Source organism: Pseudoalteromonas sp. NBT06-2 (assembly GCF_002276045.1).
In the GTDB taxonomy this organism is placed as follows: domain Bacteria; phylum Pseudomonadota; class Gammaproteobacteria; order Enterobacterales; family Alteromonadaceae; genus Pseudoalteromonas.
The window spans coordinates 1-57,671 of record NZ_NQMR01000015.1 but is presented as its reverse complement, the minus strand read 5'-3'; the positions used below and the strand labels follow the sequence as shown (position 1 = coordinate 57,671).

At 35.3% G+C, this 57,671-nt stretch carries 52 protein-coding genes and 2 pseudogenes (1 of these 54 running past the window's edge); 39 read left to right on the top strand and 15 right to left on the bottom strand.

The genetic code is table 11. From position 1 onward, the window contains the following. Positions 1-1,087, bottom strand: partial view of a sigma-54-dependent transcriptional regulator gene (locus tag CJF42_RS04940; RefSeq protein ID WP_095365614.1) — the 5' portion only. The gene continues 356 nt to the left of window position 1, outside the view; the window shows 1,087 of its 1,443 coding nt (coding positions 1-1,087); it begins with the start codon at positions 1,085-1,087; its stop codon lies beyond the left edge, outside the window. Positions 1,088-1,457: 370 nt separating this feature from the next. Here CJF42_RS04940 and CJF42_RS04935 point away from each other — a divergent pair. Both CJF42_RS04935 and CJF42_RS04930 read left to right on the top strand, forming a co-directional pair. After that, positions 1,458-1,735, top strand: a pseudogene (locus CJF42_RS04935) (GrxA family glutaredoxin). A 106-nt stretch (positions 1,736-1,841) separates the two neighbouring features. Further along, a complete protein-coding gene (locus CJF42_RS04930; protein ID WP_095365613.1) occupies positions 1,842-3,563 on the top strand; it encodes a DEAD/DEAH box helicase in 1,722 nt (573 codons plus the stop codon). Positions 3,564-3,919: 356 nt separating this feature from the next. Here the strand turns inward: CJF42_RS04930 and CJF42_RS04925 are convergent, their stop codons facing one another. Continuing rightward, the gene (locus CJF42_RS04925; protein ID WP_095365612.1) at positions 3,920-4,537 is read right to left on the bottom strand and encodes a TetR/AcrR family transcriptional regulator; all 618 of its coding nucleotides are present in this window, start codon (positions 4,535-4,537) and stop codon (positions 3,920-3,922) included. A gap of 417 nt (positions 4,538-4,954) precedes the next feature. On the opposite strand from CJF42_RS04925, the gene CJF42_RS04920 reads away from it, so the two are divergent. The 13 genes from CJF42_RS04920 to CJF42_RS04865 all read left to right on the top strand — a co-directional run bounded on the left by CJF42_RS04920 (position 4,955) and on the right by CJF42_RS04865 (position 17,164). After that, positions 4,955-6,043, top strand: a complete 1,089-nt coding sequence (locus tag CJF42_RS04920) for an efflux RND transporter periplasmic adaptor subunit (RefSeq protein ID WP_095365611.1) — start codon at positions 4,955-4,957, stop codon at positions 6,041-6,043. Continuing rightward, positions 6,040-9,114 carry an efflux RND transporter permease subunit gene (locus CJF42_RS04915; RefSeq protein WP_095365610.1) on the top strand — a complete coding sequence of 1,025 codons (3,075 nt, stop codon included), beginning with the start codon at positions 6,040-6,042 and terminating at the stop codon, positions 9,112-9,114. The genes CJF42_RS04920 and CJF42_RS04915 overlap by 4 nt, the downstream gene beginning before the upstream one ends. Positions 9,115-9,287: 173 nt before the next feature. Beyond that, entirely contained in the window at positions 9,288-10,241 is a 954-nt protein-coding gene (locus tag CJF42_RS04910; protein ID WP_095365609.1) for a hypothetical protein, read from the top strand. Between the two features lie 58 nt (positions 10,242-10,299). Further along, positions 10,300-11,190: a DUF350 domain-containing protein gene (locus CJF42_RS04905; protein ID WP_095365608.1), complete on the top strand. Its 891-nt coding sequence runs from the start codon at positions 10,300-10,302 to the stop codon at positions 11,188-11,190. Positions 11,191-11,339: 149 nt separating this feature from the next. Further along, the gene (locus CJF42_RS04900) at positions 11,340-13,007 is read left to right on the top strand and encodes a polyamine aminopropyltransferase (RefSeq protein WP_252097529.1); all 1,668 of its coding nucleotides are present in this window, start codon (positions 11,340-11,342) and stop codon (positions 13,005-13,007) included. Between the two features lie 90 nt (positions 13,008-13,097). Continuing rightward, positions 13,098-13,511, top strand: a complete 414-nt coding sequence (locus CJF42_RS04895; protein WP_095365606.1) for a YjfI family protein — start codon at positions 13,098-13,100, stop codon at positions 13,509-13,511. A gap of 24 nt (positions 13,512-13,535) precedes the next feature. Then, the gene (locus CJF42_RS04890; RefSeq protein WP_095365605.1) at positions 13,536-14,228 is read left to right on the top strand and encodes a PspA/IM30 family protein; all 693 of its coding nucleotides are present in this window, start codon (positions 13,536-13,538) and stop codon (positions 14,226-14,228) included. 188 nt (positions 14,229-14,416) lie between these two features. After that, on the top strand, positions 14,417-15,055 hold the full coding sequence (locus tag CJF42_RS04885) for a hypothetical protein (RefSeq protein WP_095365604.1): 639 nt from the start codon (positions 14,417-14,419) through the stop codon (positions 15,053-15,055). Then, positions 15,052-15,378, top strand: coding sequence for a hypothetical protein (locus CJF42_RS04880; RefSeq protein ID WP_095365603.1), 327 nt, complete (start codon positions 15,052-15,054; stop codon positions 15,376-15,378). The genes CJF42_RS04885 and CJF42_RS04880 overlap by 4 nt, the downstream gene beginning before the upstream one ends. A 2-nt stretch (positions 15,379-15,380) precedes the next feature. Next, the gene (locus CJF42_RS04875) at positions 15,381-15,797 is read left to right on the top strand and encodes a hypothetical protein (RefSeq protein ID WP_095365602.1); all 417 of its coding nucleotides are present in this window, start codon (positions 15,381-15,383) and stop codon (positions 15,795-15,797) included. Between the two features lie 97 nt (positions 15,798-15,894). Then, complete coding sequence (locus CJF42_RS27215) at positions 15,895-16,059, top strand: hypothetical protein (RefSeq protein ID WP_170940476.1); 165 nt, start codon at positions 15,895-15,897, stop codon at positions 16,057-16,059. A gap of 30 nt (positions 16,060-16,089) precedes the next feature. After that, positions 16,090-16,461 (top strand): hypothetical protein, encoded by a 372-nt coding sequence (locus CJF42_RS04870; RefSeq protein ID WP_095365601.1) that lies wholly within the window; start codon positions 16,090-16,092, stop codon positions 16,459-16,461. Then, on the top strand, positions 16,454-17,164 hold the full coding sequence (locus CJF42_RS04865) for a hypothetical protein (RefSeq protein WP_095365600.1): 711 nt from the start codon (positions 16,454-16,456) through the stop codon (positions 17,162-17,164). The genes CJF42_RS04870 and CJF42_RS04865 overlap by 8 nt, the downstream gene beginning before the upstream one ends. A gap of 125 nt (positions 17,165-17,289) precedes the next feature. Here CJF42_RS04865 and CJF42_RS04860 read toward each other — a convergent pair whose 3' ends face one another. Then, positions 17,290-17,940: a helix-turn-helix transcriptional regulator gene (locus CJF42_RS04860; RefSeq protein ID WP_095365599.1), complete on the bottom strand. Its 651-nt coding sequence runs from the start codon at positions 17,938-17,940 to the stop codon at positions 17,290-17,292. Between the two features lie 159 nt (positions 17,941-18,099). On the opposite strand from CJF42_RS04860, the pseudogene CJF42_RS04855 reads away from it, so the two are divergent. From CJF42_RS04855 to CJF42_RS04830, 5 genes and pseudogenes are all read left to right on the top strand, one after another. Further along, a pseudogene (locus CJF42_RS04855) lies at positions 18,100-18,708 on the top strand (NAD(P)H-dependent oxidoreductase). Between the two features lie 30 nt (positions 18,709-18,738). Then, the gene (locus CJF42_RS04850; RefSeq protein WP_095365598.1) at positions 18,739-19,143 is read left to right on the top strand and encodes a VOC family protein; all 405 of its coding nucleotides are present in this window, start codon (positions 18,739-18,741) and stop codon (positions 19,141-19,143) included. A 569-nt stretch (positions 19,144-19,712) separates the two neighbouring features. Beyond that, complete coding sequence (gene bfr, locus CJF42_RS04840; RefSeq protein WP_095365597.1) at positions 19,713-20,183, top strand: bacterioferritin; 471 nt, start codon at positions 19,713-19,715, stop codon at positions 20,181-20,183. Position 20,184: 1 nt separating this feature from the next. Beyond that, positions 20,185-20,661, top strand: a complete 477-nt coding sequence (gene bfr, locus CJF42_RS04835) for a bacterioferritin (protein ID WP_095365596.1) — start codon at positions 20,185-20,187, stop codon at positions 20,659-20,661. Positions 20,662-20,865: 204 nt separating this feature from the next. Continuing rightward, positions 20,866-22,776 (top strand): alpha/beta hydrolase family protein, encoded by a 1,911-nt coding sequence (locus CJF42_RS04830; RefSeq protein WP_095365595.1) that lies wholly within the window; start codon positions 20,866-20,868, stop codon positions 22,774-22,776. A 62-nt stretch (positions 22,777-22,838) separates the two neighbouring features. Here the strand turns inward: CJF42_RS04830 and CJF42_RS04825 are convergent, their stop codons facing one another. Together CJF42_RS04825 and pip are read right to left on the bottom strand one after the other, a co-directional pair. Beyond that, positions 22,839-23,249 (bottom strand): GFA family protein, encoded by a 411-nt coding sequence (locus tag CJF42_RS04825; RefSeq protein WP_095365594.1) that lies wholly within the window; start codon positions 23,247-23,249, stop codon positions 22,839-22,841. A 10-nt stretch (positions 23,250-23,259) separates the two neighbouring features. Continuing rightward, the gene (pip, locus tag CJF42_RS04820) at positions 23,260-24,207 is read right to left on the bottom strand and encodes a prolyl aminopeptidase (protein WP_095365593.1); all 948 of its coding nucleotides are present in this window, start codon (positions 24,205-24,207) and stop codon (positions 23,260-23,262) included. Between the two features lie 309 nt (positions 24,208-24,516). Here pip and hpf point away from each other — a divergent pair, with 309 nt between their 5' ends. After that, entirely contained in the window at positions 24,517-24,849 is a 333-nt protein-coding gene (gene hpf / locus CJF42_RS04815; RefSeq protein ID WP_095365592.1) for a ribosome hibernation-promoting factor, HPF/YfiA family, read from the top strand. A 76-nt stretch (positions 24,850-24,925) separates the two neighbouring features. Here the strand turns inward: hpf and CJF42_RS04810 are convergent, their stop codons facing one another. Then, positions 24,926-25,468 carry an NUDIX hydrolase gene (locus CJF42_RS04810; protein WP_095365591.1) on the bottom strand — a complete coding sequence of 181 codons (543 nt, stop codon included), beginning with the start codon at positions 25,466-25,468 and terminating at the stop codon, positions 24,926-24,928. 350 nt (positions 25,469-25,818) lie between these two features. Here CJF42_RS04810 and CJF42_RS04805 point away from each other — a divergent pair, with 350 nt between their 5' ends. From CJF42_RS04805 to CJF42_RS04780, 7 genes are all read left to right on the top strand, one after another. Further along, the gene (locus CJF42_RS04805; RefSeq protein ID WP_095365590.1) at positions 25,819-27,102 is read left to right on the top strand and encodes an efflux RND transporter periplasmic adaptor subunit; all 1,284 of its coding nucleotides are present in this window, start codon (positions 25,819-25,821) and stop codon (positions 27,100-27,102) included. A gap of 158 nt (positions 27,103-27,260) precedes the next feature. Next, on the top strand, positions 27,261-27,956 hold the full coding sequence (locus CJF42_RS04800; protein ID WP_095365589.1) for an ABC transporter ATP-binding protein: 696 nt from the start codon (positions 27,261-27,263) through the stop codon (positions 27,954-27,956). Between the two features lie 9 nt (positions 27,957-27,965). Beyond that, complete coding sequence (locus CJF42_RS04795) at positions 27,966-28,598, top strand: ABC transporter permease (RefSeq protein WP_095365588.1); 633 nt, start codon at positions 27,966-27,968, stop codon at positions 28,596-28,598. Further along, complete coding sequence (locus tag CJF42_RS04790) at positions 28,582-28,953, top strand: AAA-type ATPase lid domain-containing protein (protein WP_095365587.1); 372 nt, start codon at positions 28,582-28,584, stop codon at positions 28,951-28,953. The genes CJF42_RS04795 and CJF42_RS04790 overlap by 17 nt, the downstream gene beginning before the upstream one ends. Before the next feature lie 9 nt (positions 28,954-28,962). Further along, a complete protein-coding gene (locus CJF42_RS29235) occupies positions 28,963-29,055 on the top strand; it encodes a helix-turn-helix domain-containing protein (protein WP_095365586.1) in 93 nt (30 codons plus the stop codon). After that, complete coding sequence (locus CJF42_RS28430) at positions 29,052-29,297, top strand: hypothetical protein (RefSeq protein ID WP_252097525.1); 246 nt, start codon at positions 29,052-29,054, stop codon at positions 29,295-29,297. The genes CJF42_RS29235 and CJF42_RS28430 overlap by 4 nt, the downstream gene beginning before the upstream one ends. A gap of 1 nt (position 29,298) precedes the next feature. Beyond that, a complete protein-coding gene (locus CJF42_RS04780) occupies positions 29,299-30,378 on the top strand; it encodes a sensor histidine kinase (protein ID WP_252097524.1) in 1,080 nt (359 codons plus the stop codon). Positions 30,379-30,395: 17 nt separating this feature from the next. Here CJF42_RS04780 and CJF42_RS04775 read toward each other — a convergent pair whose 3' ends face one another. The 6 genes from CJF42_RS04775 to CJF42_RS04750 all read right to left on the bottom strand — a co-directional run bounded on the left by CJF42_RS04775 (position 30,396) and on the right by CJF42_RS04750 (position 41,113). Further along, on the bottom strand, positions 30,396-32,330 hold the full coding sequence (locus CJF42_RS04775; protein WP_095365585.1) for a TonB-dependent receptor domain-containing protein: 1,935 nt from the start codon (positions 32,328-32,330) through the stop codon (positions 30,396-30,398). A gap of 113 nt (positions 32,331-32,443) precedes the next feature. Next, positions 32,444-33,394 carry a hypothetical protein gene (locus CJF42_RS04770; protein ID WP_095365584.1) on the bottom strand — a complete coding sequence of 317 codons (951 nt, stop codon included), beginning with the start codon at positions 33,392-33,394 and terminating at the stop codon, positions 32,444-32,446. After that, positions 33,388-37,335 (bottom strand): non-ribosomal peptide synthetase, encoded by a 3,948-nt coding sequence (locus CJF42_RS04765; protein ID WP_095365583.1) that lies wholly within the window; start codon positions 37,333-37,335, stop codon positions 33,388-33,390. The genes CJF42_RS04770 and CJF42_RS04765 overlap by 7 nt, the downstream gene beginning before the upstream one ends. Positions 37,336-37,344: 9 nt before the next feature. Continuing rightward, a complete protein-coding gene (locus CJF42_RS04760) occupies positions 37,345-38,229 on the bottom strand; it encodes an isochorismatase (protein ID WP_095365582.1) in 885 nt (294 codons plus the stop codon). A gap of 56 nt (positions 38,230-38,285) precedes the next feature. Continuing rightward, a complete protein-coding gene (locus tag CJF42_RS04755) occupies positions 38,286-39,908 on the bottom strand; it encodes a (2,3-dihydroxybenzoyl)adenylate synthase (RefSeq protein ID WP_095365581.1) in 1,623 nt (540 codons plus the stop codon). Continuing rightward, the gene (locus CJF42_RS04750; protein WP_095365580.1) at positions 39,908-41,113 is read right to left on the bottom strand and encodes an isochorismate synthase; all 1,206 of its coding nucleotides are present in this window, start codon (positions 41,111-41,113) and stop codon (positions 39,908-39,910) included. The genes CJF42_RS04755 and CJF42_RS04750 overlap by 1 nt, the downstream gene beginning before the upstream one ends. A 114-nt stretch (positions 41,114-41,227) precedes the next feature. On the opposite strand from CJF42_RS04750, the gene CJF42_RS04745 reads away from it, so the two are divergent. Continuing rightward, entirely contained in the window at positions 41,228-42,454 is a 1,227-nt protein-coding gene (locus CJF42_RS04745; RefSeq protein WP_095365579.1) for an MFS transporter, read from the top strand. Positions 42,455-42,504: 50 nt separating this feature from the next. Here the strand turns inward: CJF42_RS04745 and CJF42_RS04740 are convergent, their stop codons facing one another. Next, a complete protein-coding gene (locus tag CJF42_RS04740; protein WP_095365578.1) occupies positions 42,505-43,596 on the bottom strand; it encodes a hypothetical protein in 1,092 nt (363 codons plus the stop codon). Positions 43,597-43,707: 111 nt separating this feature from the next. On the opposite strand from CJF42_RS04740, the gene CJF42_RS04735 reads away from it, so the two are divergent. Continuing rightward, positions 43,708-44,490 carry a 2,3-dihydro-2,3-dihydroxybenzoate dehydrogenase gene (locus CJF42_RS04735; protein ID WP_095365577.1) on the top strand — a complete coding sequence of 261 codons (783 nt, stop codon included), beginning with the start codon at positions 43,708-43,710 and terminating at the stop codon, positions 44,488-44,490. Here CJF42_RS04735 and CJF42_RS04730 read toward each other — a convergent pair. Further along, positions 44,487-45,101: a LysE/ArgO family amino acid transporter gene (locus CJF42_RS04730; RefSeq protein WP_095365576.1), complete on the bottom strand. Its 615-nt coding sequence runs from the start codon at positions 45,099-45,101 to the stop codon at positions 44,487-44,489. The two genes, CJF42_RS04735 and CJF42_RS04730, sit on opposite strands and share 4 nt — an antisense overlap. 106 nt (positions 45,102-45,207) lie before the next feature. Here CJF42_RS04730 and CJF42_RS04725 point away from each other — a divergent pair, with 106 nt between their 5' ends. The 7 genes from CJF42_RS04725 (at position 45,208) to CJF42_RS04700 (ending at position 54,336) form a co-directional block, all read left to right on the top strand. Continuing rightward, on the top strand, positions 45,208-46,104 hold the full coding sequence (locus CJF42_RS04725) for a LysR family transcriptional regulator ArgP (RefSeq protein WP_095365575.1): 897 nt from the start codon (positions 45,208-45,210) through the stop codon (positions 46,102-46,104). Between the two features lie 95 nt (positions 46,105-46,199). After that, complete coding sequence (locus tag CJF42_RS04720) at positions 46,200-46,787, top strand: TetR/AcrR family transcriptional regulator (protein ID WP_095365574.1); 588 nt, start codon at positions 46,200-46,202, stop codon at positions 46,785-46,787. A gap of 322 nt (positions 46,788-47,109) precedes the next feature. Continuing rightward, entirely contained in the window at positions 47,110-48,255 is a 1,146-nt protein-coding gene (locus tag CJF42_RS04715) for an efflux RND transporter periplasmic adaptor subunit (protein WP_095365573.1), read from the top strand. Beyond that, positions 48,255-51,587: an efflux RND transporter permease subunit gene (locus tag CJF42_RS04710; RefSeq protein ID WP_095365572.1), complete on the top strand. Its 3,333-nt coding sequence runs from the start codon at positions 48,255-48,257 to the stop codon at positions 51,585-51,587. Before CJF42_RS04715 ends, CJF42_RS04710 begins: the two co-directional genes overlap by 1 nt. Positions 51,588-51,662: 75 nt before the next feature. Then, a complete protein-coding gene (locus tag CJF42_RS28425) occupies positions 51,663-51,842 on the top strand; it encodes a hypothetical protein (protein ID WP_252097523.1) in 180 nt (59 codons plus the stop codon). A 68-nt stretch (positions 51,843-51,910) separates the two neighbouring features. After that, positions 51,911-53,596, top strand: coding sequence for a DUF885 domain-containing protein (locus CJF42_RS04705; protein WP_252097522.1), 1,686 nt, complete (start codon positions 51,911-51,913; stop codon positions 53,594-53,596). A gap of 122 nt (positions 53,597-53,718) precedes the next feature. After that, a complete protein-coding gene (locus CJF42_RS04700; RefSeq protein WP_095365571.1) occupies positions 53,719-54,336 on the top strand; it encodes a LysE family translocator in 618 nt (205 codons plus the stop codon). Between the two features lie 145 nt (positions 54,337-54,481). On the opposite strand, the gene CJF42_RS04695 is transcribed toward CJF42_RS04700, so the two are convergent. After that, positions 54,482-56,287, bottom strand: a complete 1,806-nt coding sequence (locus tag CJF42_RS04695) for a DUF885 domain-containing protein (protein WP_095365570.1) — start codon at positions 56,285-56,287, stop codon at positions 54,482-54,484. Positions 56,288-56,695: 408 nt separating this feature from the next. Here CJF42_RS04695 and CJF42_RS27210 point away from each other — a divergent pair, with 408 nt between their 5' ends. Together CJF42_RS27210 and CJF42_RS04685 are read left to right on the top strand one after the other, a co-directional pair. Continuing rightward, on the top strand, positions 56,696-56,866 hold the full coding sequence (locus CJF42_RS27210; RefSeq protein ID WP_170940475.1) for a hypothetical protein: 171 nt from the start codon (positions 56,696-56,698) through the stop codon (positions 56,864-56,866). Continuing rightward, a partial coding sequence (locus CJF42_RS04685) for a mechanosensitive ion channel family protein (RefSeq protein ID WP_141235478.1) occupies positions 56,860-57,671 on the top strand: 812 nt, incomplete at its 3' end. The genes CJF42_RS27210 and CJF42_RS04685, both read left to right, overlap by 7 nt.

The window sequence follows — 57,671 nt, the reverse complement described above, 5'->3', positions numbered from 1 at the left end:
TTTCTAACTGCCTTACATTACCAGGCCAGTTATATTGCATAATAGTTTGTTTTGTGGCAAACGACATTTCTTTATAAGTACGATCTTCTTCTTTAGCTATTTTCTTAAATAAAAAATCAGCAATCTCTATAACATCATTTTCTCTTACTTTTAAAGAAGGTAACTCTATCGGAATAACATGTAATCTATAATATAAATCTTCTCTAAATTGCCCTTCATTTACTTCAATTAATGGATCTCGATTTGTGGCACATACAAAACGTACATCTACTTTTTCTAATTTTTCACTCCCCACCTTTTGAAAGGTACCAGTTTGAATAAATCGTAATAATTTACTTTGAAGATTAAGCTGCATTTCACAAATTTCATCTAAAAATAATGTGCCACCATTTGCTTGACCTGCCGAACCTTCTCTATTATTTGTAGCCCCTGTAAACGCCCCTTTCACATGACCAAAGATCTCACTTTCAATTAAATCTTTAGGAATTGCAGCACAATTTATCGCGATGAAAGGGGCTTTATTTCTTGGACTTGCTTGATGAATGGCGCCAGCACAAAGTTCTTTACCTGTACCACTTTCCCCTGTAATAAAAACAGTTGCTTTGCTTGTCGCTGCATTGCCAATTATTTGATAAACAGACTGCATTATTTTTGAGCTACCAATTAAGTCATAAAAACGACCATTTTCATATTTTTCCTGATAGTTTGATATTTTTTCACTTAATGTTTTTAGCTTTAAAGCATTATTTACAGTAACACGAAATCTATCTGCATCAATTGGTTTTACAAGGAAATCTGTAGCGCCTAATCTAATCGCTTTTACTGCTAATTCTTTACTTGCATGACCCGTTAAAATGATAACTTGAGGGCGGTTCTCAGGCTCTAAACTATCTAATACATCCATACCATTCATATCTGACAGCATAATATCTAATAAAATAAGTTGTGGTTTATTCTCTGCTAAAAAAGTGATGGCTTGCTTGCCAGTGTTTACTACATGGGTATTTATACCTGTCGGAATCAAATAACTTTCATACAACCGAGAAAGGGATTCGTTATCTTCTACAATTAAAACACTAGGCACCATAAATAACTCCCTTATAATTTTTTACTGATAGATTAATTAAGGACCAATAAAGGCAAATCGTCAATTCAAAAAAATTAAAAAATGCTTTTGCTGCAAACACTTAATATCTTAAAAAATTGATATGAATACATTAAAACTAAAGTAACCGTTTCATCCTCTTTATTGCTATGGCGTAATAAATAGTTAAATATTCTGTCATAACTAAACCAGATTTATCTATATCATCATTACTCACAGGGAATCTTTCAAAATCAATAATAACGTCAATTTGATAAAGTGTAACGCTACATATATCAAGGTAAAATCAATCAATTTTACCAATATTAGTATTAATGTATTCTGTTGATATTCAAACAAAGAGGAGTAAAATATGTTTACAGTAATTTTTGGTCGTGACATTGCCCATTTTGTGTCAGAGCTAAAGAAGTAGCAACACAATTGAGTAACGATGTAGCAGGTTTTAAATTTAAATATATTGACATCTTAAAAGAAGATATTTCAAAAGTTGATATTGGAAAAACAGTCGGGAAACCGGTTGAAACTGTACCTAAAATATTTATAGATCAGGCTCACATTGGCGGTTTTAAAGAATTTGAAGCCTATGCTAAAGACAATTTAGGTTTATACAGCATAAAACACTCAGTTTAAAATTCGACCTAGTTCAGTCACATAGAAAATAGTTGAAATTTACCCGAGCTATTGCTGCTCTTTTACTATACAATGCGCGCCTCTTTAAATATGCCGAGGCGCTTTAATGTCTGAATCTGTCACTTTTTCATCCTTAGAACTATCACCTGCTATATTACAAGCTGTTGAAAAATTAGGTTACGAAACACCTTCTGAAATTCAAGCTAAATGTATTCCTTATTTATTAGCAGGAAAGGATGTATTAGGACTTGCACAAACAGGTACTGGTAAAACAGCAGCATTTGCTTTACCCCTGTTAAATAATATAGATGTTAAAGCTAAATACCCTCAAATATTAGTATTAGCACCAACACGTGAGTTAGCAATTCAAGTAGCTGAAGCTTTTGAGCAATATGCTAAATTTACTCATGGCGTGAAAGTATTACCTATTTACGGTGGCCAAAGCTACGGTATCCAATTAAAAGCACTACGTGAGGGCGCACAAGTTATTGTGGGTACACCTGGACGTGTTATGGATCACTTAAATAAAGGCACTTTAAAATTAGATAGACTTAGCGCTATGGTTTTAGATGAAGCCGATGAAATGTTACGCATGGGCTTTATCGATGACGTAGAAACTATTATGGCTAAAACGCCAGCGGATAAACAAACATGCTTATTCTCTGCAACTATGCCTAAGCAAATTCAATCAATTTGCAGTAAATATCTAGAAAATGCAGAACATGTTAGTGTTGCTGCACGTAACTCAACTGTTGAAAGTGTTGAGCAAGTATTTTGGATGGCTGGCCACGTTCATAAAAATAAAGCCATTGTTCGCTTCTTACAAGCTGAAAATTATGACGCCTCTATCGTATTCGTAAGAACACGTAACGATACAGTGCAGCTATCTGAGTACTTAGAACGCGCAGGTTTCTCTGTAGCACCATTAAATGGTGATATGAATCAACAAGCACGAGAACGTACAATTGAACGTTTAAAAAATGGTATGTTAGATATCGTTATAGCAACAGATGTTGCTGCTCGTGGTCTAGATGTACCACGTCTTGATTTAGTTATTAACTACGATATTCCACAAGATGCTGAAGCATATGTTCACCGAATTGGTCGTACTGGTCGTGCTGGTCGTACTGGTAAAGCGCTTTTATTTGTTAAGCGTAATGAACGTTATATGCTTAAAAATATCGTTCGTGGCACCAAATCAGATATCGCTGAAGTACAACTTCCAAGCACTGATATTGTTCAACAAAAACGCCTTGAAACTTTAGCAAGTACATTAACAAAAACGGCTGAATTACAAGATATACGATTTTACAATGAGTTAGCAGAAAAATTAACTGCTGAACTAGGCTTATCAAGCGATTCTCTTGCTGGTGCATTACTTTACTTGGCACAAAAGCAGTCGCCAATCAAAGTTGAAGAAGTCCCTAAAATGCCAGAACGCGCACCAAGAGGCGACCGTAATGATCGTGGACGTGGTGATCGTAATGACAGAAATGGTCGTGATAGAAATAACCGTAATAACCGCGGTGAGCGCTCTGAAAGTAGCCAAGACAGAGAACGTAAACCTCGTGAGCGTCGTTCTAAAGACAATGGTCCAGTAGATACATACCGTATAGAAATCGGTCGTGATGATGGCGTACAAGTTAAAAATATTGTAGGCGCGATAGCTAACGAAGCTGATATTCCAAGTAAGTTTATTGGTGATATTCGTTTACATGACGACCACAGCACGGTTGAATTACCACAGAACATGCCTGAAGCAACTTTGAATCACTTCAAAACAGTTGTAATTTGCCAAAAGCAAATGAAAATGTCTTTGAAAAAGTAATTATTAACTGTTTATATTTTTAGCTTCTTGAAGTGGTCAATGATTATTGACCACAATCATCTTATATTAGCGACGAAATAAGATTAAAAATTAATTTTAAAATAGGTATCTCAAAACACATTCAGATATTTCAATAAAATTTAGGCAACAGCTATGTTCGTATTTTACACATTGCTGCGAAGTCACATCAGTGCACAAAACTTCACAACAAATATCTTATAAAGATTCAGCAATCTAATTCATTAAGCATACTTTCATTCCAGCTCAGTTATCCGATGCCAGTAATTTTTAAAATAGATTTGAGTTCATAAATTATATACCATACTATTTTAATGTTAGGGTTTAGTTTTATCACACTAAGTATATGCTTTAATAAAACGCTTAATACTGTCTTTTAAATAGTCATCGCTAGGCGCTGTATCTTCACTAATGTGTCCTAAAGTACGCTTCAAATGCCAATCACCTTGAACCATACCTAGCAACTGTAAAGTAGCAAAACGTGTATTCGATATATCTAGCTGACCTGCATCTGAAACTAAGCTTAAACATTCACTCACTTGATCTTGAATCATTCTAGGTCCGGCACAATAAAAGCATGCTCCTAATTGAGGATGTTCTTCTCTATGAGCCACACAGGTAGTATAAACTTGAATTGCATCGTCAGATAAAATTAAATCGCTAAAAGTTTTGATTATTTTAAATAAATTATCTTCTAAAGAATGTTCAGCATGATACAGCTGTCCGTGAAATTCAGATGTAGCACAACGGGCTCCTACCGTTTCAACAAATAAAGATTCCTTATCTTTAAAGTGACTATAAACCGTTTGCTTAGATACACCAGCTTCTTTAGCTACTTTATCCATACTGGTATTTGGATAACCTTGCTCAATAAATAATTTAGTTGCCGATTCAATTATTTGATCACGTTTTAACTGTGACTTACTGCGCTTAGATTCTACTTCACTTGCTACCATTTATAAAAAACTCCAACCCCAAAAATAGACTGGACAGTCTAGTTTGATTGTTTTATAGTTACCCTAGACTTAGCAGTCTAATATGATAACCAATCTACTTCAAGGCACAAGCGGCAGCATATTGGAGCATGTACCCAAGCTACCTCAAGATGCAGAATTCAGCGTTTCACAGATGCTTAATATCAAGGCACAACTTTGTAGAAATGGTTGTTCTCTTTTTATAAGTTTGAATGTAGAGATTAAGTGTCTTTGATACAATTAAGATATTGATTTAAATATATTTATGTCATGGCATTGATTTTAACCAGGAAGCACCACTGCTATCAATGCTTTGTCTAATTTTTTTTAATTCCAACTGAAATTCTTATCCTGAAGTAGTTTGGGTATAGATATCACTTTTTTCACAAGGAACGCAAAATGAAAAATCAACTAGTTGCTATTTTTACTTTTTTTATTGCAAGTTTTAGCGCTTTTAGTGCTGAAAATATTATAAATATTGAAGCTCTAACATTACAACAAATGGAATATTATCAAGTAGAGCGTCATTTTAGTGGAAGAGTTATTAAGCAGCAGGATGCCAAGTTAGCATTTGAGTTTGCAGGAAAGATTAAGAGCATTGATTTTGACCAAGGTGATAAAGTCACCAAAAACACTCACCTCATCACTTTAGATACCAGCTTACTCGAAATTGAAAAGCAAAAACTTCAAGCAAGCTTGAAACGTATTGAAGCCGAGTTATCTCTAGCTCAATTAGATCTTAAAAGGCTAGATAAATTACAAAAACAAAACTATTCTGCTGAGCAAAGTTTAGATCAAATCAATACGCAAATAAATGTATTCCAAGCGAGTAAAAGTGAAGTTCAAGCCGCTATTTCGGGTGTAGACCTTCAAATTGAAAAATCTCACCTAAAAGCCCCATTCGATGGTGTTTTAGGACAACGTTTTGTTTCTATCGGGGAGATTGTAGCCCCTGGCACCCCTGTTATTCGTTTATTAAAAAATGGTCATAATCAAATTCAAGTAGGTGTGCCACAGCATTTGAAACAAACAATAAAACCTTATATGCCAGTCATTATTTCTGGCAAAGAGTATAAAGCAAAAGCCCTCAGCACAGGAGCTGAGATAGATCCCATTTCACATACCTTATTAATGAGGTTTGCTATACCCGACGATGTAACAGTTTATGCTGGACAAGTTGCACGACTTAAAATTAAACAAAATAAACATGCTTTAGGTTATTGGATACCGTTATCAGCATTAACAGATGGTATTCGCGGGACTTGGAATATTTATCATATAAACCAACAAGAAAATACTGCACGTTTAAAACCAACAATAGTCGAAGTGATATATACCGATGGTAAAAATGCTTATGTCAGTGCAGCTTTACCCGATAAAAGTAAAATAGTCGCTAGCGGTTTACATAAAGTAAGCACTAACATTGCCGTCAATATTGTTAATACCACGCTTGCTAGTAAAGTTAAGCTAGAAGGTAAGTTGAAATGATCAAATATTTATTTGAACACCCTCGCCTACAAGCATTAATGATTGTTTTATTATGTGTCAGTGGTTTTGCTGCAATCAATAGTTTACCCAGAACTGAAGATCCAAGGATCACCAATCGTTTTTCTTCTGTGACCACTTTTTTGCCCGGTGCCAGTGCAGAACGTGTTGAAGTACAGTTAAGTGAAATATTGGAACAAAAATTAAAAGCCCAACAAGAAATAAAACTCATCGTTTCAACATCTCGACCAGGTATTTCTGTGTTAAGTATAGAGTTAAAAGACAGTGTCATTGACCCCATCCCTATTTGGTCACGATTAAGAGATTTATTAGCAGATGTACAGCCATATTTACCACCTCAAGCAAGTACTCCCCAATTAGATGACGAAAAAGGTTATGCTTACACGCGAATATTTGCCTTAACAGGCAATAGTCCAGAAGTATCATTAGCTGTAATCAACCGTTATGCTAAAGAGTTACAAAGCAAGTTACGCAATGTTTCAGGTGTAGAAGTAGTCCATTTTTTTGGAAAACCCGAAGAAGAAGTCTTAGTCAAAATCAATGCGCATAAAGCAGCCCTTGCCAACATTTCAATCCAACAGATTGCAAATGCACTTCAAGGCGCAGATGCTAAAGTGGCCGCAGGTACTTTAATCAACAATCAAACACAAATTCAATTAGAATTAATAGGTGCTTTTGATTCGATTACTCGTATAGAACAAATACCACTAATCAGCACAGAAACTGGCAGCCAATATCAATTATCCGACCTAGCTAGCATCAAAAAATCTATTAAAACACCTGAATTTGATATTGCGTTAATTAATGGTCAACCAGGGATTTATGTTGCGGCACGCATGTTACCAGGTCTTCGTATTGATAAATTTTCAAAAAGTGTAGATGAAAGCAAAAAACTATTTTTACAAAACTTGCCCGAACAAATTCAATTAAAAGATATTTTTAATCAGCAACAATATACTGAAAATAGATTGGGCGAACTTATCGATAATATCTTGGTTGGTTTCATTATAATTTTATCAGTACTCATGCTCACTTTAGGTTTTAAAGCCGCTATCATAGTGGGAACAGCATTACCGTTGACAGTTTTATTTACATTGGTCACTATGCAATATTACGGTTTACCAATACACCAAATGTCAGTAACAGGCTTGGTTGTTGCACTTGGTATCATGGTTGATAACGCAATTGTAATGACAGATTCTATTCAAAGATATCGTCAACAAGGATACCCAGCGTTAAAAGCAGTCCAAACCGCGGTATCACACTTTTGGATGCCATTATTAGGCTCAACTCTCACCACTATATTAGCTTTTACACCAATCGTACTTATGCCAGGACCTGCTGGTGAATTTGTTGGTGGCATAGCCTTAAGTGTTATCTTTGCTTTAATTGGTTCATATTTAATTTCTCATACCTTAATAGCCGTATTTGCAGGTCAATTTATTAATGGCAATGAACCTAATACAATTTGGGGCAGAGGCATTCGCCTACCTAAATTATCTGAAAAGTTTTCAGCTTCATTAAAATGGAGTTTAAACCATCCGAAGCGCACTTTAGCTTTAGTTTTTATTTTACCTGCTTTAGGTTTTTTCAGTGCAGGTCAACTTACTGAACAGTTTTTCCCTCCATCTGATCGTGACATGTTTCATATAGAAATGCGATTATCGCCTAACAGTAGTATCGCTAATACCAAACAAACCACTTTAGAAGTCGATCGTTTTATTAAGCAATTTAAAGGTATCGAAAAATTAGATTGGATGATAGGCAATAACTTTCCTAGCTTTTATTACAATATAAAACCCAGAAGTCGAGGTGCCACTAATTATGCACAAGCGATGGTTAAAGTACCAGATTTTAAAGTTGCAAATAAACTTATTCCAGAGCTACAAACAGCACTTGATATCGCATTCCCCCAAGCTCAAATTATAGTGAGAAAATTAGAACAAGGCCCTCCGTTTAATGCACCAATAGAAATGCGAATTTACGGTCCTAATCTTGATACATTAAATGTACTCGGATTAGAACTGCGTACATTGTTAATTGCACACGAAAATATAATTCAAACACGCTCTACTTTAATATCTGGAAATCCGAAACTTTGGTTAAAAGCCGATGAAATTGCATTAAAACAAAGTGGCTTAACCCTAAATGATTTAGCCAGTCAATTACAGTCTCAATATCATGGTCTTATCGCTGGTAGTATAATCGAACAAACTGAAACAATTCCTGTGAGAGTAAGAGTCTCTGACGTAGATAGAAGCTCAACATTGGCACTTAATTCCACTAACTTTTTAGCAAATCAGTCATTAAATGTTGAAGCCTTTACCGAACTGAGTTTAAAACCATCAAGAGGCAGTATTGAACGTCGAAATGGCGAACGTGTAAACGTCGTTGAAGGTTATTTAAAAACAGGCATTATTCCACAGTCTGTATTAAGTGATTTTCAAGAGATTCTAACTAATTCTGACTTTAGATTACCACCGGGTTATCAGTTAGAAATTGGTGGGGAGTCTCAAAAACGTAACGAAGCTGTGAGCCAATTAATTGCATCAGTTGGCATCATAGCAGTATTGCTGCTAACGGTACTTGTTGTATCTTTTAATTCTTTTACAACTACATTATTGATTATCATAAATGCGATTCAAGCTGCCATGTTAGGCTTGCTAAGTGTTTATCTCGGTGGGTTCCCTTTTGGCTTTACCGTGATCATAGGGCTGCTTGGTTTAATGGGACTAGCGATAAATGCCGCTATTGTTATTTTATCCGAATTACGTGCCACTGATGCAGGCACAGATCAAAATAAAATAATAGCAGCAGTAATGACCAGCTCTCGCCATATTACCTCAACCACTATCACTACAGTTGGCGGTTTTATGCCACTGATATTAGCTGGAGGCGGGTTTTGGCCGCCATTTGCAGTTTCGATAGCTGGCGGTACAGCACTAACAACTATTTTATCATTCTACTTTGTACCCGTTGCATTTAAATTAATGAAGGGAAGAAAAAACAAAGCTGTAATAGTTACGAGTAGCGCAGTTATATCTTCTAATTAAACATCTAGATAGCTAATCGACTAGATTAGCTATCTAATTTAACCGACCTATATCTCCTAAAAATATCTATTTACATTATTAGATTCAAAAAACTTGGTTTAAATTCTGGGTTATGCAAAACTAAGGTCATTCAATAATCTCTATAAATTAATGCTGATAAAAGGTGACAATGAATGTCGAATTTTAATGCCTGGAAGCTATTTAGTTTTTTTTGCTTTTCACTGTTTCTGTTAGGCTGTGAATCTAAAGAAGAACAAGCTCAAAAATCAGTTCAGTTAGAAATAACCTCAACTGAATTAAAAATTGAAAGCTTAAAAAAAGCACTGGATAACAATTACATCCGAAATGCTAAATTGCTAAAAGAATATGATAGTTACTTACAAAGTAACATCCCAAAACTATCTCAAATAAGTAACCTAGTTGCACAAGATGCCACGACGCAAGGCCCATTATTTCAAGGTTTAACAACACGCTTAAATGATATAAAAAATGAGCCTATCACCTTAGATAATGCGTTTATTCAATTAGATCGTTTAGCCAAAATCAAAGAAGCTGCCAAACTAAGCTTATTTGGCGACGCTTTAACCGATCCGTTAAATGTATTAGCTGATATGTCAGAAGGCAATCTCGCACGCGTCGGTGCAATCAGCCAACAAGCTGAAAATGCAGCGAACCAAGGTGAAAATTTAGGTGCGGGTAGCCAAATGATAGGTAATCCTAATTATGGTAATTGGCAAACCAACTCAAGCGGTACTAGTTTTTGGCAATGGTATGGTATGTACCGTATGCTTGGTGATGTGGTTGGTGGTGTGAGCTATGACAGGTGGAGCAGAAAGCGTCGCTACAGTTATTATAATGACTATGGCCGCTCACGTTATACCAGTAAAAATCAATATAAAACACAGCAAAAAATTGAAACTCGTACTAAGCAATCATATAAGCGCCAAGGAAAACAGTTTACGAGTCCCTATGCTAAAAAACGCGCAGGCGCATCAAGCTTAAGTAGAAGTAGTTATACCCCAGTAAAAACAAGAAGTAGTTATTCAAAAAGTAGTTACTCAAAGAGCTCAGGCTCTGTTCGCAATAGCTCAAGTCGTACTTCACGTGGCGTAAGCCGCGGAAAATAATCAATAAAAATACTGGTATTAACGAATTTAATTAAAGAATTTTTTTGGAGAATATAAAATGAACGGATTAACATTATGGACAGCCCAAGCACTCGCCATAGACTTTATCGTCATCATCGCTTTATTTGTAAGTTTAAAACTAATTAAAGGTTGGGTCTCAAACTTACATGCCAATGATGAGATCACCAAACGTGACAATTTTGCTTTTGGTTTAAGTTTTGCTGCAGGTTTAGCAGGTTTAGCCATTGTTTTAACGGGTATTACAAACGGAAACTTTGCCGATACTTTACTTGAAGAAGCAATGCAAATGGCTGGTTACGGCTTAGTGGGGATTGCATTAATCAAACTTGGTCACTTTTTCCAAGATAAAGTCGCTTTACGTAAAGTCGATTTACATGATGAAATTGTCAAAGGTAATGTGACTGCTGCATTAATTGAATTTGGTCATATTGTTACTGTTGCAATCCTTATTCGTTCTGCACTTATTTGGGTTTTAACTGAAGGCTGGCATGGTCTCCCAATCGTAATTGCTGCATTTTTTATTGGAAATATTATTATGTTATTAGTAAGCCAGTATCGTGTTCAATTATTCAAACGCACAAATAAAAATGGTGATTGTCTACAACAAGCAATTAAAGATAATAACTTAGCTGTGGGCGTGCGTTATGCTGGATTTTTAATTGGTAGTGGTTTAGCTATAACAGCTGCAACGGGTATTGCACCTTATAACGCAGAAAATATAAATATGAGCTTAATTTATTGGGCAGCTGCTGCAGTATTCAGCCTAGTGATGTTTATTATTTTGCATTTAATCACAATAAAAATCATTTTATCTGGCACTAATATTTCAGATGAGGTAAATCGTCAAAAAAATGTTGGTGTTGCAGCGATATCAGCAACAACGTCATTTGCTATTGGTTTAACTATGGCGACTTTATTAGGTAATTAAAACCTTACCCTTTCATAGCTCATGGGAGTAACAAACACTCATGAGCTATTTCTGTCTAATTGATCTGAGTCTAAACCCTATTGAATACCGCAACAGTTACAAACTCAAAACAGACCTTATGGTTTCACGATATTTTACTGATCACTGTAATGGCGATTTTAGCTGGGTGTGGATTAATTTATGAATATTTACTCTCACATTATGCTGGCCGTGTTTTAGGCTCTGTAGAAAGCGCAATATACGCCATGATTGGCACTATGATAGTCGCTATGGGCATAGGTGCTTTTATGGCTCGTTGGTTTAAAGATGCTTTCACTGCATTTGCTTGGCTTGAAGCTTTAATTGCTTTACTAGGCATGAGTTGTATTTTATTTATTGCCAGTCTTATCGCTATTAGTTACACCCTACCCCATACGCTTTCTGAAACATTTAATTTACCGCCCAATGTATTATTAGATGGTTACCTTTTTGAACAACTGCAAGATATAGCACAATTTATGCCTTATATTTTTGGACTTATTTTAGGTATATTAATTGGCATGGAAATTCCGCTTATCGCCCGTGTCCGTCAACAAGTTTATGGCCGATTTTTAGAAAATAATGCGGGTACGATTTATGGCGCAGATTATATTGGTGCAGGTATTGGCGCTGCTATTTGGGTCTCAGTCATGTTATCCATGCCCATAATGCAAGCAGCTGCGTGGACTGCTTTATTTAATATAGTCGCAGGGTTTATATTTTTAGCTAAATATCGCACTTATATTCGTTATGCAAAATATTTATTTGTTTGCCATATTGTATTATTATTTTTGTTTAGCCTGCTTTTAGTAATGGGCACAACTTGGATGAAAAATTTAAGTAGTGTGTTATATAAAGATAAAGTCATTTATTCACAATCAACAAAATATCAGCACTTAGTGGTGACAGAGCGTTTTTTGAAAAATCAAAATGAACCGATAACAGATCTCTTTTTAAATGGGCGTTTACAGTTCTCTAGTGCCGATGAACAGCTTTATCATTCTATGTTAGTATATCCTGCAATGGCAGCATCAAATCGCCATGATAATATTTTAATTATTGGCGGTGGAGACGGGTTAGCGCTAAGAGATACGCTAAAATGGCCAGTGAAATCAGTAACATTAGTTGATTTAGATGCTCAATTACTCTCGCTTTTTGGCTTTGAAAATACGCAGTTCTCTAGTGATAAGTTCGAAATACCGGAATATATAACACAACGCGTAGTTAAATTAAATGAAGAATCAATGAGCGATCCTAGAGCACACATAGTCGCGACAGATGCTTTTTTAGAAGTCGAAAAATTATTAGACCAAGGCAAGCAGTTTGATACTATCATCATAGATTTACCAGATCCTAATCACCCTGATTTAAATAAATTATATAGTGATTATTTTTATAATCAGGTACGTCAATTACTAGCACCAGATGGTGCTTTGGCTATACAGTCTACTTCCCCTTATCATGCAAAAAATGCCTTTTTAAGCATCGCCAAAACGGTTAAGTTTTCGGGATTTTTACATGTCGAGCAGTATCAGCAAAACATCCCTTCATTTGGTCAATGGGGTTGGACTATCGCAACGCGTTCAGGGCAAAGTGCCAGTAACCGAATTGCAAAATTACAGCAACTACCAGTGGAATCAAAATGGCTAAGTCAAGAATATATCCTTGCTTCATTTATATTTCCACGAAACTTTTTTAATGAAATAAAGTCTATTGAAGTTAATAGACTCGGTTCAGGTGTACTGTACGATTATCACAGTAAAGCCTGGCAAAATGAATCTGAATTATATAAAAATTAAATTAATTTACACTTTTTTGTTGACATAATATGTCGCAAATGCAATTATCAACTCAGACATAATATGTCATTTTAAGCAAAGGAACAGAAGATGGAATTAAATGAACTTTCAATCAAGTTAGCAACATTCGAAGCAGAAGGTGTTAGTTTTGAGTCTTTTCTAATTGCAAGTGAAGACGAACAGGAAGTCCTTCAAGTAATTGTTGATGGTAATGACGAATTGCCTATTTTTGTTACACGAACTGACGAGCAACTGCTTTGTATTAGTTACTTATTTGCCGAAAGCGAAATTAAAGTAGCATTAAAAAATGAACTTAATGAAGCACTACTTAGATTAAACGTGCCAATTCCATTAAGCGCATTTGCAAAAATTGATGATAAATATGCCATTTTTGGTGCTTTATCAGTTAATTCATCATTCGATGATATAACACATGAATTAGTAACATTAGCTGACAACGCAATTGATTCTTTAGATGCGGTCACAGCTTACTTAAATGAATAATGGTTTAGGCCAGGAGATAAAATTATGAGCATACTTAAAAAATTATTTACAGCAGTTCGTGGTGGCGCAAGAGAAGTAGGTGAGTCAATTGTTGACGCAAATGGTATCCGTATTTTCGAACAAGAAATTGCAGATGCACAAAACGCATTACAAAAAGCGAAAAAAAGCTTAACTGAAGTAATGGCTAAAGAAATGCAGTGTAAACGTAAAGTCAGTGCATTAAATAGCAGTATCAGTGAGCATGAAGAATACGCAGGACAAGCACTTAGCCAAAATAATGAAGCATTAGCTATCGAAATTGCAGAAAAAATAGGTGATTTTGAAACTGAAAAAGCAGAGCAAGAACAAGTTTTATCAGGCTTTAGTAATCATATTGTTGCACTTAAGCAACAAGTTAAAGAAGCTGAAAAAACTATCAAGGAAAATCAGCGTCAACTAACCATGGTTAAAACAACAGAAAGCGTACAAAAAGCAACAATGGCAGTAAACAGCACACTTAATACTAATGAATCATCTATGACGTCAGCACGTGCTTCTCTTGATCGTATCAAGCAAAGACAGCTAGATAGACAAGATGAGTTATCTGCAGCGAAACAACTTGAATCAGCGTCAAATGGCGATGATCTAAAAGCTAAAATGGCAGAAGCAGGTATTGGTGGAAGCAATACAAAAAATAGTGATATTTTAGCGCGAATTAAAGCGAAACAAGGGAAATAAAACGCCCTCGAGGCAAGCTATATCGCTCAGCCTCGACTTCACTACGCGAAGCAGGATATTTTTATTAATATCGCTTCGCGATTTAATTTACGCGACAAACTGCGGAAAATTAACCTCTGTATTTTAATTTTATGCCATTATAGTGGCCTACAATAAAAATGCACAGCAGACCTATAAGGGACCCCTCCATGTTTAGTTTCTTCAAATCAAAAAAAAAGCCCGAGCGTCAGCTCAATGATGCAAGCCAGCTTAAGTCTGGAGATATGCTGCAAATAATTGATTCATTTGCTTATCCTTCATGGCTAAAAGGCCAGACGTTAAAAGTAGCTGATGTACAAACATATCAATATGAGCGTAGCTCAGACACTGAATTTGTTTTAGAAACTGATTCTGGCCAAGTAGTATTTTTACAAATAGAAAAAGAAGATGGTGAACAGTGGGCTAACTTTTCAATAAAAATTCAAAGAGATGACGTAGATGCTATTTTCACTTTAGATGAATTTGCACGTATTTTTGATGAAGAAGATTTAACACACCTTAATACAAATAATAAACCTGAGCAGTTTAGTCAATTTTTAGCCGACGAATATAAGCAAAGCGAGGCGCCATATGTGGTTTATTTCCATAAACAAGATTTCCGTAATTTATCATTGCCCCGCTATGAAAGTGAAAGTGGTGAGCCCTGTGAAATGATTTGCTTAGCATCACCTCAAGAAAGCCACAGCCTTAATATCGAGATTTGGGATGGCGGTGAGACTGAGATTTCGTTAACTTTAACTCGCCCTATTACTGATATTGTAGACTTGTTTCCAGGTAACGCTACATGATCAAAAAAGAAGATAAGTGGTTAAAGCAAGAGCAAGCTATCCGTGCGACGCAAATGGCTTTTGATTTAAGCAGTGAAGTTCAAAAAAACATAAAAAAACAGGCTATAGATGAAGAACTCACGCCTTCCGATATGATACGAAAAATTTTGAATTTAGATGTTAAATCTAAAAAAACCAGACAGAGATTATCATTTAATCTTAATGATGAAGAAATAACACAATTAGCGATTCGTTTTGACGTTAATACCGAAGACAAACGCGCTGTTAAGCAAAAAGTAGCTGACATATTAATTAAATACGCTATAAACACAAGCAAGGAATAAGTATGAAAGGTGCAGGTGGAACTTCAGGTGGCATAGGTCAATTTTTCTTAGGTTTAATCATGATGAGTGGTGGCTTTTTCATGCTGTTAAATGCCATAAAGATTAGTTCCTCTTTTGGTATGGGTACCCGTCTGTACGGTTTTTCAGGAATGAGTATTACCAGTGGTATGGTGATTATCCCTTTCATATTTGGTATAGGGCTCGTTTTCTACAATAGTAAAAATATATTAGGTTGGATATTATCTTTAGGTTCAATAACCGCTTTAATTTTTGGTGTCATTAGCTCAATTCAATTCTCATTTGCAAGCATGAGTTCATTTGATTTAATTGTCATTTTAGTACTGACTATGGGTGGTTTAGGTTTGTTTTTAAAATCTTTAAAAGCAATAGATAAGCGTTACCCAAATGAAAAAACTTAACTTTTTTAACTTTCAATTTATATTACGAACAAAATATTATAGAAAATAATAAATCAGCTTAATGATTAAGCTGATGAAGGTATATTAAGGAGTAAAAATGGAATTTTTAAATGCTGCATTAACCTTCCCAACAGTTGTATTTTCAGTGCTATTAATCATCGTAATTTTATTTTGGTTAGTGACAATCGTTGGCTTATCCGACATAGATATGTTTGAAGCAGATGCTGAACTCGAAACCGAAACTAATACCGTAAGTACATAGAGATTATTTAATAACTTAGGCTTAGGTGAAGTGCCATTAACGGTTTCATCGAGCATTATTATTATGACTGCTTGGTTGATCAGCATTTATAGTCAAGCTTGGTTTTTAAATGCCTTTAAAACACACGATTTATACTATGTCTTTGGTGCAGTACTCATATTTACTTGCAGTATAATAGCTTTACCATTAAGCGCATTACTCACAAAGCCACTGAGGCGGTTCTTCACCAGTAAACAAACTGCTCATAAACACGATTTTATAGGCTTAGAATGCATTATTGCCACCTCAAAAGTGACTGAGACATTTGGCCAAGCAAGAGTCACATTTCAAGGTGCTGAACAATTAATTGAAATACGAGTACAAGATTTAACCCACAAATTCAACCTAACTACAAGTGGCTAACTCTATTAGTCAAACTAGCCCTCAAAGCCAGTTACAAACCATAGCAGAATCTTTAATCGCCAATAACTCTAGTGAGCAACTAGCAACTATTAACCACACGCTTACTCAACTAGATAACAACAATAACTTACAACAATTATCACAATCACTCAGCCAAGCGATCAGTGCCAGTAACAACTCAGATAAGCTTTGTGAACTAACTCAATCACTAACGCAAGCTATCAGCGCCAATAACAACACCGATAAACTATCAGAGCTAACACAGGCAATCAGTACTAATAACAATGCAGATAAACTGACAGAGCTAACACTGGCAATCAGCGCGAATAACAATACTGATAAATTAGCTCAATTAGTTTTAGCAATTAAAAACAATAATAATTCAGATCAGCTATCGCAACTCATTAATATCAATAAGCAGTTAATCGACACATTACAACAACAAACTGTACCTGAGGTGAATATCGATAATCATACCGATCCACAAGTAGCAGATGCTGTTCAAGCTATAGCGCAAACCATTGATGTTTCTTTATTACCTGTATTAAAAATTATGCACCATAAAATAAGACTCGATCATGATGTATGGAATAAAGTGGATGCGATATCTAAAAAATTAAGACAACTTGATCCTGCTTTTAATGAACCAGAAAGCACATTAACCAATCACGATGAAGAGATTGTCGCAACTAGAAATAATTAAGTGATATTAACTGTGAAAACAAGCAAAAAACGAAGATAGATATTTTAACCGACTTACCTAATCGTCGTTTTTGAGAAAAATATAAAAACACAAACCAATTATAAATGTAAAACTTGTGACCCTGTTCAAATCTTATCAAACGCTTTTACTTTATAAGCACAGCGCCTAGCACCTTCAATAATATGCTCTTCTCTTGCCACAGTTGCAACATCAGCTAAAATAGTTTGAAATAAATTCAGTTCAGAACGGCAGAAATTCAAACAACTACTCGCAGCTGCACATATTGGACAATGGTTTTCTAAAAGCCAAAAAACAGTGTCATCACATTTTTTATCATCAAGAGAGCCTTTAATCACATTAGCCATATACCCTTCTTCAGTTCTAAGCTCTGCCAAGGTATTTAACTTATCTTCTAAACTCTCTTTATCCGCTAATGCAGTTTGATATAAATCTAATGAGGCTTGCTCTCTATGAGAAATGAGTTGTTCTAATCCAGAGTCACCAAATACACTTTTAACTGAATCAATTAACTGAACTGTGAGCTCTTCATGTCTATCTGAGAAGCGACTATTACTTTTAGTTGTTAATGCCCAATATCGTGTTGGCCTACCTCTTAATGCTTTTTTATCTTCGAAGCTAATATCGCCAGACTCTTCTAATGCCTGCAAGTGTTGCCTTACACCCATAGTTGTCAATTGCAATTCACTTGCTAATACTTTAGCGGTTAATGCACCTTCGACTTTAAGTAAGCTAATTATTTTTTCGCTTGTTTTCACACCTTCACCAATAAGCTATTTTTTATTTTCATCTCTATTATTCCTTAATCAAATATTAAGTAAACTTTTTTATTTACTTTATTTTAAAAGTACCCTTTACAAGCTTAAGTAAAGAGTTTACTTTACTTAATAATTAATAAACAAAAAAGTTTACTAAATATGAATTTACTTATTGTGAACGGTAGTCAAAGAGTTGAATCCCAAAGCGCTAAAGTTGCTAATTATTTAATTCAAGTAGAAAAATTATTTGATGACGTCACGCATATCGAACTATGCAAATATAATTTGCCATTTTGGGATGGTGAGCAATCAAGCAAATCAAAGGTAGGTAGTTAATGGCCTTTAATAAATAAAAAGATACAAAAAGCGGATGCCCTTGTTTTAATCACACCTGAATGGGGTGGTATGGCAACACCTATTCTTAAAAATTTTTTATTAATGTGTGATGCACAAAATACTGCTCATAAGCCAGTTTTACTGACTTCAGTAGTCAGTGGTATCAGTGGTGCCTACCCTATTGCAGAATTAAAAATGAATGCACTTAAAAACAACAAACTGGTTGCGACACCAGATCACTTAATTATTAGAAATGTTGAGCAAGTATTAAATGATAATCAAGATTTAACCTCTAGAGATACTAACTTAAGAGATCGTATTGATTACAGCATGCATATGCTGCATCAATATAGCGGCGCATTAAAAAAAATTAGAGCGCAGCATAACAGTCAACCTTTCCCTAAACAGCAAGAATATTTATATGGTATGTAAACCATAAAAAAACAAATTAAGGAGATATTTATGAACTTAAATCAAATCACATTACCCGTAAACAATATGAAACAAGCAACCGAATTTTATGTTTTACTGGGCTTTTTATTCATAGTTGATACACCTCACTACGCAAGGTTTGAATGCCCCAATGGTGCAAGTTTCTCATTGTCATTAAATGAAGAATCATTTAGCAATGGCGCAACAATATATTTTGAGAATGAGGATTTAGATTTTTGGGTTGAAGCACTGATCTCCAAAGGTATTGAATTTAAACAGTTACCAACAGATCAGTCTTATTTATGGCGGGAAGCCGTTCTTTTAGATCCATCAGGTAATAAAATAAAACTATACCATGCAGGTGTCAATAGATTAACTCCCCCATGGCGAGTTAATTTAAAATCACATTATAAACTAATAAAAACAATAAGATAAACCTATAAAATTTAAATTTACTCGTAAAGAACTTTAAAATTATTTACATTTTATCAAGCAGCTTTCCTTCACTGGAGCGTAGGCGATAAAGGGCTGTGGTATGGTAAAGCTAGAAATGGGATCCACTTTGATGATGATTACCAATATTTATCGTTAAATGATAATAGAGAAAATGAAAACCGTGATCTATCGGGGCATCAAATTGGTTTATTATATAGACCCAGATGGTTATAAAGTAAAATTTGTTCAAGATAATACTGATAAACCTAATCTTATAAATAGGTATTAATGATGATTTCACACTCATTGAAGTTTTAGCTTTAACATTCGCATAAAGTAAACGTCAATGATAAACACATTTTAAATATACACAATAATCACGTAAAAACACATCTAAAAACGTAATAAAAACGTAATAAAAACAACTCTAATTTGCATTGTAAGTACCTTATTTTAAAAGAATATATCAATTTACCATTTATATAAAAACAATCTAACGTGGTATTTTTTTTGTCCTAAACTAAAAGTACCTAAATGTATTTACCATTAAAGCAAAGTAGGACAAAAACATGAAAGGCAAAAGTAATATAATAAGCTCTTTGAATCAGATCCTGACCTATGAGCTAACCTCAATAAATCAATATTTTTTACATGCACGAATATTTAAAAATTGGGGGCTAGAAGAACTCAACGAAAAAGACTATAAAAAATCAATAAAAGATATGAAACAAGCAGATGATTTAATTGAAAGAATATTATTTTTAGAGGGCTTGCCTAATTTGCAGCATTTAGAAAAGCTACGTATAGGTGAAGATACCGCAGAAATGATTCAATGCGACTTAGACTTTGAAATGGAACAAATTTCCAAACTTCGTAAAGCCATTGCACTATGTGAAAAAGAAGAAGATTACGTCAGCAGAGAATTACTGGAAGACATCCTCGAATATGAAGAAGGACACGTTGACTGGATCGAGTCACAACAATTCTTAATTGATAATACAGGCATAGAAAATTATCAACAATCTATGATGGAGGAATAACATGCAAGGTACTAAAAAAGTAATAGATCTACTCAACAAACAATTAACACTAGAATTAACCTCCATGGATCAATATCTTGCTCATGGTAAAATGTTTGAAGATTGGGGGATAGATAAACTTCATGAACATGAAATGCATGAACATGAGGAAGAACTCGGACATGCTAAACGTTTAGCTGAACGTATTTTGTTTTTAGAAGGCAAAGCAGATACAGCCTCTAGAGAACCCCTATTGATAGGCTCCAATACGAAAGAAATGCTAGAGAATGATTTAAAAGCAGAACGCGTAGTAGCAGACAGCTTAAGAATGATCATTGGTGTTTGCGAGCAAGAGAAAGACTATGTTAGCCGCGAGATCTTAGAAGATCTACTAGATGATACTGAAATGGATCATATTTACTGGTTAGAGCAGCAACTTGGTCTCATTAATAAAGTCGGTATTCATAACTATATTCAATCTCAAATGAGTACACCGTAAAAAGCATTAATTTAATACAAAACAGCCTTTAATAATTAACTCTTATTGGCTGTTTTATTACATTTACTTTAGGCGACGAGGCTTAAATACATACTGCCTTACTAAAGTTGTTTCAGTTTTTTCTTATATTAAAGTATTTATAAGTACTCTTAATTAGTATTTTCTTTATAATACATTGAAAATTCAGCAATATAAGGAGATATAATGCGAATATTAATATATTTAGCAATATTACTCATTTCAACACAACCCCTTGGAAAAATATCAGCACCAAAAATTGAAAATTATGGAGAGTTACCAAACATTAGCTTAATGGTGCTATCTCCTGATGCCCAAAGAATTGCCTATAGAGATACATCTACAGACAAAGATTTACTTATCATAAGAGAGTTAAAAACTAAAAATCTAATTTCAGCAATTGATATTTCAAACGTAAAACCAAACTTTGCTTATTTCATAAGTAATGAAAAACTTATTCTAGTCGCCACTCAAAACCGCTACTTAAATGGTTATAGAGGTCGCCATGAAGTTAGTGCTGCTTTTGCTTTTAACTTAGCAACAAATAAACTTCATCAATTACTCATTCCTGGCAAAGGTATTTACGGAGGTCAAACACAGTTAGGCCGTGTTATTGGTATCAGCCCCGACAAGAGATATGCATATATGCCTGCTTATAAAGATCTCGGCTCTTTTAATTTATATAAAGTCAATTTAACAAAGAATAAAAGACCTAGAATTTATAAGCGAAGTAAAAAAGATACGATTGATTTTTTTATGGATGATCAAGCTAATGTGTTAGCTAGAGAAAGATATAATAATGATACCAATATACATCAAGTAGAATCTTTAATTGACGGTGATTGGGTTCAAATTTTCAAAGAAGAAACCTCTTATAGAACAAAAAGCTTTGCAGGAATAACACCTGATTTCAAAAGTTTAGTAATGTTAAATAAAGACAAGAAACATGGGCGCGTTGCTTATTTCACTATGTCACTAGCTGACGGAAAAATATCTGATGCCACATTTAGCCATAAAGACAAAGATGTAGAAAGATTGCTGACGGACATCAATCGGGTTGTACATGGTGTTAGGTATTCCGGTTTTACACCTACTTACGATTTTTTTGATAATAAACTAAACGCACGTATACGCGGTATTAATCATGCGATGCCAAACAATGCTTTTATAATTGCAGATTATACGCCTGACTGGAGTAGTATAATCTTATATATGGACGGAGAAAATAGTTCTGGTGATTATGTATTATATCAAAATAGCACGTTAAGTAGGCTAGCCTCTTTAAGGCCCTCAATTACACCTGAAACTGTAAACCCTGTTACTCAATACTCTTTTAAGGCTAGAGATGGCTTAATAATTCCAACATTAATGACTAAACCGGTTAATTCTAAACTTGAAAAATTACCAGCTATTATTTTGCCTCATGGTGGTCCTGAGTCGTACGACACAGTAAGTTTTGATTGGATGAGTCAATATTTTGCGAATCAAGGATATTTAGTAATACAACCACAATTTCGCGGCTCTACAGGTTTTGGCCCAGAACACACATTAGCTGGTCGCGGACAATGGGGTAAAGCAATGCAAGATGATTTGACTGATGCAGTTAAAGATCTAATAAACAAAGGTCATATTGATAAAGATAAAGTATGTATTGTGGGTAGTAGTTATGGTGGTTACGCGGCATTAGCGGGTGCAGCTTTTACACCAGAGCTATATCAGTGCGCAGTTTCAATAAATGGAGTTGCTGACGTCGAAGCTATGCTCAAAAAAGAGAAAATAAATTATGGCAGTGATCATTGGGTGGTATCGTACTGGCAGGATCTCATTTCTAATGGAGATATAAACAAAGATCACTTAAAACAAATATCTCCCATTAACCATATTAAAAATATCAATATTCCAATCTTATTGATCCATGGAGAATTAGATAAAATTGTGCCAATTTCACAATCAGAAGAAATGTTTGATGAACTAGAAGATGCAGATAAAAAAGCAAGTTTTATTGAACTTGAAAAAGGGGATCATTACCTGAGTAAAGGTAAAAATAGAATGCAAGCATTACGAAAAATTGATGAGTTTATAAAAAAACATATTTAATTTATTCAATAAAATACAAAAATAAATAAAAACTCCAATGAGCATTGGAGTTTTTATTACAACTACTTCTGACGACTCGGTTCAAATGCATCATACCTAGGTAACCCTGCATCTAAGTCTTCCCAATTAGCTTGTGAAGATACAAAATTATGAGATATAGGACGTTCAATAATATCAGACTCTAAAATACCTAAACGTAACCTTAAACGGCTTGGATCATCTTGGTTTTCACTATATACAGGTGAACCACATGCTGAACAAAAATGACGAATTCGTCCTGGTTTAAAAGTAAATGAAGATAACTTTTCTTGTCCTTTTACAACTTCAAAATCACTTGATTGTATAAAACCATTGGTAGCAAAAGCAGTACCACTTGATTTTCGACATAATGAACAATGACAATGAATAATATCGCTAATAGCACCTTTTAACGCGACTTCTACTTCACCGCATAAACATTTACCTGTATACATTTTAAATCCTTTAAACTGTTAGCATTTTTTTAGTTGCTGCTAATAAATTATGTTTTGTTGCAGGCTCTACTGAAGCGTGACCTGCATTTTCGCTGATCAATAATTCTGATTTTGGTAAATGTTGATGCAAGCTCCATGCATTATCAAACGGACAAACAACATCATAACGGCCATGAACAATCGTTGTTGGAATATGCGCTATTTTATCGCAATTAGCTAAAATTTGATTGTCAGTTAAAAAGCAATCGTTAACCATATAGTGTGCTTCATGACGCGCTAAACTCCAACTAGATTCATCATCTGTTTTGTCTGCTACAAATGCTTCATCTGGCAATAAAGTACAACAACGGATCTCCCATTGTGCCCAAGCTTTTGCAATTTTTAATGCAAGATCTTTATCTTCACCGATCATAATTTCATAAGCAGCTTTAATAGAAGTATCAGTTAGACCTTCAGGTAAGGTATTTAAATATGCTTGCCAGTAATCAGGGAACAGTCGTGTCGCACCACCACCAGAAAAAGCCCAGTTGGTATCGTCTGGTCTAGCTAAGAAAATCCCTCTTAACACTAAGCTTTTTACATTGTCAGGATGAGTTTGTGCATACACTAAAGATAATGTTGAACCCCATGAACCACCAAAGACATGCCAGCTATCAATATTTAATTTAGCTCGGATCATTTCTATATCAGCAACTAAATACTTAGTTTCATTTTTCTCTAAACTGCCATGAGGTTTTGAGCGACCGCAGCCTCGTTGATCAAATAAAATTATATGATATTTTTCAGGATCAAAAAAACGTCGATCTGTTTCAGAGCACCCGCCACCTGGGCCACCATGAATAAACAAAACAGCTTGGCCTTGTGGATTACCACATTCCTCTACATAAATTTGGTGATCATCACCAACTTCTAATAAAAAATCATTGAAAGGTGTTACTTCAGGATAAAATTCATTCATTTTTTTGTCTCACTATTCTTGTCTGCTGCAAAACTATCAAAAAACGCTTATGTATAAAATATCTAATGAGAATTTATAATGGTTTTATTCTTTACAATTAATCAAAGAAGTATATTGCAAATTTGTAAGTATATGAGGGTTTTCAAACGCGAAGCAATTTAACAGCATGCGCCCAAATTAATTTCATTTCAAGAAAAACAATCACTATTTTGTTAATTAAAAAAAATTAAATTTTTTTGTCATTTACCCCTTGTTTTTTTGATGTACAAGACCGATTATTATATTGAAGATAATGAAAAGGATACAAATATGAAGATAGAGATTTCCGGTCATCACGTTGAAATTACTGAAGCTATTAAACAATCCGTAGAGAATAAGTTTTCTAAAATCGGCCAGCATTATCCAGATATTATGTCGCTAAAGGCTATTGTTACAGTAGAGCGAAATGAACAAAAAATTGAAGTGTCAACAGTATATGAAGGAGTAAGTATTTCAGTTAACGCATCAGACAAAGAATTATATGCAGCAATTGCAAGCGCAGTTAAAAAGTTAGAGTCATCTTTGTCACATCGTAAAGGCGTTTTAAAAGCAAATTTACACAATAAGCTATACTCAGCTGAAGTTTTAGATGAAATTGAATAATTAGTAAGTTTTGAGTGAGCTTGCTCAAAATATTGAGCAAGCTTTCCCACCATTTAAGCCTATTACAACAAACTACTTAACTACATATACTTTCTAGCTGTTTAACTAAGCCTAGTTCTACAATTCGTTTTAGTAAAAATGTTTCTCTTTCTATCGACATACCTTTTTTAGGACTATTCGCTATCGTATCTTGGTTGTGCTTAATTGCTTTAAATATATTGATCCAAACTGGTTTCATACCATTTTTAATTTCATAATCTTCTAGCTTTGTTTCCCCTAACTCATCATCTATTGAGCATGTAAAACAATAAGATAACATATGAACAATATCAAAATCAGCTTTATACCAAGGTCTAAATTCTTCATATAAACCAAACTCTTGTATATTTTTAATATTACATGCTCCTGTTTCTTCGCTTAACTCACGTATTAAACCAGCTTGAATATCTTCCCCCTCATCAATACCACCACCAGGTAAAGTATAATCGTGATATCTCGCGGTATACACCATCAAAATATTTTCACCTTTTAAGATAATACCTCGGGCAGCTTTACGCTGAAACATGCTCTTAGATAAAGATTTAATATTAGGGTGTGTAGTTGATTTTAATAATTGCATAGTGAGTACTGCCAATATTTCGGTTAGAAGAAATAATAAAACAGCGCATTATAGCCAACCATAAAAAACTAGCTAGTATTTTTCACCACTATTATACAGGCTAAATAACAGCCTCTTGATTAATTATATAGTTCAATTGCTTATTTCTAAATAACTCAACCATGTTAAATAAAGCGTAACAGATCTATTACCGTACACCTGTCCGCGGACTGTCCGCTGTCCGTCCGTACTATTATCACAAAATCATCAAAAAAAATAAGAACAAATAAATCAACGAGTTAAAACATGGCACGTTAGTTGATAAAGTAAATAATAATTACACGATAAAAATATTAATAAGGACATGGGTCATGATTAAAGACACTTCACAACAAGACCGTGCAGTACAACCTAAAAGTAATCGCATTTTAGGTATTAATCGTACAAGTATCATTGCCCTAACATGTGCGACTGCAATAGCTGCCATTGGTTGGGTCAGCTATCCTGCAATGGCATCACTGTTAAGTGCAGATCTCACCGTATCAAAGCAACAAGTTCGCTTAGCAACCGTTGAGCGCGGTCTATTTATAGAAGATATTCGAGTTGAAGGTCGAACTATTGCTGCAGTAAATCCAACGCTCTACTCCATGGATGAAGGTACGGTATTTTTACATGTTAAACCTGGGGATACTGTTGAAGAAGCGCAACTATTAGCTGTAATCGATAGCCCACAACTTAAAAGTGAATACGCACAAGAGCAAGCCAGATTAGATGAACTTTCAATTCAAGTTGAGCGCCAAAAAATTCAAACTCGCCGTGACCTATTAAATAATCAACAAACAATGGAAATAGCCGCTGTAGATTTAGCCGCAGCACAAAGTGAAATGGCCCGCTCAAAAGCCAGTATCGATAAGTCGCTTATTTCACAATTAGAATATGATGAAGTAGTTGTACGATTAAAGCGCGCTACACTTACTAATAACCATGCTATTGAAAGCTTAAAACTGCAAAAAGAACAACTTGAATTTGAACTCAAAGCACTTGAGCTGCAATTACAGCGTCAACACCATATCAGTGAAGAGCTAGAGCGTAAAGTGGCAGCTTTAGAGATTCGTTCACCACTAAATGGCATTGTCGGAAATATTAGTATCCAACAAAAACAAGCTGTTTTACGTAATACACCACTATTATCACTGGTAGATTTATCAGCATTTGAAATAGAAGCACAAATCCCTGAAAGCTATGCCGATGAACTTGGGTTAGGCTTTGATGCCAATATCACTTTAAATGGTCAGTCTTATCCAGGGAAATTGACTGCGATTTCACCTGAAGTCAATAACGGACAAGTCTCTGGACGTATTCGTTTAACGGATCAAATTCCAGGCATGCGTCAAAACCAACGCGTATCAACGCAAATCATTATTGAACAAAAAGACAACATTCTCACTCTACAAAGAGGAGCTTTCGTTGAGTCAGGCGCAGGTCTAAAAGCTTACGTAGTGAAAGATAACTTAGCACAAAGAGTAAAAATAAAACTTGGTGCTCGTAGCACTGGCAAAGTAGAAATCACATCAGGTTTAAAGCAAGGCGATACCGTAGTCATTTCAACGCTCGCACCATTTAATGATCAAAGCCAAGTATTAATAACCCAATAAAATTTCCTGAGAGAGGTTTTATTAATAATCGCTTCGCGATGTAAAAATAATAAGAATTCGCTTTAACTACTAAAAATGAGTTAAAGGCATTCAATATAATCATTTCGCCACATAGTGGCCTCAATAAAACTGCGCAGCAAATTTATAAGGATTTTAAAATGTTATCAATGAAAAACGTCAGTAAAATATATCGTACAGATTTAATTGAAACCCATGCACTCTGTGATGTTAATTTAGAAGTTGCCGAAGGTGATTTTGTATCAGTAACAGGCCCTTCAGGCTCAGGTAAAACTACTTTTTTAAATCTTGCAGGCATGCTTGAAACCTTCGAAAAAGGAGATTATTTTTTAGATGGTGTCAACATCAAAGGTTTAAATGACAATCAGTTATCTCGTTTAAGAAATGAAAAAATAGGATTTATATTTCAAGGCTTTAATCTTATTTCAGATTTAAGTTTATATGACAATGTAGAAGTCCCTTTAATATTTCGAGGCCTAAACCGTAACGATCGTAAAAAACGCATAGAAGAATCATTAGAGATCGTAGGTTTAGCCTCACGTATGCATCATTTACCTAATCAACTCAGTGGTGGTCAACAACAAAGGGTCGCTATTGCCAGAGCATTAGCGGGTAAACCGCGCTTTTTATTAGCCGATGAACCCACTGGTAACTTAGATTCATTAATGGCGCGCCAAGTGATGGATTTATTACAAGATATCAACAAAAAAGGTACAACCATTATCATGGTAACCCATGATCCTGAGCTTGCGCGCCGCGCCAATCGTAATATTCAAATTCTTGATGGCCAAGTGAGTGATATTCAGCAATCTCAATTAACTGATATGGCTGTTTAGGAGCATCAAATGAATGAGTTACTCAAACAAGTTTTACACAGTTTAAAACATAAAAAAAATCTGAATGCGCTAATGGTGATCACTATCGCTATTGGCATAGCCTTAATGACCACTATGATGACGATTTCGCTACAACAGCAAAAAGTACCACTACCGCATAAAAGTGAAAATATACAACTTGTCATGTTAGATAATAGGCCCGCTCATGCCCTAGAGCAAGAAGCGTCTCGTATGCCAAGAACGACTTATAAGGATGTAGAAAACATATTCAACGCTCAGTTACCAGTCAAGAATTTAGTGAGATTATGGGAAACGCAATTTATAGCTGAGCCTGAGAACTTATTAGCAAGACCTATGAATTTATCTGCTAGTGCAACCAACTATCAACTTTTCAACCTGATGGAAATGCCATTTATTTATGGAGAACCTTGGAGTAAAGAAGTTGAGTCAAGTTCTCAAGCGGTTATTGTGATAGATAAAACCGTAAATGATGCACTATTTGGTGGCGCTAATTCTGTTGGCAAGCGAATTTTAGTAAATAAAAAGCCATTGACCATAGTGGGTGTGATGGATATATCGGTTCATACCAGACGATTTCAAAATCGATATTTTAGCACCAGAAATAATGATCAGTGCAACTAACGAAAACCTCACTGAAGCCATAAAAAAAGGCAATTTCAGAGAAGATTTATATTACCGATTAAATGTCATTGAACTTGATTTACCCGCGCTCAACCAAAGAAAAGAAGATATTAATGAGCTTATATCATTATTTATGAATAATGATAAAATCCTATCAAAAGGCGCTGAAAGCTTAATTCAAAACTATGATTGGCCAGGTAATGTAAGAGAATTACAAAATGTAATTCAGCGAGCGTGTTTATTATGTGGTGATAATGAAATTCAACCTGAACACTTAGGCATCAAACGCTCTAAAAACTCCCGAAGTGAGATTGCAGAATATACTAAATCAGATATTAAAAAAGCTTTAGAATAAGCACAAGGTGTGGTATCAAAAGCAGCAAAAGGGTTAGGCCTTAGTCGACAAGCTTTTTATCGAAGAATGGAAAAATTTGCCATTGAGCTAAACAAAAAATGATTAAAAAAATAACACTGTCAGCACAATTACTTACATTATTTTTTATTACGTTATTAATACAAGCAGGTATCTATGTGAGTTTGTCTTACCTAGCATTTCCTACATCTTTTATTATCAGCCTAGGATTATTAGTTAGTTTTAGCTTTGTATTTATAGGTATTCAACGATTATTAAAACCTAGCCGAAACTTAATAAGTGCCCTAACATCGGGTGTATTGAGCTTTCAAGATAATGATTTTTAGCGTGCAAATTCATAATGAGTTTAAAGGTGAATTAGGCCAACTAGTTGATGCTTATAATGCCTTAGCTAAAACCATGAAAAAAGAGCGAATGAGCTTATTTCAGCGGGAGTTATTACTCGATACTATAATGCAAAGCACACCTGTTTCAATCGTTTTAACCAATGAAAATGAACAGGTTGTATATTCAAATTTAGTGGCGCAAAAACTATTTAATATAAAAGGAAAATTAGAAGGCCTCACTTTTACAAAAATTGTAAACTATCTTGATGATGAACTTAAAAACAGTTGCATAAAAAAACAGTCAGGCTTAATTACATTAAATAAAGAGAATAAAAAGCAAACCTATTATTTATCCTGTCAGCACTTTCAAATGAATTTGCGCCAACATACGTTATATTTATTCAAAGACTTAACCACTGAAATATCTCGCCAAGAAATTAATCTTTGGAAAAATGCCATTCGACTGATTTCCCATGAGCTTAATAACTCTTTAGCGCCGATAGCCTCACTAACATCGTCAGCACTTAAAATACTCAATAAACCAGCCCACTTTGGTATGTTGCCTGATATTTTAACAACGATTAACCGACGCGCTGATAATTTAAAAGTATTTTTGGAACAATATGCGCAGTTTGCCCGCTTACCTGAACCGACAAAAACCAGACAAAACCTCAGTTTATTACTTACATCAGTTCAACGAATTTATGACTTTACCTTATTGGATGATTTACCTAAAACAGATGGTTTTTTTGATGGGACTCAAATAGAGCAAGTACTCATTAACTTACTCAAAAATGCCCATGAATCTGATTGTGAAATCAGCGATATTGCACTCAAAGTGGTGTTCGAAAATAATCGTTTGGTATTTGCTTTAGTTGACAGAGGCAACGGCATGCAAGCCTCACAGTTACAACAAGCATTACTTCCTTTCTTTAGTACCAAAGAAAAAGGCACTGGACTAGGCTTAAGTTTATGTAATGAAGTAATATCTGCTCACGATGGCCAATTAAAATTAGCCAATCGTGAACAAGGGGGGTTATTAGTTAAATTTGATGTCCCAGCTTGGGATAAAACAAAATAAACATCGCAAAGCTAACTTTAAAAACGCATACTTAAATTAGCGAATACACTACGACCTTTTTCAACATAACCATATTGTGCCACTTCATCATCAAAACTTTCATCTGATAAATTACTTATACCCGCTCTTAAACCAAAGGTTTCACTAAACTCATACCCTGCACCTAGATTAAATAAGCTATAGGCATCTACAGTTGTGTTTCGTATTTTTTGCTCTCCAATATATTGCCATTGCGCAAATGTATATGCTGATTGCGTCACTTGCCAATTCACCGTCACATTCGCATTTTGCTTTGGCGTACCTTGCAATACTTCATCACTAGATTTATCTTTCGCATCGGTATAAGCAAAGTTAGCATCAACTGACACAGCATCATTGATATCATACCAAGTACTTAGTTCTGCGCCCTTAATTTTAGACTCTGAAATATTTATGTAACTGATCACAGGCACACCTTCATTCATATCAACTGCAGTGGTGATATCTCTTTCAATTTTATCTTCAACATCATTATTAAAAATAGTGAAGTTAGCACCAAAATTTTGTGTCTGATAAACCGCACTTAATTCATAACTTACAGATGTTTCTGGATTTAGTTCTGGATTACCACGTAACCAGCATGCGCCTCTACAGCTTATTAACTGAAATTCATTGCTCATTTCTAACATACTAGGTGCTTTAAATGCTTTACCTGCACCTACTTTAATAACAAATTCATCACTGACATTATAAACGGCGTATGCGCGTGGGCTAAACTCAGCACCAAACACATCATGATCATCCAATCGACCACCAAGTGTTAATGCTAATTTACCTATATTGAATTCATCTTGAACATATAATGCTGTTTGTGAATAATCTATTTTACCTGATGTGAGATCTCTATCATTTTCAACTTCAGAGTTTCTAAACTCTATACCAGCAGTAATTAAGTGCTCAGTTAATAATGCAGACGCTTTACCATCTAGTGTGCTATTTTTTTGTTTAATTTCACCTGTTGTATATGCCGTGCTTGCATCATTTAAATCAACATTTTCATGATAATAACGAACTTGAGTATCTGCTAACTCCCACTGTGCATCATGAGAGACACTAAAGTTGAATCGCTCGGTTGTTTGATTGGTTTTTTCAAGTCTTGGACCACGTTGCCAATCAGCTTCTCGTTCGTCATCAGAATAATTGACTTCAATATTTAATGCTTGGTTATCAGTTAATGTCCAATTAACCATAGTCATAACATTCACGGCGCTGCGATCTTCTAAAGCATCTAATACAGGCACATCATCAGTACGCCACGCATCACGGTCTACTTTTTCTGCGATTAAAGTTGCTGAAACAGATTCACTTAACTGGCCACTTACAAATAAATTAAGTTTTGATTGATCGCCTCCAGTTCCAGTTGTAATGGATTCTTTTTGTAGATTGAGATTTCCTGACAATTTTTCTTTAGGTTGCTTTAAAATTACATTAACAACACCACCAAGAGCTTCAGAGCCGTATAAAGACGACATGGGTCCTCTAACAATTTCAATTCTCTGTACAGACGACATAGGTATGGTACTTAGATCAAAATCATTACCACGGATCAAAGCATCCTGAGAATTAACACGACGACCATTAATTAAAATAAGCGTATAGCTGCCATCCATACCTCGAATACTAATATCTTCACGTCCATAAGCTGCTGCTGGCAATACATTTACACCTGTTGTGGCTCGGATCGCTTCACCAATATCAGCAACAGCTAAGCGTGCTATATCTTCCGCCGTCACAATCGATACAGAAGCAGGTGCTGTAAGTTCACTATGTGGCGTTTGTGTCGCTGTAACAACTAACCTTTCTATATCCTGATTAACTGATTGTGCATAAGCAGAGATAGAAGTGATATTAGCAGCAACAACTAATGATAAAAGTGAAGTTTTAAAAGTGTTAGAACCTAAAAGAGGTCGCATGATTTACCCTTGTTGATTTAATATTTAAGTTTAAATACTGATTAATGGAATGATAACAATTACCATTACCATGTAAACCTATTTATATAAAATATGTTCCTTTTTTACGATTTTTATTTTTCAATCACCTTTTTGACTATCATTTGCTGTTTTTGATTTAAAAACTTTTGTCTTTGCGCCATTTTTTTACACCATTTGGTATTATATAAATGAGGTGAAATCGACAGTTCTCGCTCTTGAACACCTAGATAAAGATAACCATCAACTAAACTTGATAATTTAGCAGAACTAAATAGGTTAAACATAGGCTTAACAGGTGCTATCTCATCGAACGTTATATTTTTAATCTCACGGTTTTGGGTATCAAAATAGCCATATCTCTGGGAGTGAGATTTATCTTTAACCCAAGCAGGCGGTTCTGTTAAAATATGAGGCCAAATGCTCAATAATTTATCCGGATAATTTTTATGCATTAATTGTCCAAATGAAGCATGTGATTTAATAGGTCGATTTGATACTTCACTTTTTAATAAATGACGTGCGCCAACCAATACTATGGCAGCTTTATTTTCCTGTAATAAGTTTTTTTTTACATATTCAAATAAAGCGAAATCCCGATTGCCATTAATCTTTATAAACTCAGCTTTAGACTTAATATCTTGCCATTCAAAACTAGGCTCAGTCAGGTGAACTTTGATGGGAGTAGTTCGCTTAAAATTAGCCTTGCGGATCTGATAAAATAAGTCACCGTATTGCGGTGGTAACCAAGCAGGAAATACGATTGAATCTAACCAAATAGATTGAAGTTCTTCAGGAGCCACTTCCTTGCCAGAGATAAAATCATCAAGTAAATTTTGATGTTTACTGTTGCCGCATTCAACCACAATATCGGAAAAAAGACTTTCTATTTCAGGAGCTAAAATCAATTGACTAAGTTGATTAAAAAGCTTTTGAAACCAATGTGCCTCCCCTAAACCAATAATTTTTTTTTGTTTAAGAGACTGCTCAATAACTTTGATAGGATCTTGAACAGATCCTATCTGTTTAGAGTCAACTACTACCATTGACCGTATTTTTTCACTAAGTTTTCTGCAACATGTTCACCTATTTGTCGTAACATATCTGGTCGCATCATATCGCGGTGAATACAGTCAATTTCCACCACATTAATATTACCTTCCATATAATTAAACCAGCCTTCCTTGTTTAAAAATGCTTCTTCAGGTGGCTTTAGGGCATTAAAAAATAACATATCACCGTTATACTGATAATTAACTTCATCTCGTACTCGGCTATTATTGTTTATTACCACTTCTATCATAGCTGAAATTGTATCTGAACTAAGATGTGCCATTGAACTTCCTGCATCTTGCAGTATTTCAGTGACTTGCTCTCTTGTTAGACTAGAATGTGCCGATTCATCAAATTCAACACCAGCCATGCGGATTAATGCACCTAAAGCTTCATCTTCCTGAGGTGGATTCATTTGCTGCCACTGCTCAGTTGGATAAGAATCTAATACTGTAAGTAAGCCCACTTCTTGTCCTTGTTCTTGCAATATTGCAGCCATTAAATGCGCTATCATGCCACCAATAGACCAACCCAATAAATGATAAGGACCAAAAGGCTGTTCAGCCCTAATGGCTGCAACATATTCTGTTGCCATTTCAGTCATAGTTTTAGGTAAAGGTGCTTGTGTATCTGATAAATTTCGAGCTTGCACACCATAAAGTGGAATATCACTTGGAATGATTGGCGTAAGCGCTGCATAACACCAACTTAAACCACCAGCAGGGTGAATACAAAAAACAGCGGGTTTACCCTCACGTTTTCTTAAAGGTAGCAACATATTGAGTGCTTCGGTGCTATTACTACCATCCAATTTTGCCGCTATACCAGATACTGTTGGAGCTTCAAATACAGCTGCCAAAGATAGCTCAACACCCATGATCTCTTTTACATAAGCAATAAGTTGTGCCGCCAATAAAGAATGACCACCGAGTTCAAAGAAGTTATCTTCAACACCTACTGTTGGTAAGCTTAATAATTGACAGAATAATTTGCATAACCGTTCTTCCACTAAGTTGCTTGGGCCTTTACTTCCAACTTGACCTGACAAATCTGGTTTTGGTAAAGCCTTGCGATCTAATTTTCCATTTGCGGTAAGCGGAAAGGTGTCTAATTCAACAAAATAACCTGGAACCATATATTCAGGTAAAGGTTCGGCTAAAAATGCCTGTAATGCCATAATATCTAAATTGTCACAATCTGGTTTAGCATTTACATAAGCCACAAGGCGTTTATCACCTTGGCTATACTCTTGTGCTAAAACGGCAACTTGAGCGATATCTGGATGAAGGGCTAACGCATTTTCAATTTCTTCAAGCTCGATCCTAAACCCTCTTATTTTTACTTGAAAATCACTTCTGCCACAATACTCTATTGCTCCTGAAGCATTCCATTTAGCTAAATCACCACTGAGATAAAGTCGACTACCATCAGTTTTAAATGGGTTTGCTATAAATCTTTCTTGAGTAAGAGTCTCTTGACCTAAATACCCTATCGCAAGTTGATCACCTGCAATATATAATTCTCCGACTACACCTGGAGGTACGGGATTTAATGCCGAATCTAAAATATAAATTTGTGTATTCCAAACAGGGCGACCTATTGGTACTGAGCTTGAGTTTTCAGCATTACAAGACCAAAAAGTGACATCTACAGCGGCTTCCGTTGGACCATATAAGTTTTCTAACGGCGCACTAAACTTTTCATAATATTCTTTAACTAACTCACTAGGTAAGGCTTCTCCGCTACAAAAAACATGCTTTAAAGAAGCACATTGTTGTGCATCAGCTTGCTGTACAAATAATTGCAGCATAGAGGGTACAAAATGTAAGGTCGTAATTTTCTTTTCATCAATAAGATTAGCCATATAAATTGGGTCTTTATGGCCATCAGGTTCAGCTACAACCAAACTTGCTCCAGTGATCATTGGCCAAAAGAACTCCCAAATTGAGACATCAAACCCAGCAGGCGTTTTTTGTAATACCTTATCGGTTGAAGACAATTTATATTGATCTTGCATCCAAAGCAGTCTATTAACGATTGCCTTATGACTGATCATCACGCCTTTTGGTTTACCTGTAGAACCTGATGTATAAATAACATATGCAGGGTCATCATGATCTAACGGTCTAATCCTATGTTCTTGGCTTGGGTAAGAGTGGGAGTAAGTACTAACTATGTGAATAAAGTCTTCAGTATCAACTAACATACTCTTACTCACTTGCGGTAATTTAGCTTTTAGTTGTGATGTAGTAAATACAAGCTTAGGTTCAGAGCTTGATAACATATAAGCTATTCGACCATCTGGATAATCAGGATCTACAGGAACATATACCGCACCAGCAAATAAGATAGCTTGTTGTACTACAATTAATTCAACGCTTCTGGGAATTATTACTGCAACGTAATCACCAGGCCCAATACCCTGTGCTATTAGCCAATGTGCCATTGGGTTTACTTTTTCAGATAATTCGCGATAGCTAAGTGTTTGCTCTTGAAAATTAAGAGCTGTTGAATCTGGACTTTGCACTGATTGTGATATTAATAATTCAGTTAAGTCCGTTTGAGGCACTTGATGAACTGTATCATTATATAAATCTAAAACCAGCTCTTTTTCACCAGGAAGTAAAATAGCAACATCTTTAACTTGAGGGTTAGCAGCTAAAGACGATGCAAAAAAATCAGCCATAAAATGAAATAATCTCGTTTTATGTTCTTTCACTTCCTCTTCAGAATAAAGCTCTGGATTCGCATCAATATCAATATGTAACTGGCCACCTGATTCATAGCAATACATTGACATATCATCAACTGGACCAGCTGAAATATTAAATGCTTTAGCCTTTGCTTCACCAAAATTATGTTCATATTCAAATGGCATGATATTCACCAGTGGACCAAATAAATTTCGGTTATCTTTTACTAAGTTAAGCTCTCTATGAAGTTCTTCGTATCGATACCCCTGATGCCGTCTTACCGAGCTAAATTCTTTATTTACTTGTTTAACTAAATCTTGCAAGGTTTGCTCTGGTGAAAAACTAATGCGCATAGGTAAAATATTCACACGCATAGCAGGTGTTTGGATCGCAACAGAACCTAATCGACCCATTAAGGGCACACCTAACACCACTTCATTAGAGCGCGTCATTCTATGTACATAAGATGCAATTGCAGCAATTAAAACACTGTACCAATGGGTACGACACTGCTTTGCCATTAACTCCATCTTCTTAAAATCAGTATTTGGCATAGCGCCAAAAAATCGCCAAAAATGATCTGAAGTAATTGTCGGTTTTCCTGCTAAATTAACCGTATCATTATGGTCAGCATATCTTTGCAAATAGAAATCACGATCTTTTTGATATTTATCTGAGCTTTTATATTGCTCATCTTCTGTAAGTAATGCCTTTTGATCTGCAAATTTTATTTTTGTGAACGCTTCATTTTTTATCAATTGGCCATAGATATAAGCTACGCGAGAAACTATCAACGACATGCTATAGCCATCAATTGCAATATGGTGCAATGACATAAACCATGCATGTTTCGCATCACCTAACTTAAGCAATGCCATGTTAAATAATGGGCCAACTTCTAGATTAACGGGTATTTCAAGCTGTTTTTCCATCCAATTTTTTGCTGTAATTAATGGTGTTTTATCATTACTATAATTAATTTGTTCCACATCCCAAGACTGACGTGTAATGATCATACGCGGGCCTTCAGTCGTCGTGACGAACTGAGCATGTAAAGATTCAACCTCATTGATCACTATTTTTACAGCTTCTACAAAACTAGCTTGATCAATATCACCCTCAATAACTAAGTATTCCCCTGTTTTATATATTGGATTTTGTGGATCTCTTAATTGCGCAAACCAAATACCAGATTGGGCATCTGTCAAAGGGTGTAATTTTGTCTTATCTAATTTAGTCATAATATGCCTCTAAGCCGCTTTTGTTTCTAATAATTGCCACCAATCTTGTAGACATGGTTTTGCAGCGAGTTCGATGAAAGTCATATTTAACCCATCTTGCTGCCAATCTGCGATTAATGACATCATGCGAACAGAGTCCAAACCAAAATCTAATAAGCTATCTTCAAACGTTAATTCATCATCAGGGATTTCAAGTAATTGTGCTATTTGCTCTACTAGCATGGTTTTTGAAGTGGGAATACTAAAAGCTTGTTGCGTTATATTGATCGCATCTAATACTTGTTCAGTAGAAGTAACAGAGCCACATCGCCCTGCAGTATAAGTTAAAGCCATTTGATGTTCTTCAGGTGAAAAGTCAGCTTGCGCATCAGACACCATAAAAGCTTTAATATCAGACATAAAGGCTTCAGCAGCTGTTTGCATACAGCCAATATGCGAATATACACCTACAATAATTAACTGATCTCTTTGCCAATCATCCATTAGTTGTTTTAAGTCAGTTCTCTGAAAAGCGCTATAACGCCATTTAGTGAGCACAACATCATCATTTTCCGGTGCAATTAGAGGTAAAATTTGTGTTACAGCATCATTTGACTTTAATCCTGTTCCCCAAAAGTCTGTTAATAGTGCACGATCTTCAGCGCTTTGATCACCAGGCTGTGCAGTATAAATAATCGGGATCCCAGCATTTTTACAAGCTAATTTTATTTGTTGAATATTTTTAACCACCGTTTGAATTGGTTCTGCATTTTCATCAAAAAAATCTACAAAATACTGTTGCATATCATGTATTAGTAATACGGCTTCACTTGGGTTTATTTGCCAATCAACACGGTTATTAATTCCGTGTTCTAATGCATTCAAAGAATATGACGCTATTGCTGGTATAGACATGGTAAATCTGGTTCCTTGTTCATTTTATTTATTAGAAATAAACACGATTGAATTGATTAAAGTAATTCACGTAATTTATTTTTATTGATTTTTCCAACGGGAGTTTTTGGTAAAACGTTTAAAAATTCAATACGATCTGGGATCTTAAAATCAGCAAGCCCTTTATTTCGTAAGAACCTTTTTATTTCTATCACCTTAGGTCTGTTTTCATTATTACAAACGAGAACCGCACAACTTTTCTCCCCTAAATAATCATCAGGTACAGCTATAATGGCAGCATCATGAATTGCATTATGATCTAATAAATAATTTTCAATTTCCTGAGCTGCTATTTTTTCTCCACCGCGATTGATCTGATCTTTATCTCGACCTACTACCTGAATATTTCCCTCTTCAGTTATCACCACAATATCTCCTGTAATATAAAAACCATCAGAAGTAAAAGCCTGTTTATTATGTTTTGGCGCACGATAATATCCTCTTATCGTGTAGGGACCTCGTGTCAGCAAGCTACCAGCCTGGTTAGCTTTTACAGCAACACCATTGTTATCTACGATTTTAATTTCATCAGCGTCAGACATAGGTCGACCTTGGGTATTTACAATCACATCAATTGAGTCATCTAATCGTGTGTAATTAACTAAACCTTCAGCCATACCAAATACTTGTTGCAATACACAACCAAGTTCAGGTGCAATTCTTAATGCTGTATTTTCATTAAGCCTTGCCCCTCCCACTTGTAATACTTGCAAAGTAGATAATTTATGCTTTTGATTTTTAGATAGTTCAATCCATAATAAAGCCAAAGGGGGGACTACTGCAGATACGGTAATTTTATGTTTTTTAATTAAATCGAACGCATTACTTGGACTAGGATCATCCGTTAATACCACAGTGCCACCGCTCAAAAAACAACCTAAAGCACCTGGAGAGCTTAATGAAAAGTTATGCGCTGCAGGTAACACACATAAATAACGTGTTTGCTCTGTAAACTGACATACCTCAACGCTTGCTCTAACACTATATAAATAATCGTTATCTGTTCTAGGGATTAATTTAGGAGTCCCAGTCGTACCTCCAGACAACTGAAAAAAAGCAAAAGTATTTAGCTTTAGTTTCGCGAGATATGATTCTTTTTGATATAAATCTTCAATAAAAGTTAATTCAGATTTAAAGTCACAAGAATTAACTAGTAACTCTTTTTGCCCACAATATATGATACTTTCTAAATTTGGGTTGGCATCTTTTACTTTTTTGGCTAATTCAAAACTATCAAACCCATGTTGTGGTGCCATCAAATAAGCTTTAGCTTCCACAAATTTACAAAAATAGTTTATCTCTGAAAACCGATGTGCAGGTAGAGCAAGTACAGGTTGAACCCCTATTTTTAGCAATGCAAAAAATGAAATATAAAATTCAGCAATATTAGGTAGGTGCACGACCACTTTATCGCCAGAATTTAACCCTAGCTCTTTAAGTCCAATACTCAATGCAATGCACTTATCTTCTAAAGCTTGATAAGTGTATTCTTTGTCGTTACAAATCAAGGCTATGTTATCTTTATATTTAATACTTGCCTGTGCAATTAAATTAGCCAATGGCTCGCCTTGCCAATAACCTTGATCTATATATTTTTGATTAAAAGTTTCAGGCCAAGGCGTAAAATCACTATTATTCATTATGGTGCCATCTCTAACATCTCAGATTCTTGTAAATCTATACCTAACGCATTTAGAATCGTTCTCATTTTATTACCTGTTTCTTGCAGCTCACTAAGCGGATGGGAACCATCAACAATACCGGCACCTGCAAATACTTTTAAACTCTTTTCTTGTACTTCAGCGCAACGAATAACAACCACCCACTCACCATTTCCGCGGGCATCACACCAACCAATAAGCCCAGTAAAATAACCGCGATCAAAAGGTTCTGCTTCATCTATAAAGTCATTAGCGTCATGTTTCGGGTAGCCACATACAGCAGGGGTAGGATGAAGTTGACTTGCAAGCTTCAGTACATTCATTTCAGGCGATATCGCAGTTCCTTCAATTAAAGTAGATAAATGCAACATAGCACGGGTTTTTATAACTGAAGGCATCATAGGAACATATAAATTACTGCAATAAGGCGCTAACGACTTTTCGACTGCATCAACAACAACCGCATGTTCATGTAAATCTTTATCGCTTTGCCTCAGAGATTCAGATAATGCTTCATTTTCATTTTCATCTGTACTTCTACGACGAGAACCTGCAAGTGGATTAGAGCAAATATACTGCCCTTTTTTAGATATCAATAACTCAGGGCTTGATCCAATTAACCGGGTACAACCAGAGTCAGTGATCTTGCTACAGAAAGTATATCCACCGGGATTTTGTTGTAACAAAGTAGATAAAAAACTCTCAAGTTTTATAGGGTGTTCTGTATCGACCTGTAAGGCACGAGATAAAACAACTTTATCTAATTGACCATCATTACATTGCGCTACAGCTTTCTCAACTGAACGCATATATTCATTTGGATTTGGAATAGGAGTGAGCTTTGATGGGTTTTTATCTGCTGCTTTTTCGTGCAGAACAGATGGTCTTAATGGTGAAGATACATATAATTTTTCAGGCACAATAAAACGGACTGGATTATGCTCTGAGAAAGGGATAACACCGACAGCAATCGGGTTATCTGTTTGGCTCTTTTTTGAATCTGATAAAATATCATTCACGTAATCTGATAATTTATCAGAAGAAACAACTTTTGAATATTCTTTAACATTCCCCTGAGCAAATAAAGTCACAGTAGGCGAGCTAAAAAAGAAAGGTGAATCTATAAGTTGATTTTTAATCAACTCATTGATCATATATTGACTACCTACAGTTTTACGTTCCATAAAGTTTATCACTTCATAATAAAAATAATGCAGGGATAATACTTAAAAACACTTTAAATGCAAACAGTTTTCATTTAGATTATCATTTATTTTAAAGGTACTCTAGAGATTCAATTGAAACTATCAAATCAAACACATATAAATAATCTTCAACAAAGTGATATTATAATTCATAATTCAAAGTGGATTTTATTACTTATATTAACAATTCAATTTATCGCAATTTCCGATTTTATGGTGGTAATGCCATTAGGTCCTGACTTAGCAAGAACATTCAATATTAAAGTAGAATCAACAGCTTGGTTTAGTGCAGGTTTTACAATATCAGCTGCAATTTCAGGCCTTTTATGTTCATCATTTCTAGATAAATACGATAGAAAAAACTCTCTAATAGTCTTACTTATCGCTAACTGTATTTGCATCGGTTTATCATCAACGAGTCAATCCTTTGCTGAACTAACTATTTTTCGTTCTCTTTGTGGTTTTTTAAGTGCGCCTACAACTGCACTAACATTAGCAATTGTCATTGATACCATCCCACCAAAAAAACGAGGAAAAGCACTTGCGAAAGTTGCGCTTAGCTTTTCATTTGCAGCTATTATTGGTGTACCTGTTGGTTTACATATAGCTAATATATATGGCTGGCAATGGGTTTTTATATTAAGTGCTACAATTATGCTAATACTCACTATTTTTGCTGTCTTTGTACTTCAAAATAATAAGCATAAAAACTCTGAAACTGAAAAGTTTAATTTAAAAATAGTAATTTCAAATAAAACAATGCGATTGGGTATAACCATAGTGGCATCTTCAATATTTGCAGTTTTTTTGTTTATTCCCCACCTTTCAGCTATTTTTCAGTTCAATCATAATTATCCTAGATCAAATATAAGTCAACTGTTTATGTTTGGCGGGTTATCTACGATTTTTGTTACTATGATTTGTTCAAAGTTAATAGATAAAGTCAGTCTTTTTAATATGGCTACATTTTTCACCATAGCTGGAATATTGGTAATTACATTAGGATTTGCCCTTGATTTTAACTTACCGGTAGCCATCATTTTTATATTTTTCATGAGCGTAAATGCAGGACGTAATTTAATAACACAAATTTTACTAAGCCAAATAGCACCTCCAAACCAAAGAGCCGGTTACTTAGCAATAACAACAACTGCAAGAAATATAGCAACAGGTCTCGCAGCTTTTATATCAGCACAAATTTTATCTTCAAATGATGATCTTACAATAAATAACCTGCCAATATTAGTTATGATATCTGCTTGCCTGATGTTATTACTGCCTTGGCAAATATCCAGTTTAAGTAAACATTTATCAAAGTAAATTTAAAGCGCGATACACATCGCGCTGTCACTTTAAACTATCAATTAATATCAAATAATATGCTTCAGACTATTCTCTAATATTTCATTAAATTTACTCTCCACTCGACCACCCACTAAACTAGCTCTGCGCTTCATTTCATTCACCCACTTTTCATCAGTAATTACAGAGTGTGGAAATTGAGTATTACGTTGCGTTTCTCCAACATATAAAAATGCATCAAATAATTGTGATGTTTTTGCTTGTCGAATATCAAGCTTTGCTAAACGAAATCGAGATTTTGGCAACAAATCTATCATTCTTAAGTCTTTTAAATTTGTCGTTTTAGTTTCCAAAAGAGCCGGTCCCTTTATACTTTTTAATGCTGAGATCATTTCAGGATCTGCCGTAGGCCAAACAAGATAAGTACGATCTGGATAATGTTTTTCTAATCTAGCTGCAAAAGGTAATAAACTATCATCAAACTGATTTAGCTCCGGCTCTGGAACACGTAATAAATGAAATGCGCCAAAAATCATTAAACTTTTATTACCAGATTTTATTGCTTGCTCTGCAACAGAATAAAAGCCATTAACTTTAGTTTTTGCAGCTTGTTGCCATTGCTGCGATACAGTATCTGAATACCAATCAAAACTTGTCTCTGCTAGTGTCACTTTTATTTTTTTATGCTCTGGAAGCATTATATTTTTTAAACGTATTTGAGCAAAAAAGTTTTTATATACCTCAGGCATCCAAGCCGTAAAATACAAGCTATCACGCCAAATCAACTCAACTTCACTATTTGAAACATCTTCGCCTAGAAGATATCGGTTAAGTACACTTTGATGTTTAGCATTACCAAATTCAACTATGATATGTTGGACTTTTTCACTGAAACTATCTGATCTCACCAAATCTGTAAGATATACCAAAAACGCTTCATTCCAATGATAATCACCTACAGCAACTAAATCATGGTTTTCAAAAGCATTTAAAATCGCTTTATCTGCTTGCTTTGCTTGCTGAATAAGCCTTTTTAATTGCTTATTATCCAAATCGAATTTTGCATTATGTGGCATATATTCACAGCCATTTAATATCACCATACCCATTAAAATTAGTTTCAGTGAAAAGCGTTTAAACTTATCTAATATGCAATACATTTTATTTGTCCCTACCAACTAAAACTTAATAGTAATAAATATCATTTGCATTGTTAAGTTTTTATTTGTAAATTACCTCTTTATTAAAAACAACATTAAAATAGGTACGTAATGAGTTTTAAAAATCAATTGAGCTTAATAACAGGCGCAGCAAAAGGAATTGGTGCACAAGTTTCATTAGATTTATTAAAACAAGGTTCAAAAGTGATTATGCTTGATATAGACAGTATGGCGCTTTCAAACTTTGCCAAACCATTACAGCTAAAGTATCCCAATAAAGTTTATTATTTTAATCTTGATTTAACGGATAAATGGCAGGTAACACAACTGCTTGATATGATAGAACAAGATTTTGGTGATATTAATCACCTTGTAAATTGTGCTGGGATCTTACATTTAAATTCAATTTTAGATATCACGTCGGACGAGCTAGAAAAAACAATAGCAGTCAATATGTCAGGTGCTTTTTTCATAATCCAAGCGATAGCAAAAAAAATGGCTAAACAAGGATATGGTAGTATAGTTGCCGTTGGTTCAAATTCCGCCTCTACCCCCCGAAAAAACATGGCAGCATATTGTGCTTCTAAAGCCGGAATTCATATGCTTATAAGATGTTTAGGACTAGAATTAGCACAGCTAGGTATACGTTGTAATATAGTGAGTCCTGGTTCAACACGTACACAAATGCAAACTCAAATGTGGAATGAAAAATATAACGAACAAGATACAATATCTGGTGAACTTACAAGCTTTCGAATGGGGATCCCACTCAACAAAATAGCCGAAACCAGTGATATTTCTGATGCTGTTTTATTTTTATTATCAGACAAAGCAAAGCATATTACGATGCAAGATCTCAGAATTGATGGCGGAGCCACACTAGGCTGTATTTAAAACTGATGGTTAAACAAAGAGTAAGCTACCAACCACATAATACTACCAACTAATATATCTATCACTTTTTGTACTTTAGGTTGTGCAAGCCAAGGTGCCATTTTAGATGCGCCAGCTGCCAAGCTATAAAACCAAAGTATTGAAGCCAACATAGTGCCCACCGCAAAATCGATTTTTTCATTACCCGCAAACTGCCCTCCTACACTGCCTAATATCATTACAGTATCGAGATATACATGCGGGTTTAATAGTGTCACAGCAAATGTCGTTCCGACCACTGCAGTTTTGGTTTTAATGCCTTTTTGACTGCCGAATCCGTGATACTTATTAAGCCAAGCTGTTTTAAAAGATAGTGACCCATAAATTAATAAAAATGAAATTCCACCCCAAGTAATCACTAATAATAACCATTCACTACTGGCTATAAGTTGTCCGCCACCAAAAACGCCTAAGCCGATTAATAATACATCACACACCATGCAAATTGTTGCAGCTAATATATGATGATTACGCTTTATACCCTGTCCTAATATATGAGAGTTTTGTGCTCCTATTGGAATAATCATACTAGCACCTAAAACTAAACCTTGAAACATTGCTGAAATAGCCATCTATGACTGCTCATTTAAAATTGATGGTGTAAATTTAATACTTAAATTACAATAAATAAAATTAATAATTTTTATACTTGATAAGTATTAGTTATATTAGGGCAAGATGAATCATCTAGATTATAAATTACTGTACGCTTTGAGCATTGTGATTAAGCAACAAAGTTTTGAAAAAGCAGCCGATGTTTTATGCATAACACAGCCTGCGGTTTCGCAAAGGATCAAACAATTAGAACAATTAGTTGCTCAGCCTGTATTAATACGTTCTCAACCTATCGTAGCAACCGAGTTAGGTAAAAAACTGTTAAGTCATTACCAACAAGTGCAACAATTAGAGGCTGAACTATTACCGCAAATTATTTTAGATCAACCTGAATCCACTTTAACTGTTAATTTAGCAACTAATGCAGATAGCCTCGCTACTTGGTTAATCGGTGCATTAACTCCTTTAATAAACCAACATCCTATTGAACTTAACTTAATTGTTGCCGATGAATCTCGAACATTAGACAAGTTAAAAGATGGTGAAGTATTTGGCGCAATCAGCTTAAATGATAAAGCTGTATCAGGCTGCGAAGTAACACAACTAGGTACTATGGAATATATTTTAGTTGCTTCCCCAGAGTTTAAACAAAAATATTTTACCAATGGCATAAACCAACAGAGCTTAAAGTATGCCCCTGGTGCTGCATTTGATCAAAAAGACGATATGCATATTAAATTCATTGAGCAACATTTTGACCTAAAAGGCGGCAGTTACCCATGCCATACCGTACGTTCATCAGAAGCCTTTGTTGAATTAGTAAAACAAGGTGCTGCTTATTCCCTGATCCCAAAATTACAAATTAAAAATGAGTTGGTTTCTGGTGACATCATTAATATTTTACCAAACATTAAATTAACACAAACCTTATATTGGCATAGATGGGTCTTAGTCAAAGGTGTTTATAAACAGATCTCTGAAGCAATTATGTTAACAGGAAAAACCATTTTAAACTCTTGAAATAATCTCTATTTGATTACTTATTGACTTTTTATACGACTGGTCCAATAATAGTAATCGGATAAACTTAAATAACCCAATCCGAGACAGTTAAAATGATTAAACAAGATACCAAAGAGATGATTTTAGCCGCTGGCCACTCTCTGATAATTGAAAAGAGTTATAACGGATGTGGCCTCAAGGAAATACTCGACACAGCAGGTGTGCCAAAAGGGTCTTTCTATCATTATTTTAAGTCTAAAGAAGACTTTGGCATGGCGCTTATAGAACGTGCTTCTGATGAAAACAGTGAATTTATGCGTGATATTTTTCGTGATAGAAAATTCAGCCCATTGACTAGAATTCAAAACTTTTTTGCTCGAATTCAGCAATATCACGATGAAGAAGGCATTGATTGTCAATGCTTAATTCCTAAATTGGCGCTTGAACAATCTAAATTAAGTGAAACTATGCGTGGTGCTTTAAAGTGTTCACAAGATTCTATGAATGCCCAAATGGCGCTAGTGATCACCGAAGCTCAGGCAGAAAAAGAATTAGCTGATAATATACATCCACAAAAAATGGCAGGTTTTTTATTTAGTGCCAGTCACGGTGCATCAATACAAATGCAAGTTGAAAATAGCGCGCAACCATATAATGACTTTGTGGAAATTATTTTCCAGAATTTACTAATAAAGCTTTAAACAAAAAATGAAAGCATAAAATAACATGGCTTCAGCAACACTTTTTTATGCTTTTAAGTAAACCTAATAAGCCTCACCATTATAGAACCCATTATAGAACCCATTATAGAACCCATTATAGAACCCATTATAGAACCCATTATAGAAACGAATTATTACAAAATAACCCCTTATACATCCTTATATAACTAAAAATTTTAATTATAATCAAAAAACATAGATTCTATCTTGCATCTGATCGTAAAATAATCAAGAATACGCAACTAGACGACTGGTCTAATAATTAACACCGTATTCAACAACTATATTATCAGGGGATGATATGCGCCAAAATTCACTTTCAAGTTTATTTAAAGAATCAATTTTAAGTATTCTTTTAATTATGAGTGTTTCTTCACTCTTTTTCTCATATAACGTTTCTGCTAACCAAGTTGTACGTTTTTCTCATGTAGCTCAACAAGAGCTGCAATCACATAAACGTGTAACGGGTACCTTAAAAGCACTCACACAAACACATATTGCTTCTGCAGAGGCTGGTGTTGTGATTGAAGTTTTTGTTAATGAGGGTGATTCAGTTAAATTAGGTCAGGTATTATTGCAAATTGACAATCGAAAAATGTTAGCTGAAAAATCAAGGTTAGAAGCGGAGTTAGCGCTTGCTGAGGCAAAATATGCATTAACACAAGCTGAATTCGATTTAGCTGAAGACGACTATATTGCTTACAAACATTCAGCAAATAAAAATGCGATTTCAGAACAACGACTACGCCAAAGTAAAACAGCGGCTTTATCTGGTCAAGCAAATGTCATTGCAGCACACGAAGCCATTAAAGCACTTAAAGCTCAATTGAATATTGCAGAGGTGCGTTTAGATGATATGTCAATAAAAGCGCCTTTTAATGGACAAATTACGCAAAGAGTAGCCGAGGCAGGTCAATGGTTAGGTGCAGGTGATAATGCTTTAACTTTAACTTCTCAAGGAAAATTAGAAGCTTGGTTAGATGTTCCTGAGCGCTTTGCTCATATCATGACATCAGTGCCAACTAAAATAAGCCTCAGCATAGGGGATAAGATGCTAAATGGATTTAACATTAAAGTTTTACGTAATGTTGATGTAAGAGCACGTACATTTAAAGTGATAAGCCAAGTTGAATCACAAGGACTCATGCCAGGCATGTCAGTAGAAGCTTGGTTACCAGAAAATACTAAATCTCAATACTTAACTGTACCTAAAGATGCCATAGTGCAACGCGGTACAAGTACTTTAGTTTATAAAGTAAATCAAAAAGATGAGAAACAAATAGCTGAAGCAATACCTGTATCAGTTGTATTTCATCAAGGCAATATCGCAGCCGTTTTAAGCCCTATGCTAAAAGCAGATGACAAGGTAATTACTGAAGGTAACGAAAGGTTAATGCCTGGTCCTGTTATGGCTGTTGCTGATGAAATAAATACTAAGGCATTATAATGAAGATTGTTGAAATGGCTGTAAAGCAGCCCATTAGCGTCATTGTTGGTGTTTTACTCTCTATTATGGCGGGTATCCTCGCTTTTAACCAAGTACCTGTACAAATGACACCCACTGTTGATTCAGTTGTTGTTAGTGTTCGCACTTTTTGGGAAAACGCCTCTCCTGAAGAGATTGAATCAGATGTAGTTGCTGAGCAAGAAAAAGTGCTCAGCGATGTGACCGGTTTAATTTCTATGACCAGTATCAGTCAAACATCGGCAGCCCAGTTACGTTTAGAGTTTGAAGCGGGAACTGATATCGCACAAGCACAAGCTGAAGTAGTGCAAAAACTAAATGAAGTACCCGCCTACCCTAATGGCGTAAGTGAACCAACCGTTGAGGGCATAGATCCTATGTCGGTTGATTATATTGCATGGGTTGGTTTAGCAGCAACAGATCCTACATTCGATAATACCACTTTATATGACTTTATGGAGCGTCGTTTACGCCCTCGATTAGAGAATATTGAAGGTGTTTCAAAAGTCGGCATTTTAGGTGCTCGTGAACGTGAATTACAAATACGTTTTGATTCTACTCGATTAGCTAACTATAGCATCAGTTATAGTGAACTTGTTGATGCTATACAGCTAACTAATACCAATTATTCTGGCGGTAAATTACCTGACGGTAAAAATGATATTCGAGTGCGTGCTATGGGTCGCTTTAGTGATGTACAAACAGTTGCTAATACTGTTATCCGTCGTGATCTAAATGGCCCTGTTTATTTAAAAGATGTGGCTGAAGTTGTAGAGACTTACAAAGAAATGACTGACTGGGTACGTGCTCGTGGTGTACAAATGCCATTTTTCAACTTTCAATTAGCTAATGGTGCTAATCTTTTAGATACCATGAATAAACTAAAATCTGAGTTTGCAAAGTTAAATGCACCTGGTGGTTTATTAGAGCAACATGCTAAGAAGCTTGGTTTAACAGGCACATTTGAAATGGTACTCACTTGGGATTCTTCTAGTTATGTTGAAAATGCTATTTCATTAGTACAAAGCAATATTTTAATTGGCGGTTTGCTCGCTGTATTAACCCTATTGTTATTCTTAAGATCATTAAGAACCATAGGCGTAATTGCCATCGCTATTCCAATTTCTATGGTGGGTTCTATCGTTGTTTTAGTTGCTTTAGGTCGCTCTATTAATATCGTATCGCTAGCAGGTATGGCCTTTGCTGTAGGCATGGTAGTTGATAATGCCATTGTCGTAATCGAAAATATCTTCCGCCACTTAGAAATGGGAAAAAAACCATTAAAAGCCAGTGTTGAAGGCACGCAAGAAGTAGCAGGCGCTGTATTTGCATCAACTTTAACAACACTTGTGGTATTTATTCCTATTTTAACAATTCAAGATAGTGCAGGTCAGTTATTTAGAGATATTTCTTTAGCTATTATGGCTGCGGTTTCTATAAGCTTTATAGTGTCTGTATTAGTAATACCCGTTGCTGGTGCACACTTATTGAGAGCAAGAGCACAAAGTAAACAAGTTCAAATTAATAAGCCCATACTAAATAAACTATCAGAAAAAGCTAAAAAAATACCATCACAGATTGGTGACTTTGTTTATAACATTTCAGGTAGTACTAAAAAACGACTGATTGTAATTACTAGCTTTGCAGTAGTGACCTTAGTAGGGATTGCCATATTGATCCCGCCTATGGATTATTTACCTAAAGGTAACCGTAATTTTGCTTTTGGTTTTATGGTGCCACCTCCTGGATACAACTTAGATCAAATATCTGAAATTGGCGACCGTATAGAAGAGAAACTTCGCCCTGCATGGGAAATCTCTGGAGATCGATTTACAGCTGAAGCTAATTTACGTAATGGCCCTTTATCTACGATAGATAATCGCCCTGATGTGCATTTAATGGATGGTTCAGTAGTAAAAGCCCCTAAAATAGATCATTACTTTTTAGTGGCTATGGGCGGTCAGGTTTTACATGGCATGATCCCTATGGATGCTAAAGAAACTGTTGATGCCGTTGACTTATTAAATCAAACATTAATGGGCGTAAATGCGCCGGATGTAATTGGCTTTGCTTTCCAGTTCCCGCTTTTTAATACTGGTGGTACAACGGGCTCTGCAATACAAATTGACTTAGTAGGTGAAGACTTAAGGCAAATAACCCAAGGCGCTATGGCGTTACTATTTAAATTAATTGGCAACTATGGCCCATATGCAACTTTACCTGAGCCAGCTAACTTTTTATTACCAACACCTGAGCTGGCGGTCAAACCCATTGATGAAAGATTAGCTGAGTTAAATATGTCTCGACGTGATTTAGGTTTAGCAGTACAAGCCAATGGTGATGGCATTATTTTAATGAATGGCTTTGAAATTAACGGTGAGTTAAAAGACATAAAAATTGTGAGCAATGCGCAACAAAGTGACTTCCCAATAGATGAGTTATTGCAAACGCCTTTAGCTACGCCTGAAGGTCAAGTAGTCGACTTACAATCTTTAGCAGTATTAGAACGTAGTCAAAGTGCGGACCAAATTAAACATGTTGCTCGCCAGCGCGCCGTTACTTTGCAATTTACGCCACCAGCAGGCATGCCGTTAGAGCAAGCGATTACCTCTATTAACAGCATTGTTGAAGAGCTTAGAACACAAGGGACAATTTCTCCTTTAATTGAAGTTAACCTTGCAGGTAGCGCTGGTAAACTCAATGATATTAAAACCGCTTTATTAGGCGATGGTTCATTTACAGGCATGCTAGGTTCTAGCTTCTTTTTAGCGATGCTCGTTATCTACTTAGTTATGGTTGTATTATTCCAAAACTGGAAATATCCACTGGTGATATTAGTGACAGTACCACTTGCGACTTTAGGTGGATTTATGGGCTTAGCAGGTGTGCATTGGGCCAGTGTAATGGACCGCTATACGCCAATTCAAAACTTAGATGTACTGACTATTTTAGGTTTTGTGATACTAGCCGGTGTTGTGGTAAATAACGCTATTTTGATTGTTCATCAAACTTTAAATATTTTGAAACAAAAAACAATCACCCCTCGTCTAGCGATAAAAGAGTCTGTTGAGAGCCGAGTTCGTCCTATTATGATGTCGACTTTAACCTCTGTAGGCGGTATGTTACCTCTTGTTCTAATGCCTGGTGCTGGTAGTGAACTATACAGAGGATTAGGTGCTGTGGTAGTTGGTGGCTTAGTTGTCTCAACTATATTTACTTTAATTTTAGTGCCTATCATATTAAGCTTTATGATAACTGAAACAGATCATCAAGACCGCAAACTTGATGATCTGCAGTTAAAGGAAGCCGCATAGTGGTAAAAAGCTTTGCATAATATGGATATGATTTGATGACTGACAAAATCCCAGCCTATGCTGGGATTTTTTTATGTGAATATCAGAGTAAATTTGTATACAATCGGTGCTTCACCTAAAAAAACTGGAATGCAAATGCAGCACTCATTACTTAAAAAAAGCCTGTTAGCTTTAGCTATCACAACAACATTAGTTGCTTGTGATAAACCAACCAATCAAGAATCTAATAAAGTGCAAATAGCAGAAAAAAAATAGTTACTCGCGCTGAAATTGATACAACTATCAATACTTATACTCAAGACTTTATGGTGCTACAGCCAGGTTTGGCAACATCGTTAAAGCTTTCTACTGATATTGCCGCTAATTATAAAAACAAATGGCCTGATTATTCAGTAAAAGGCATGACGCAATTACAAACATCAATGAAAAAAGCTTTAAATAATTTAACAGCTTACGATTTAGCGTCTTTAAGTGATGCTGATAGGTTGCATTTAGAAGTTAATCAAGTGATTGCGAAATACTATTTAGGCGATGAAAACTTTAAAGCGGGATATGTTGATACTTGGGGTGGTCACTTACCTTATATTATTAATCAAATTGCAGGCCCTTTAATTGATATTCCTAACCTGTTAAAAAACCAACATAACATAGAAAACATACAAGATGTTAAAGATTATCTAACGCGACTAACGGGCTTAGTTGATTTAATTGCTGCAATTAAAAACAAAGTTTTAGCAGATGCTGATAATGGCGTTATTTTACCAAAAGCATTATTTCCAAATACCTTAGGTTATTTAACTAATTACACTGCGATGCCAGCTAGAGAGCATGCATTAGTTACAAATTTAGTAAATAAAATGAATTCAGTTACAGCACTAACAGATCAACAAAAACAGAGTTTTACCAATATGGCTATTAGCATCATTGACGAAAAGCTTTATCCTGCTTTTGCTGATATTAAAGCTACTATGATCAAACTTGAAGTTAAAGCTCCAAACAATGATGGAATTTGGGCGCAGCCTAATGGGAGCGAGTTTTATCAACATGAAATTTTATATTTAGCCGATTCAACTTTAAGCCCAGATAAAATTCATGAAATTGGTTTAACTGAAGTAGAGCGTATTTCAAAAGAAATGGATATCATTTTAAAAACACAAGGCATGACTGAAGGAACGATAGGTGAGCGTATGGCTAAGCTTGGCAATATGCCGGAGTTTATCTATGAAAATTCAGATGAAGGTCGTGCTAAGTTACTAGCCGATTTAAATACTGAAATCGACAAAATCATGGTGCAAGCGCCAAGTCTATTTAATACCATTCCTAAATTTGAAGTACTCGTTCAACGTATTCCAGTTGTATCTCAAGAAGGTGCAGCCGGTGGATTTTATATGCCACCAGCACTTGATGGCTCTCGCCCGGGTGTATTTTCTATCAACCTTAAAGATATGAAAGCACAACCTAAATTCAGTTTAAAAAGCTTAACCTACCATGAAGCCGTACCTGGTCACCACTTTCAAATATCACTTAATATGGAACAAACTGATATTGGCATAATGCGCCAAAACGGCCAATTTAATGCGTATGTTGAAGGATGGGCACTCTATTCAGAGCAAGTTGCTTATGAAATGGGCATGTATAAAGATGATCCTTGGGGTAACTTAGGTCGCTTACAGGCTGAGGTATATCGTGCTGCACGTTTAGTTGTAGATACAGGGTTACATCATAAACGCTGGACTCGTAAACAAGCCATAGAATACTTCCATAATGCTACCGGCACAGCTATGAGCGATGTAGAAAGTGCAATTGATCGCTATATGGCATGGCCAGGCCAAGCATTAGGCTACAAGCTAGGTATGCTTAAAATATTAGAATTAAGAGACCAAGCCAAATCACAGCTAGGTGATAAATTCGATATTAAAGCATTTCATGACTTAGTCTTGTTACCAGGTGCTCGCCCATTAACCATACTTGAAGCCGACATAAAGCGTTGGATTTCGCAAGTTAAATAAAGTAATAAACAGACTTGTAATGAATTGGCTTTTCATTACAAGTCTGTTTATTACACTTAATAACTGAATCCAATAATTTAATTACAGTTGATTTCAACCTTTAACCTTAATGAGATATTTTTATGTTTGATTTTGCTGTACTTGCCGTATTTATCCCAACCTTCTTTTTTGTATCTATCACACCAGGTATGTGTATGACACTTGCTATGACTTTAGGCATGAGTATAGGTATACGACGAACGGTATGGATGATGATAGGTGAACTTATAGGCGTTGCACTTGTTGCTATTGCAGCAGTGCTAGGTGTCGCTGGCGTTATGCTTAATTACCCTGACATTTTTGAAATGCTAAAATGGGTAGGAGGGGCTTATTTAGCTTATATAGGTATCAATATGTGGCGTTCAAAAGGTAAAATGGTCGTTGATGACAATAAACTTCAAGATGTAAGCCGACAATCATTATTATCTCAAGGGTTTATTACAGCCATAGCAAACCCAAAAGGCTGGGCATTTATGATTTCTTTATTACCACCTTTTATAAATGTTGAGCACGAAGTTGCACCACAATTAATAATGCTACTCAGTGTTATTATGATCACTGAATTTAGCAGCATGATGGCCTATGCTACAGGTGGTAAAACCTTAAGGCTATTTTTAAGCCGTGGCGATAACATCAAATGGATGAATCGCATTGCAGGAAGCTTAATGGTAGGCGTTGGTTTTTGGTTAGTCTTAAGTTAACTTTTCATTACCAAAAGTAATTCATAAAAAACACCTCACTATCAGTAATGTTAGTGAGGTGTTTTTATATTAGAAATATAAATTATTCTTTTAACCATTTTTTGTTACGCAGTAGCCTGAATCAAGCTGTGAAGCTGAGTTATTTTTATATTTTTTGACTCGCTACCCAACGCTTTATTTTTGCTTCTAAAATAGGCATAGGTAATGCGCCATCAATAAGTATTTGGGTATGAAATTGCTTAATATCAAACTTATCCCCTAACTCTTTTGCACCAAATTCTCGTAATTCACGAATTTTAAATTGTCCAAGTTTGTATGATAAAGCTTGTCCTGGCCAGGCAATATAACGCTCAACTTCAGATTCAATATCACTAGCAGCCATAGATGAATTGGCTTTCATGTACTCGATACCTTGTTCACGTGTCCAGCCTTTAGCATGAAAACCGGTATCTAATACTAAACGCATTGCACGCAATTGCTCATCAACTAAACGGCCATACCACATATATGGGTCAGTAAATAAACCAAGTTCTTTACCTAAACTTTCTGCATATAATGCCCACCCTTCGGCAAATACAGTATAACCTCCAAATTTACGAATGCGTGGCAATGCCTCAACTTCTTGTTGTAGTGCGATTTGAAAATGATGACCAGGTGCTGCTTCATGAATAGACAAAGTTTCTAATAAAAACTTAGGCTGTGCTTTTAAATTATGAGTATTGATATAAAAAATACCAGGACGAGAACCATCTGGCGCAGGCCCTTGATACGAAGCGCCTGCTGCTGAGGCAGCTCTAAACTCTTCAACTGCTTTCACAACGTAATCAGCTTTTGGTGCAATATCAAATAACAGAGGTAAGCTTGCATCAATTTTTTGTTTGACTTGCTCATAAGCTGCAATTAACGCTTCAGGCGTATCGTAGTAAAACTCATCACTTTCTCTTAAATGGACAAAAAAATCAGCCAAATCACCTTTAAAGTTAACTTGATCTTTTACTTTTTTCATTTCATCTAAAATACGTGATACTTCACTTAAACCTATCTTATGAATTTCATCGGCTGTTAAGTCTAAAGTTGTATTGGTTTTAATTTGATATTCGTACCAAGCTTTACCATTTGGTAATTCACTATAGCCAACACTTGAGCGTGTTTTTGGTAAATAGTCTTGCTCTAAAAATGTCACCATATCTTGATATGCTGGCACTAGGCTATTCAAGATCATATCTTGATAGTCAAATTTAATCTTTTCTTGATCTGATTTAGAGAATGTTTCAGGCATACCCGAAACTGGCATCCAAAATACAGACTTAGTATGATCAGTTACAATATGGGCTTTAAATTGTGGTAATAACTTAAGTGCTAAAACATTTGGTAAAACAACGCCTTGCTGTGAACCTTCCGCCATCGCTACTTGCACGCTTTTCAACCAAGTAACAAAACCTTGCGCTCTTAAAGTAAAATCCTTAAAATCTTCAACCGTGCTAAATGGTTGTGCACTTTGGCCTGAACCTAAACCCGCAAATGTATTATGTGCTCCACCCATTTGATCTATTGGTAATAGATGATCTAAGAACTTTTCACCTTCTATTGCGAGATCTAAATCTCGAGAAAAAATTTCATAAGTCAGTAAAGCCTGACCTGTTAATTTATTAATATTGATTTTATTAATTTTATCTTGATATTTTTTAACAAACGCGAGCTCTTTGGCACGGTTTTCAGCACTGATAGGTGGAGAAAATTGATCATTATATTGGGATTGACCAACAAAAGTTCCTGAAATGGGACTAAAAGCTAAACCTTCATCAAAGTAAGCTTCAACTATATTGTCTACTTTTTTATTTTCAGATAATTGAATTTTTTGTTCTACAACTGCTATTTCTTGAAGTTTTGACTCAACACAACCCATTAATGATGCGCATATAGCCAAAGAAAGTAAGGTTTTATTTTTCATGAGGGACACTTTTTAAAAGTATAGTTTTGTACCAGAAAGTTCTGGTATTCGTTTTTTGTCAGTGTATATTCTGTGTTAATAAAACGAAACCTATATAACCAATTAATTTGGATTTATAGCCAAACTACTTCAATATGCGATTTTCAGGACTGCAGGGTAATTCAAGTTCTAGACACATCTTTGAATTAATAATTTGGATATATTCCTGTGAGTAAAAAATGATTGAAACTGAACTAAAAGAATTTGAGCGTATATATACCCAAACCACTTCAAGATGCAGGATTCAGTTGGAATTAGAAATGCTTTAGGCAAGGCATTGATTGAAGAACATGGTTATTCCCTTTTCAAAATCAATAACGCTGCATAAAGTATTTATAAACCAACCTTACAGGGACTTCTGAGCAAATAATGCTCGTTGTTGCCTGCATGGATGTAGGTACTAGAGCAATGCAGGAGCATATTGCCGGTCCATCTTTTTTTAAGGGAGTAACCATTAATGCAAAGATGCGCCTAGATCATGAATTGCTCAGCAGTCCTGAACCTCACACCTTGAAGTGGCTTGGGTATATACCATGGTAATGGAATACTTAGTAACTTATAGCTTTCAGGTTGTTGCTGCATTATTTATTTTATTAATAGGTATTTGGTTAGCACAAATAGTATCTAAATTTGTTTTAAAGCTAATGCAAAAGCATGAAATAGATATCACTCTAAGTACGTTTATCAGCAATCTAGTTAAGGCCATTTTCATTACTATGGTAGTGATTATCGCCCTAGGTAAACTGGGCATTAGTGTAACGCCATTTGTTGCAGCCATAGGTGCGGCATCTTTAGGTGCTGGTTTAGCCTTACAAGGCATGTTATCAAATTATGGTGCAGGCTTAGCAATCATAGCGACACGCCCTTTTAAAGTGGGCGATACAATACAGGTAAACGAGGTTTCAGGTTTAGTAAAATCAATTGAATTAGGTGTGACAATTTTATGTAACGAAGATAATGTAGAGATCACAGTTCCAAATAAGCATTTGGTAGGTGAAGTGATCAATAACTCATTTGCTTACTCTTTAGTTGAAGGTGAAGTGGGTATCGCCTATGACAATGACCCGCATAAAGCTATTACAGTTATTTCACAGGTTTTAAAAAACATAGAAGCTGTAGCAAAAATACCAAAAGCACAAGTAGGCATAAATAAATTTGGCGATAGCGCTATTTCAATTAGTTATCGGTACTGGGTTCCTACTACAGATTTAATTGCCACGAAGTTACAGGCTAACTTAGATGTTTTTGATATTTTACAAGCAGAAAATATTGATATTCCATTCCCACAGAGAGTTGTCACAATCAATAGAAGTGAGTTTGAGACAGCAATTCTCGGTGAATTAAT

What these genes read in the sequence shown, in the direction of transcription:
- CJF42_RS04930 (WP_095365613.1), top strand. Translation starts at nt 1,842, where the DNA reads ATGTCTGAATCTGTCACTTTTTCATCCTTAGAACTATCACCTGCTATA.
- CJF42_RS04720 (WP_095365574.1), top strand. Translation starts at nt 46,200, where the DNA reads ATGATTAAACAAGATACCAAAGAGATGATTTTAGCCGCTGGCCACTCT.
- CJF42_RS04800 (WP_095365589.1), top strand. Translation starts at nt 27,261, where the DNA reads ATGTTATCAATGAAAAACGTCAGTAAAATATATCGTACAGATTTAATT.
- CJF42_RS04700 (WP_095365571.1), top strand. Translation starts at nt 53,719, where the DNA reads ATGTTTGATTTTGCTGTACTTGCCGTATTTATCCCAACCTTCTTTTTT.
- bfr (WP_095365597.1), top strand. Translation starts at nt 19,713, where the DNA reads ATGAAAGGCAAAAGTAATATAATAAGCTCTTTGAATCAGATCCTGACC.
- CJF42_RS04910 (WP_095365609.1), top strand. Translation starts at nt 9,288, where the DNA reads ATGTCGAATTTTAATGCCTGGAAGCTATTTAGTTTTTTTTGCTTTTCA.
- CJF42_RS04695 (WP_095365570.1), bottom strand. Translation starts at nt 56,287, where the DNA reads ATGAAAAATAAAACCTTACTTTCTTTGGCTATATGCGCATCATTAATG.
- CJF42_RS27210 (WP_170940475.1), top strand. Translation starts at nt 56,696, where the DNA reads ATGCTCGTTGTTGCCTGCATGGATGTAGGTACTAGAGCAATGCAGGAG.
- CJF42_RS04730 (WP_095365576.1), bottom strand. Translation starts at nt 45,101, where the DNA reads ATGGCTATTTCAGCAATGTTTCAAGGTTTAGTTTTAGGTGCTAGTATG.
- pip (WP_095365593.1), bottom strand. Translation starts at nt 24,207, where the DNA reads ATGAATGAATTTTATCCTGAAGTAACACCTTTCAATGATTTTTTATTA.
- CJF42_RS04795 (WP_095365588.1), top strand. Translation starts at nt 27,966, where the DNA reads ATGAATGAGTTACTCAAACAAGTTTTACACAGTTTAAAACATAAAAAA.
- CJF42_RS04805 (WP_095365590.1), top strand. Translation starts at nt 25,819, where the DNA reads ATGATTAAAGACACTTCACAACAAGACCGTGCAGTACAACCTAAAAGT.
- CJF42_RS04830 (WP_095365595.1), top strand. Translation starts at nt 20,866, where the DNA reads ATGCGAATATTAATATATTTAGCAATATTACTCATTTCAACACAACCC.
- CJF42_RS04735 (WP_095365577.1), top strand. Translation starts at nt 43,708, where the DNA reads ATGAGTTTTAAAAATCAATTGAGCTTAATAACAGGCGCAGCAAAAGGA.
- CJF42_RS04765 (WP_095365583.1), bottom strand. Translation starts at nt 37,335, where the DNA reads ATGACTAAATTAGATAAGACAAAATTACACCCTTTGACAGATGCCCAA.
- CJF42_RS04880 (WP_095365603.1), top strand. Translation starts at nt 15,052, where the DNA reads ATGATCAAAAAAGAAGATAAGTGGTTAAAGCAAGAGCAAGCTATCCGT.
- bfr (WP_095365596.1), top strand. Translation starts at nt 20,185, where the DNA reads ATGCAAGGTACTAAAAAAGTAATAGATCTACTCAACAAACAATTAACA.
- CJF42_RS04775 (WP_095365585.1), bottom strand. Translation starts at nt 32,330, where the DNA reads ATGCGACCTCTTTTAGGTTCTAACACTTTTAAAACTTCACTTTTATCA.
- CJF42_RS04920 (WP_095365611.1), top strand. Translation starts at nt 4,955, where the DNA reads ATGAAAAATCAACTAGTTGCTATTTTTACTTTTTTTATTGCAAGTTTT.
- CJF42_RS04740 (WP_095365578.1), bottom strand. Translation starts at nt 43,596, where the DNA reads ATGTATTGCATATTAGATAAGTTTAAACGCTTTTCACTGAAACTAATT.
- CJF42_RS04710 (WP_095365572.1), top strand. Translation starts at nt 48,255, where the DNA reads ATGAAGATTGTTGAAATGGCTGTAAAGCAGCCCATTAGCGTCATTGTT.
- CJF42_RS04770 (WP_095365584.1), bottom strand. Translation starts at nt 33,394, where the DNA reads ATGGTAGTAGTTGACTCTAAACAGATAGGATCTGTTCAAGATCCTATC.
- CJF42_RS04825 (WP_095365594.1), bottom strand. Translation starts at nt 23,249, where the DNA reads ATGTATACAGGTAAATGTTTATGCGGTGAAGTAGAAGTCGCGTTAAAA.
- CJF42_RS27215 (WP_170940476.1), top strand. Translation starts at nt 15,895, where the DNA reads ATGGAATTTTTAAATGCTGCATTAACCTTCCCAACAGTTGTATTTTCA.
- CJF42_RS04750 (WP_095365580.1), bottom strand. Translation starts at nt 41,113, where the DNA reads ATGGAACGTAAAACTGTAGGTAGTCAATATATGATCAATGAGTTGATT.
- CJF42_RS04895 (WP_095365606.1), top strand. Translation starts at nt 13,098, where the DNA reads ATGGAATTAAATGAACTTTCAATCAAGTTAGCAACATTCGAAGCAGAA.
- CJF42_RS04715 (WP_095365573.1), top strand. Translation starts at nt 47,110, where the DNA reads ATGCGCCAAAATTCACTTTCAAGTTTATTTAAAGAATCAATTTTAAGT.
- CJF42_RS04900 (WP_252097529.1), top strand. Translation starts at nt 11,340, where the DNA reads ATGGCGATTTTAGCTGGGTGTGGATTAATTTATGAATATTTACTCTCA.
- CJF42_RS04755 (WP_095365581.1), bottom strand. Translation starts at nt 39,908, where the DNA reads ATGAATAATAGTGATTTTACGCCTTGGCCTGAAACTTTTAATCAAAAA.
- CJF42_RS04875 (WP_095365602.1), top strand. Translation starts at nt 15,381, where the DNA reads ATGAAAGGTGCAGGTGGAACTTCAGGTGGCATAGGTCAATTTTTCTTA.
- CJF42_RS04905 (WP_095365608.1), top strand. Translation starts at nt 10,300, where the DNA reads ATGAACGGATTAACATTATGGACAGCCCAAGCACTCGCCATAGACTTT.
- CJF42_RS04885 (WP_095365604.1), top strand. Translation starts at nt 14,417, where the DNA reads ATGTTTAGTTTCTTCAAATCAAAAAAAAAGCCCGAGCGTCAGCTCAAT.
- CJF42_RS04725 (WP_095365575.1), top strand. Translation starts at nt 45,208, where the DNA reads ATGAATCATCTAGATTATAAATTACTGTACGCTTTGAGCATTGTGATT.
- CJF42_RS28430 (WP_252097525.1), top strand. Translation starts at nt 29,052, where the DNA reads ATGATTAAAAAAATAACACTGTCAGCACAATTACTTACATTATTTTTT.
- CJF42_RS04850 (WP_095365598.1), top strand. Translation starts at nt 18,739, where the DNA reads ATGAACTTAAATCAAATCACATTACCCGTAAACAATATGAAACAAGCA.
- CJF42_RS04810 (WP_095365591.1), bottom strand. Translation starts at nt 25,468, where the DNA reads ATGCAATTATTAAAATCAACTACACACCCTAATATTAAATCTTTATCT.
- CJF42_RS04790 (WP_095365587.1), top strand. Translation starts at nt 28,582, where the DNA reads ATGATCAGTGCAACTAACGAAAACCTCACTGAAGCCATAAAAAAAGGC.
- hpf (WP_095365592.1), top strand. Translation starts at nt 24,517, where the DNA reads ATGAAGATAGAGATTTCCGGTCATCACGTTGAAATTACTGAAGCTATT.
- CJF42_RS04890 (WP_095365605.1), top strand. Translation starts at nt 13,536, where the DNA reads ATGAGCATACTTAAAAAATTATTTACAGCAGTTCGTGGTGGCGCAAGA.
- CJF42_RS04925 (WP_095365612.1), bottom strand. Translation starts at nt 4,537, where the DNA reads ATGGTAGCAAGTGAAGTAGAATCTAAGCGCAGTAAGTCACAGTTAAAA.
- CJF42_RS04760 (WP_095365582.1), bottom strand. Translation starts at nt 38,229, where the DNA reads ATGTCTATACCAGCAATAGCGTCATATTCTTTGAATGCATTAGAACAC.
- CJF42_RS04915 (WP_095365610.1), top strand. Translation starts at nt 6,040, where the DNA reads ATGATCAAATATTTATTTGAACACCCTCGCCTACAAGCATTAATGATT.